Origin of the sequence: Ochrobactrum sp. AP1BH01-1, from assembly GCF_018066705.1 — a bacterium.
Classification (GTDB): Bacteria; Pseudomonadota; Alphaproteobacteria; order Rhizobiales; family Rhizobiaceae; genus Brucella.
Genome location: NZ_JAGPOU010000001.1, coordinates 56,578 through 113,737, shown reverse-complemented (window position 1 = coordinate 113,737; position 57,160 = coordinate 56,578). Strand labels below are relative to the sequence as shown.

Below are 57,160 nucleotides of genomic sequence, written 5' to 3'. Positions count from 1 at the left end.
AAGCCGCAGGCATCGCCATCATCCATCAGGAACTGAACCTCGTTCCCCACTTGAGCGTTGCCGAAAACATCTATCTTGCGCGCGAGCCAAAACGCGGTTTCTTCGTCGACCGCCGCAAGCTGAAGGAGGACGCGCAGCGCTGCCTCGACCGGCTTGGCGTCAAGATCGACCCGTCGACACAGGTGCTGAACCTGTCGGTTGCCCAATGCCAGATGGTTGAGATCGCCAAGGCCCTGTCGCTCAACGCCTCCGTCCTCATCATGGACGAACCGACCTCATCGCTGACCGAGCAGGAAGCGCAGCTTCTGTTCAGGGTCATCCGCGAATTGAAGGCGCAGGGCACCGGCATCGTCTATATCTCCCATCGCCTCGATGAAATGGCTGAGATTGTCGACCGCGTCACCATCCTGCGCGACGGCCGCTATGTCTGGACCAAGGATTTCAACAATGTCACCGTCGATGAAATCGTGGCTGGAATGGTCGGGCGCTCGCTGGACGAGAAATTTCCAGAACCGACGCGAAAGCCAACGGAAGACGTGATTTTCTCCGTTGCCGGGCTGACGAGAAACGGCATCTTCGAGAATATCAGCTTTGAACTGCGGCGCGGCGAAATCCTCGGCTTTGCCGGGTTGATGGGCGCGGGACGGACCGAAGTGGCGCGCGCGATCTTCGGCGCCGATCCGCACGATGCCGGAACCATCGTGCTTGAAGGCGATACGCTTTCCGTCGCCAGCCCGCGCGATGCCATCGAGGCAGGCATCGCCTATCTGTCGGAAGATCGCAAGGCGCAAGGACTGGCCGTCAAGATGCCGGTCGACGCCAATCTGACGCTCGCCAATATGGAAGCCGTCAGCAGTTCCTATGGCGTGATCGATTTCGAGCGCCACCGGCAGGCAAGCCAGCGCTATGTCGACCTTCTCAATATCAAGACGCCGGGACTGGCCCAACCCGTTCGCCTGCTGTCAGGCGGCAACCAGCAGAAGATCATCATCGGCAAGTGGCTGTTCCGCGAGCCGCGCATCATGTTCTTCGATGAACCGACGCGGGGCATCGACGTAGGCGCGAAATTCGCGATCTACCAGATCATGGACGAGCTGGCGGCAAGGGGCATCGGCATCGTGCTGATCAGCTCGGAACTGCCGGAAATTCTGGGGCTTTCGGACCGCGTGGCGGTCTTTCACGAGGGGCGCATAACCGCGGTCCTCGACACGGCTGCGACAACGCAGGAAGAAATCATGACCTATGCCTCCGGGCGGGGCCGGCAGGACAAATGAGGACGCAGTAATGGCCGAAATCACCACGGACAAGCCCCAGCAGACGGCAAAATCCAAAGGGCTCAGCGACCGCCAGAAGGACATCATCCAGAAGTTTGCGGCTGTCGGCAGCCTGATCATTCTGGCGGCGATCTTTTCCGTCACCAGCAGCGCCTTCATGACCGTTAACAATGCGATGACCATCGCCTTGCAGGTGACGTCCATCGCGCTTCTCGGCATCGGTGCAACCTATGTCATCATCACCGGCGGCATCGATCTTTCGGTCGGCTCCGTGCTGGCGCTTGCCGGTGTTGTGGCCGCGCTTGCGGTCAAGGAGCTGTCGCTGCCGATCCCGCTTGCCATGCTGCTCGGCATATTGACGGGATCGCTCTGCGGCCTCATCAACGGTTTCGTCATCACCAGGCTCAAGCTGCCACCCTTCATCGCCACGCTTGGCATGATGCTGATCGCGCGCGGCGTCGCGCTCCAGATCACGGGCGCGCGCGCCGTCTCCGGCCTCGGCGAAGCCTTCGGCGTGCTCGGCAACGGCTCGCTGTTCCGCATCGAGAGCATCGATGAACAGGGCTTTCCGGTCGTCACCTTCCCCGGCATCCCCTACCCGGTGGTGCTGATGATCGTGATCGCGATTGCGGCAGCGCTCGTGTTGAACCGCACGGTGCTTGGCCGTCACATCTATGCCATCGGCTCGAACGCCGAGGCAGCCCGGCTTTCCGGCGTCAATGTCGCTCGCGTGACGGCCTTCACCTATATTGTTTCGGGAACGCTGGCAGGGCTTACGGGCTGCGTTCTCATGTCCCGCCTCGTGACCGCCCAGCCCAATGAAGGCGTCGCCTACGAGCTCGACGCCATTGCGAGCGCGGTCATCGGCGGCACGTCGCTCATCGGCGGCGTCGGCACGATCTCGGGCACGTTCATCGGCTCGTTCGTCATCGGCATCCTGCGGAACGGCCTCAACATGAACGGCATTTCCGCTTTCACACAGCAGATCATCATCGGCCTCGTCATTCTTGTCACCGTATGGATCGACCAGATGCGCAACCGCCGATGAGAGGGGAGACGGAATGCGTCAGGCATTCCGGCAAGGGTAGAGCCAAGAGCTCGATAACAGGAGGAAAACATGCGTAAACTGGTGTCTGCATTGATGGCTTCGGCCTTTGTGCTTGCAGGAGCGGCAAGCGCTTCGGCGGGCGAAATCGCCGTTATCGTGAAGACCGTGAATTCGACTTTCTGGCAGAACGTCCAGAAGGGCGCCGAAGCTGCCATGAAGGAATCCAAGGATCACACCATGACCTTTCAGGGTCCGGCAGCTGAATCGGCCATCGCCGACCAGGTGAACATGGTGGAAAATGCCGTCAACCGCAAAGTGGATGCGATCCTGCTTGCTCCGTCCGATCCGGACGCGCTGACGCCCGCCGTGAAGAAGGCATGGGAAGCCCGCATTCCGGTCGTCATCATCGACTCGCAGCTCGCCGATGGCGCGGACAAATATTACCAGTCATTCCTCGCCACCGATAACCGCAAGGCCGGCGAAGCCGCAGCCAGGGCGCTGATCGACAAGGCAGGCACGACCGGCAAGATCGCCGTCATGTCCTACGTCGCAGGCGCAGGTTCCGAAATCGGCCGCGTCGGTGGTTTCGTGGACTACATCAAGGCCAATTCCAAGCTGGAAGTCGTCGGCCCCTATTACTCGCAGTCGCAGATGGCAACCGCGCTCAACCAGACCACCGATGTTCTGGCGGCCAATGGCGATCTCGTCGGCATTTTCGGCGCCAACGAACCGACCGCCATCGGCATGGGCCGCGCCATCAAGCAGGCAGGCAAGTCCAGCAAGCTGACCGCCATCGGCTTCGACGGCAATCAGGACCTGCAGGAATTCGTCAAGGACGGTACGCTCAACGCCATCGTCGTTCAGGGTTCCTACCAGATGGGCGAAAAGGGCATCGAAACCTTGTTGAAGGTGCTGAACAAGGAAAAGGTCGAGAAGTTCGTCGATACGGGCGCTGTTGTCGTCACCAAGGACAATATCGACCAGCCGGAAGCCAAGAACGTGCTTTATTAAGCCACAACAGCTTAAAAATATAAAAGGGAGGCGTAGTGCCTCCCTTTTGTTTTTGCACATTATCAAACGCAAAACCGCTTGGCACGTTTGCTGGAAATACTCTGTTAGCGACCGTTCTGTTCGCGCCAGTTCTGGAACTTGCGCTCGGTCTCTTCCTTCGTGCACGGATAAAGGCCGACAATGGTGGCGCCGTTCAGCACCTCTTCCAGCACGAAATCCTCATAGGTTTCCATGGCTGTGCATTCGGTGGCAATTTCGTCGGCAAGATGCGCGGGAATGACCATGACGCCATCGGCATCGCCGACCAGCACATCACCCGGAAACACTGCCGCATCGCCGCAGGCTATCGGCACATTGATGTCCACCGCCTCGTGCAGCGTCAGGTTGGTCGGCGCGGAAGGCTTTGCGCAATAGGCAGGCATATCAAGCTCGCCGATGCCGCTCACATCGCGAAAGCCGCCATCCGAAACAATGCCAGCCGCGCCGCGCAGGGCGAGCCTTGTCACCAGGATCGACCCGGCGGTCGCCGCGCGCGCATCCTTGCGCGCATCCATCACCAGCACGCAACCGGGCGGGCATGTTTCTATCGCAACGCGCTGCTTGTGGTCTGGATTGCGGAAAACCGTGATGGGGTTGCGGTCCTCTCGCGCCGGGATATAGCGCAGTGTGAAAGCCTGACCGACCATGTTCTCGCGCTTGCGAGCCACCGGCAAAACGCCTTGAATGAACTGGTTGCGCAGGCCGCGCTTATAGAGCGCGGTCGCGACGGAAGCCGTCGAAACCGCCTTCAGCTTCGCCCGCGTTTCGTCGGAAAGCACATAATCTGACATCGAAGCTGCCTCTCAATAGATGACCGGTTCGTCGACGGGACGGCCGAAATCGGTTTTCAGGAAGTCGAAATCGCAGCCCTTATCGGCCTGCTCGACATGCTTGGAGAACACGAACCCGTAGCCGCGCTCATATTTGGGCGGCGGTGCCCGCCAGGCGGCGCGCCGCGCCGTCAGTTCCTCATCCGAAACCAGCATGTTGAGACTGCGGCCCGGAATGTCGAGTTCCACCATGTCGCCGGTCTTCAAAAGGGCGAGCGGCCCGCCGATGAAGGATTCCGGGGCGACATGCAGAACGCAGGCTCCAAAGCTCGTTCCCGACATGCGCGCATCCGAAATGCGCACCATGTCGCGCAGGCCAAGCTTAAGCAGTGCCTTAGGCATGGGGATCATGCCCCATTCGGGCATTCCCGGCCCGCCCTGCGGACCCGCATTGCGCAGCACCAGAACCGTGTCCGGCGTCATCGGATAGTCGGGATCATCGATGATCTTCTTCAGGTCGGGATAGCTGTCCGCGACGAGCGCCGGTCCCTTGTGGCGGTGGAAGCGCGGATCGCAGGCCGCAGGCTTTATCACCGCGCCATCGGGACAGAGATTGCCTTTCAGCACCGCGAGCGACCCCTCGTGATAGACGGGATTGGACAGCGGACGGATCACGTCCTCGTTCCAGATTTTGACATCCTCCAGACCGTCGGTCAGCGGCTTGCCGGTTACGGTTATCGCGGAAGGATCGAGCTTGTCGCCGAGCTGCTTCATCAATGCCCGCAGCCCGCCCGCATAAAAGAAATCCTCCATCAGATAGGCGGTGCCAGACGGCCTGATATTGGCGATCACCGGCGTCGTGCGCCCGATGCGGTCGAGATCGTCCAGTTCCAGCGGCACACCAGCCCGCCGCGCCATCGCGATCAGGTGAATGATTGCGTTTGTCGAGCATCCCGTCGCCATCGCAACCGTGACCGCATTGGTGATCGCAGCGGGCGTCATGATCTTTTGCGGCGTCAGGTCTTCCCAGACCATCTCCACGATGCGGCGACCGCATTGCGTGGACATGCGCTGGTGATTGGCGTCGGCAGCCGGAATGGACGACGCGCCCGGAAGCGTCAGGCCCATGGCTTCGGCAATCGCGGTCATGGTCGATGCGGTGCCCATCGTCATGCAATGGCCGTAGGATCGGGCGATGCCGCCCTCGATCCCCTGCCATTCCTCCTTGGAAATGGTGCCTGCGCGGCGCTCATCCCAATATTTGAAGCCGTCCGTGCCGGAGCCCAGATATTTACCGGCATAATTGCCGCGCAGCATCGGGCCCGCAGGCAGGAAGATGAACGGCAGGCCCATGCTGACCGCGCCCATGACGAGGCCCGGCGTGGTCTTGTCGCAGCCGCCCATCAAAACCGCGCCATCGATTGGGTGCGAGCGCAGCAGTTCCTCCGTCTCCATCGCCAGCATGTTGCGGTAGAGCATGGTGGTCGGCTTCACGAAATTTTCCGACAGCGACAATGCAGGCAACTCCATCGGGAAGCCGCCCGCCTGCAGGATACCGCGTTTCACCCACTCCACCCGATCCTTGAAATGCATGTGGCACGGCTGCGCCTCGGACCATGTATTTATGACGGCGATGATCGGACGGCCTTCCCAGTCGACCGGATCATATCCCATCTGCATGGTGCGCGAGCGATGCCCGAATGAACGTTGATCATCGGGCAGCATCCAGCGCGCCGAACGCAGATCACCATAGGTCTTTCTGGTCATTTCATACCTTCCCGGTCAAAGCGCATCCCGAAAGCGCGAAACGGCTTTCGGGAGAAATACAAATGTTTGGAAATATGCGGGCGGTCATGTCACACACCCCTCATCCGGCTGACTGCTGCTCCGGTAACAAAAGCCTCGGCCAGAAACACGCCGCCCGACAGGGGCGCTGCGTCCAGTGCCGCGCCCGGCACCTGCCGATGCGAAGTGATGGCCAGAAGTGTCAGGCCCGGCCCGCAAAAACAGGGCATTGTCGGGGCTGGGACCGGGACTGGAATCTTTTCCAGCAGATTGCCGTCACGGTCGAAGCGGTTCAGGACACCCGCCGATACGCCCGCGCTCCAATAAGCGCCCCCGGCATCGCAGGCCCCGCCATCCGGCCTGCCGCCCTGCTCATCGAGATCGCGAATGCGTTGGCGCCCGCCGATGTTCCCTGTCTGCGGGTCGAAGTCGTAGCGGTCGATCCACGGCCCGCGTGAATCCGTATGAAACATGGTTCTGCCATCCGCCGTCCAGGCGAGGCCGTTTGAAATCTTGAAGCCCTCAGCCTTCACGGACGCATCGCCATCCCCTGTCACCCGATAAAGCCGCGATATGGGCTCGCGCTCGGGACGGCCATCCATGCTGCCGACCCAGAACGCACCGTCGGGTCCGACTTTGCCGTCATTGAGGCGGGACGTTGCAGGCTCATCAAAGGCGGACCATAACGCTTCCTGACTGCCGGTTTCGGGATCGAACAGCACGATCTCGCGCGAAAGCGCCACAACAAGACGCCCGCTTTCGGTCAATCCAAGGCTTGCTACCTGACTTGCGAAGGACCACTCGCGAAGCGGACCCCGGTCAATGTCGATTTCATATATACGCCGCCCCTCGATGTCGCAGGCAAAGAGCGTTCCCCTGCGGTCATCCCAGACCGGGCTTTCCATCAATTCCCCGCGCAGATCGGCTATGCAGCGAAACCGTCCCATCATTCGGCCTCCGTCTTTCGCCTTATGACGTCAGGGTGATCGAGCACGAAACCGGAGAGTTCCAGTCCAAGGCCCGCGCCTTCGAATGGATAGATCACGCCTTTTTCGATGCGCGGCATCACCGTCACCAGATCGCGATACCAGGACGTGTAATAGGCGCGGACAGACTCCTGATAGATCGCGTTTGGCGCATTGAGCGACAGGTGAATGGAAGCGGCAAACACCACCGGGCCAGTACAGTCATGCGGCGCGATGGGACGCTGGAACGCCTCGGCCATGGTGGCGATCTTCTTGGCTTCGGAAAGCCCGCCGCACCATGAAATATCGAGCATCACATAGTCGGAAGCATCGGCACGCAGCACATCGAGAAACTGTGCGCGCGTCGCCATGGTTTCGCTGGCGCAGACCGGAATGCCGGACTGGCGCGCATAGACGGCCAGCGCCTGCGGGTTCATCATCTTGATCGGGTCTTCCGACCAGAAGGGCCGGAAGGCTTTCAGCTCGCGCGCGATGGCCAGCGCCGATGTCAGGTCCCACATGGAGTGGAACTCGACCATGATTTCCATCCGGTCGCCAACCGCATCGCGTATCTGGCGGAACGGTTGCAGCGCCTTGTCGAGATCGCCCGCGTGGATGAAATTCCCGCCGGAAGCGACGGCAAACGGATCGAAAGGCCAGATTTTCATGGCCGTTATGCCTTCCGACAGAAGGCTTTCGGCAAGCGCGCCCGCATCCCGGTGAAAGGCGAGCTGATCCTCGTATGGCCCCTCCTTCGCCTCGTCGGCATCGCCGATATAGCGGCGCGCGCCGCTCTTGTTATAGGTGTAGCCGGCGCAGGTATTGTAGGTGCGGATCGATTGCCGCGACAGGCCGCCCAGCAACTGGTGGATCGGCTGGCGGGTCACCTTGCCGAAAATATCCCATAGCGCAATGTCGATTGCCGAGGCGGCGCGGATCTCCACGCCCGAGGAACGAAAGCCGACATAGGGCTCCAGCAGCAGCTTGGAGATACGGTCGATCTCCAACGGGTTCTGGCCAAGGAGCAGCGGCGCAACATCGCTGTGGATATAGGCTGCTACCGCATTTGCCCCACGAAATGTCTCGCCAAGCCCGACGATACCTTCGTCGGTGTGAACCTGCACCCACAAGATGTTGTTGAGGTGCGGAAGCTGCACCGTTTCGATTGCGGTGATTTTCATCCTGTAGCCTCAATGCGCGGACGGTTGACGGTTGCGTGCCACGATCTGCGTCGGATTGACGAAACGCAGCGCCAGAAGCAGCCAGACCAGCGATGTGACCATGTAGATGACCGCCATGGCGTCGATGGACTGCACGGAGCGGACCCCGGCGGCGAACACCGAATAATAGAGCGCGACGACAAGTGTCTGCGAAGTCGGCCCGGCGGTGAGGAAGGTCAGTTCGAACATCGCGACCGTGCGCACCAGAACCAGAAGCATGGCCGCGAGCACGCCCGGCATCAGCATGGGCAGAAGCACATGGACGAAGAGCTTGAACGTTCCCGCCCCGAACACCCGCGCCGCCGCCTCCACCTTCGGATCGATCTGCTCGATGAAGGGGATCATCACCAGAATGACGAAGGGTACAGTCGGCACGAGATTGGCGAGAACGACGCCCCAGAACGTGCCGCCCACGCCGAACTTGTAAAGCACGGTCGCCAGCGGAATACCGAAGGTTATCGGCGGCACCAGAAGCGGCAGCAGGAAGATCAGGAGCACAAGCTTCTTGCCGGGAAAATCACGCCGCGCCATGGCATAGGCTGCCGTCACACCCAAAATGCCCGACAGGATCACCACGGCAAAGACGACCTGAAACGTGACCAGCAGCACCTGATCGAGCTGGAATTCGGCCCACGCTGCCGCATACCAGCGCGTGGTGAACGCTTCCGGCAGCCAGGTGCCGAGCCAGCGCGTGCCGAAGCTCGAAACCACCACAGCCGTGATGACCGCAAGGACATTGAGCACGAAGAAGCCGGTCACGAGCCAGACGAGGGTGATCCAGAGCTTGGAAAGGACAGAAGTATCGCGGATCATGGCCTAACCCTTTCCGCCAGCGGTGGAACCGCGATAGAAGAGCGAACGAACGCCCAAGAGCGCGCCGACGACGAGCAACTGTACCGCCGCCATGATCATGGCGATGGATGAGGCCAAAGAGTCGTCATATTGCTCGAACGCCGCCTGTGCCGCGGCAATGGAGATCACACGGGTCGGTCCCGACGGCGCGCCCAGCAGCACGGCAGATGGAAACACGGCGAATGCCTGCACGAAGGTGAGGCAGGCCGCGACGACCAGCCCCGGCACCAGCAAGGGCAGCATGACATGGCGGAAACGCTGCCAGCTGTTTGCGCCATGGGTGGCGGCGGCGCGTTCCAGCGCGGGATCGATGCCGGTTATGTAGGAAAGCGTCAGCAGGAAGGTGAACGGAAACACCGTGATGACCAGCGATGCAAAGACGCCCCAGTAATTGTTGGTGAGCTTCAGCGGGCTGTCGATCAGGCCGATGGTGATGAGCGTGCGGCTGAACCACCCTTGCGGCCCCAGATAGTTGAGCAGACCTTCCGCGATCAGGACAGTGCCAAGCGTTACCGGCAGGACAAGGATCGTCGTCAGCAGGCGCTGGCGGCGCATCAGCCGCACGCGCATGGCAATGGGAACCGCGAAAAGCACGCTGATGATGGTTACAGGAACCGCCAGCCACAGCGTCGCGCCGATGGTCTTGTAGAGGTAGGGATCGGAGAAGAACTTGCGATAATTGGCCAGCGCCCCGCCGCCATCGAGCGGATTGAAGGACAGCACCAGCCCGTAAAGAAACGGATAGATGAACACGCCCACCACAAAAAGCAGCGCAGGCAGGATCAGAAGGGTGACGCCATCGAAGCCGCGATTGGCGAGGCGTTGCCGCAAGCCGGGCCTTAAAGTGGGCTTGAGGGAGGCGTCAGCATAGGTTTCGACTGCCATCGCTCAGCCCTCCGCCGGAAAGACCAGCGCATGGCCGGCATCGATTCCGAGCACGATGCGGCTGCCGGGTTCCACGCCCTGCGGCCCGTGAAAGATCAGTTCCATCCCGGTTTCGGTGCGCGCGGTGCCGACATATTCGCGCCCGCGATATTCGATGGTCTCGACGGTTGCCTCCAAGTCGTTGCGGTGGCCCGAACCGGACACGACATCATCGCCGCGCGCCATCAGCACGGCATCATCGCCCGGCCGAAGCTCATCCATCGCACGCCCGACGAGTTCGCTTCCGGCCACGGCAATGACCGCCTGCCCGTTTTCGACGCGCAGGACCTTGCCCGGCAAGGCGTTGCGGAAGCCCATGAAGGCGGCAACGTCGCGATAGCGCGGCTCTTCGTAAAGCTCGTGCGGCTTGCCCACCTGACGGATTTCACCGTCGCGCAGGACCACGATGCGGTCGGCAAGCGACAGGGCCTCGTCCTGATCATGGGTCACATAGATCGTCGTGGAGCCGAGCTGGTTATGGATGCGGCGGATTTCGGCGCGCATCTCAAGGCGCAGCTTGGCATCGAGATTGGAAAGCGGCTCATCCATGAGAACGAGAGGCGGCTCGATGACGATGGCGCGGGCAATCGCCACACGCTGCTGCTGACCGCCGGAAAGCTGTCCGGGCAGTTTTTCTTCCTGTCCCTGCAACCGCACCAGAGCCAGTGCGGCCCGCGCGCGCTTTTCGATCTTGCTCTTCGCCAGACCGCGCATCTTGAGACCGAAACCGACATTCTGCAGCACATTCATGTGCGGAAACAGCGCATAGTTCTGGAACACCATGCCGAAACCGCGATCCTCGGGCTTCAGCTGGTCCACGCGGCGGTCGTCGATAAAGATACCGCCGCCCGTCGTGCCAAGAAGACCGGCGATGCAATTGAGAGCCGTCGATTTTCCGCAGCCGGAAGGGCCAAGAAGCGCGATGAATTCGCCCTTGCGGATGGTGAGGTTGATCTCCCTCAGCGCATTGAAAGTTCCGAATGATCGGCTCATCCGGTCAAGCCGGAGTTCTTGAAAGGACATTGACGCAAACACCATGATTTGTTTGACGAGCATGAGCGTTTCCGGACGAGTTGCGGCTCGCCCGGAAATAGCTGCCGGCAGTCTCAGCCCCCGGCGACCTCTTCGTCCCAGCGGCGGAACGCGGCGACCAGCGCTTCCGGTTCGAGCGGCAGCTCGATCGGATTATTGGCGATCCAGTCGGCATATTCCGGACGGCCAAACTCGGCGATGATGTTCTGGCTTTCCTTCGGCGCCATTTCGATGGTGACGTCCTTCACCGCAGGCCCCGGATAGAAATAGCCGGCATCGTAGGAATAGGCCTGCTGGTCCGGCTTGAGCGCGAACTTGATGAACTCCATCAGGACCGCGACCTTTTCCTCTGAAACGCCTTTCGGAATGGCGAAATAATGCGCATCGCAGACCCAATGGAAGCCGTCGAGTTTGCTGACGCCCATCTCCTTCGGCACCACGCCGAGCGCACGCGGATTGATGTCCCAGCCGGTTGTCGTCACCGTCATGTCACGCGTGCCTTCGCCCAGTTCCTTCATGAGCGCGCCCGTGCCTGCGGGGTAATATTCGATATTCTTGTGCAGTTCCTTCAGATAGGCCCAGGTCTTGTCCCAGCCCTTGACCGGGTCTTTCGGGTCGCTGTCCTTCAGAAGATAGGGAAGCCCCATCAGGAAGGTGCGCCCCGGACCGGAATTGGCCGGGCGGGCATAGATGAACTTGTTCGGGTTTTCCTTAGCCCAGGCGAGCAGTTCTTCGGCGGTCTTGGGCGGCGTCTTCACCTTGTCGGGATGATATTCAAGCAAGGGGCCGGATGGATAATAGGAAACGACGACGCCCTTGCCCTTCGACATTTCCTGCATGCGCCATGCCGGTTCCAGATAGATATCCTGAAGCTTCGGCAAGCCGTTATCCGGCAGCGCGATGATGTCGGTCCATATGTCGTCGGCAAGCCCGGCGGAAAGCGCATCCGGCCCGACGATCACCATATCGATATCGATGCGGTTGGCGCGCTGCTGCGCCTTGATCTTGCCCGGCAGTTCCGGCGCGGGCGCCTTGTTGAAAGTGAAGCGCGAGACAAGCGCCTTCTGCTCGGCTGCGAAATTATCGAAGATCGGCTGGGTCAGCGCCAGATTGCCAGCGGCATCGATGACGTTGAGCGCCACCGGCGAGGACGGCAGTTTCGCCGACTGTGCCCACACGCCCTTCGGCAACATGATGCCCATGCCGGTCGCAATCCCGGCCCCCGCCATGAATGTGCGGCGTGAAATTCCCTTATTCATGTTCTCCTCCACTTTTTGGTTATCCGGTGCGCCCCTCTTCTCCCTGTCAGGACGCCCGGGTTTCATTTGTCAGACAATGCCATCGGTCTCCCAGCCGGAGACGATCTTGCGAAGCGTCTCGCGATCATTCGCTTCAAGCTGCGGCAATCCGGGAAGCCGAACTTTACCGACCTCAAGCCCTTGAATTTGCAATGCTTCCTTCACAACGGTCACATTGGCGCCGTTGCGGTATTTGGTGCGCATGGTCTCGAAATCGGCAATGCTTTCGACCACTGCCCGCGCCCTTGCGAAATCTCCCGCCTCCAGCGCATTCCAGACCGCAAGCGAACGCTTCGGCGCAACATTGACGAGGCCCGAGGTGAAACCGCGCCCGCCAAGGGCATAGAACGGCAAGGCCCAGCTTTCCGCCAGACCGCAGATCCATGTCGCATCCATGCCCTTCGTCGCCCGGCAGCACTCGAAGAAAAGCATCGTGTTCTGCGACGCAAACTTGACGCCCGCGACTTTCGGATGGGTGGCAAGACGCACCATTTCATCGAGCGGGATCAGGTCCGAGCGGATATAGGCAACGATGGGCAGGTCAATAGCTTCGGCAATGGCGACGAAGTAATCCACCTGCGCATGGGGCGCAGCAAAGGGATCGAGCGGATGGTGGATCATCACGCCATCGGCTCCCGCCTTGCCTGCCGCGCTCGCGACCCGGATCGCCTCACGCACCGAACGCCCGGCGGCAGCCGTTACAGCAGCCTTTCCGTCGACCGCGGCAATGGCAATCGCCTGCAGGCGAATGACTTCCTCCTCGGTGAGACTGTAGAATTCGCCGGTATTTCCACCCGTAACGATGTTATGAACACCTGCCTGCGCGATGCGCCCAACGATTTTTCCCGTCAGTCCGGCATCGATCTCGCCCCTTGCGTCATAGGCAGTCGCATGCACGCCCGAAATGCCGCGAAGCACCCGGCGGTAGCCCGCTAAATCCATTATTTCCTCCCAATGTACCGGTCAGAAGACCAGTTCGATATGCGTATCCCCCGCTTTCACGATATGCTCGCGCATCAGCCGCTCGGCCAGATCGCCGTTGCGCGCCGTAATTGCCTGCATGATCGCTTCATGTTCCTTGAACGACTGTCGGCGCACATCCTCCCGCGACAGGACAGTCACCCTTGCTGCGTGGTCGTACATGCGCTGCGCATTCTGCAACCGGCGCAGATATTCGCACCCCGAAGCCTCATGAATGCCGTCATGGAACTTCTCGTTCAGCTCGATCAGCAGATCGACACTGCCTGCCTCCACCGCCGCCCGCATTTCTTCGATCACCGCGCGCAGGAAACCAAACGCCTCCTCGCTGCCATGCTTGGCCGCCTGCCGCGCAATGATGCTTTCCAGCGCCGCGCGGGCAAGCGTCATTTCCTCGGCCTGCCGCGCATTGAACGATACGAACGTTCCGCGCCGCGCCTCGGTCCTGACCAGCCCTTCCCCTTCCAACTGGCGCAATGCCTCTTTCAAAGGGCTTGTGCTGATGCCCAGATCAGCCGCCAGCTGCCTCTCGTTCAGCTTCTCGCCAGACTTGATCCGCCCGGAAATGATCGCTTCCCGCAGATTGTCATGCACATGGTCTCTGAGGCTCTTCACCTTGATCGGAGAAAGGGGAGAAACGTTATCACCCAAGGTAGCACCTGCTTGTCACGAACTTGCGGCCCTGATCCTGAAACAGCGAATCTGATATGTCAATATCTGATACATCAGATATCAAAGAAACGCATCTTCCAACCAAGGGACGCAAAAAGACGGCGAACGCCGTCTTTGCCGGATAGCTTCATGCAGAATATGGGTGCGGTTTGAAACCGGCAGTCAAAGGGAGCGATTGTGCAGGTGGGCCTATTGCCCCGCCAGAGCATTTCCAGCAAAAGTGTGAAACGTCTACGCGGGGAAATCAGTTCACTGGACTGATTTCTAATCCCGCTTCGATGCGTTGGATAATGCGATAAAACAAATAGTTAGAGCGGTTTCGGCGTTCTGTCAGAACAGGAACCGCTCTAAGACTGATCCGGCCCGGCCTGCGCGATATGCAGGCGCTTGTAGCGCCCGTCTTTCATGGCAAGAAGCGTGCCATGGCTGCCCTGCTCGGCGATGCGCCCGCCCTCCACTACCAGAATGCGGTCGGCATTGACGATTGTTGCCAGTCGATGCGCGATCACCAGCGTGGTGCGGCCTTGCGAAAGCTCGGCCAGCGACTGTTGGATGGCGCGTTCTGTTTCCGTATCGAGCGCAGAAGTTGCTTCATCGAGGATCAGGATCGGCGGATTTTTCAGGAATATGCGCGCAATGGCCATGCGCTGCTTCTGCCCGCCGGAAAGCTTCACGCCACGCTCGCCGATCACCGTGTCGTAGCCATCCGGCAGATTGGCGATCACGCCGTCCAGCCTTGCACGGCGCGCAGCCTCGACGATTTCCGCGTCGGTCGCATCAAGACGGCCATAGGCGATATTTTCCCGGATGGTTCCGGCGAACAGAAACACATCCTGGCTGACGATGCCGATGTTTGACCGCAGGGATCTCAGGGTCATGTCGCGAATGTCAATGCCATCGGCAAAAATCGCGCCCTTCGTCACGTCATAAAAACGCGGCAGCAGCGAGCAGATCGTCGTCTTGCCCGCACCCGAAGGACCGACGAAGGCAATCGTTTCGCCCGCACGAATGGAAATGTCGAGACCGTCGACAATGGGGCGCTCCGCACTGTAGCCAAAACTGACGCCGCGATATTCGATATCACCGGTCAGGCGCGCAACCGCCTGCGCACCGGGCCGGTCGGCAATATCCGGGCGCGTATCGAGAAACTCCGTATAGCGCTGAAAACCGGCAATACCCTTCGGATAGGTTTCGATCACCGAATTGATCTTCTCGATCGGACGGAAAAACACATTGACCAGCAGCAAGAAGCCGACGAACCCGCCAGCCGTCAGCTCGCCGCGCACCACGAACCATGCGCCTGCCAGCATCACCACGACCTGCACGAAACGCATCGACAGGTAGGAAAGTGACATGGACGCCGCCATGATCTTGTAGGCGGCGAGTTTGGTGGTCAGGTATTTGTCGTTGCTTTCCGCGAAAAGCTGCCGCTCGTGGTCCTCGTTCGTAAAGGCCTGCACGACGCGGATACCGCCGACATTCTCCTCGATGCGGGCGTTGAAATCGCCGACGCGCCGGTAAAGCGCGTGCCAGGTGTTGGTCATGCGCCCGCCATAACGGGTGGTGACATAAGCCGAAAGCGGAACGATGACTGCGGTAATAAGCGCCAGCGGCGGATGCACCCAGAGCATTAGGATGAAGGCGCCGATGAGGGTCATGATCGCGATGAAGACATCTTCCGGCCCGTGATGCGCCACCTCGCCGATCTCTTCCAGATCCTTGGTCAGCCGCGCCACAAGATGGCCGGTCTTCTGGTTGTCGAAGAAGCCGAAGGAGAGCTTCTGCAAATGATCGAAAGCCTTGCGGCGCATCTCTGTCTCGATCTTGATGCCAAGCATATGCCCCCAATAGGTCACGATGACTTGCAGGAAGGCATTGAGAACATAAATGGCAAGCAGGCCAACCGCAGCAATGGCGATCACGCCGAGCTGGCCGGTCGGCAACAGCTTGTCGATGAAAAGCGTGACGGCAACCGGAAAGGCGAGCTCCAACAGGCCGGATGCCACCGCGCTGGAAAAATCCAGCGCGAACAGCCCACGATGCGGACGGTAATATCCGGCAAAGCGTTTCAGCAACCCAGCCATGGCGCGGCTCCCTCGAAATCAATCACAGGGTGCCTAACTCATTCATCTCCCTATTAAAAGGGTAATTTGACCAACAGGTTCAGGATTTGGATGCTTGCGCTGCCAGCCGCCCCATGATGCGGTCGTGGAAAATCATTCCCAGAGCCATCATCGCGACAAAGAGCCAAACCTGCGGCAACCCCATGGAAAGTGCGGACACGACGGGGCCGGGACAGAAGCCCGCCAGCCCCCAGCCTGCGCCAAAGATTGCGGAACCGACAATCAGCCGCCGGTCGATTTCGGTCTTTTCCGGCAGGTGGAAAGACTGATCGAGCACCGGGCGCGTCATGCGCCGCTGCAACATCACGCCGGGGATTGCCACCAGAAGAGCACCGCCCAGCACGAAGGCAAGGCTCGGGTCCCAATGGCCGCTGGTGACATTCAGGAAACCGGTCACGCGCGACGGATCGATCATGCCCGACAAGGACAGACCGAAACCGAAGATCGCACCGGCAAGCAAGGTCATGGAGAGGCGCGCAAATGCCGACTGTTTCATAGGAACGCTCCCGAAATGCTGGCGACCAACACGCCGGTTATGAGGAAAGTGAGTGTTGCGACAATCGAACGTTTGGAAAACCGTGCCATGCCGAGAATGCCATGACCGGAGGTACAGCCCGATCCCATGCGGGTTCCGATACCGACAAGAAGCCCCGCCACGACGATGACGGGCCAGGACATCGCCATCGTGACCAGAGGAAAGGAGCCATAGATTGCAGCGTAGATAATCGGCCCAAGAACGAGACCGACGACAAAGACCGCATTGGCTGGAATCTGCTTGCCACCCAGAAGCCGCCCGACGATGCCGCTGATGCCCGCGATGCGCCCATTGAAGACGAGCAGCAGGACTGCGGAAAGGCCAAGCAGCATGCCGCCCGCCAACGATTGCAGATAGGTGGCGATCATGACCGGACCTCCGGTGCACAGAAAATGCCGTAGAGCGCCTCGATCAGCTGTGCGGCCTTGGCTTCCGTCAGCCGGTAGAATATCTGCTTTGCTTCACGGCGGGTTTCGACTACGCCGGCCTCCCGCAACACGCCCAGTTGCTGCGACAGCGTCGGCTGACGGATGCCAAGCGTGTCCTCCAGTTCTCCGACCGAATATTCCCGTTCTGCAAGCGTGCAGGCCAGCATAAGCCGCGCCGGATGCGACAGCGTCTTGAGAAGTTCGGCAACCTCGGTTGCCCGCCCCTCCATCTCCGCCCGCGTCATCCTGTTTTCATCAGCGGGCGCAGAACCCGATATCGCATCCATCATACTACCTCATAATCAATATATAATTAAATATAATGTATAATGAAATTTGCAAGAGGGAGCGAAACAAAATACCGCCGTTCATTTCTGGACGGCGGCTTCGGGTCAGTGGCCGAGAAGTGACTGGACGGCGGTGAGTTCCGTCTGGCGCAATTCATGTCCGCCGGGATGCCAGACAAGTTCGACATCGGCTTTCTGGCGCTCGAAATAATGTGCCAGCGCTTCCGTCAGGTCAGGCGGACAGATCGGGTCCATCCGCCCGGCGGTCATGAGAACTTTCGCGCCTTCCAGCGCCGGATTATCCTTCGGCCTGAACGGCACCAGCGGATGCAGAAGTGCTGCCTTGTCGAACACCTTGCCTTTCTCGATCAAAAGGTTCGCCATGATATTGGCGCCATTGGAATAGCCGAGCCCGATCACTTCGGAGGGCTTGTATTCAGCCACAAGGCCCGCAATGAACCCGGCCATCTTGTCGGTGGCGCGGGCAAGGTCTTCCATGTCATAGACGCCCTCTCCCGTGCGGCGGAAGAAGCGCGCAGCGCCATATTCCGACACATCACCACGCGGCGACACGATGGTGGCAGCCGGCAAGAGCTGTTCCGCCAGACCGAAAAACTGGTTCTCATCGCCACCCGTACCGTGGAACACGATGAAGAGCGGAGCGCCCTTTGCACCGGCCTTCAGCCGGTGCTCATAGGTTTGTATGGTCATGTTCGTTTCCTCCCTGCGCCTCAAATCTTGTCGAGATGTTGTTCAAGATAACTGCGCAGATGCTGATGCTGCGTCGGCAGCTTCAATGCTTCACCGAGATGGGCCGTATCCTCGTCGCGGTCGAAGCCGGGTTCGTTGGTTGCGACCTCGAACAAAACACCGCCCGGCGTGCGGAAATAGATTGCCCAGAAGTAATCGCGGTCGATGACCGGCGTGACGTGATAGCCCGTATCCATCAGCGCCTTGCGCACTTCCAGCTGCTTCTCGCGATTTTCGACGGCGAACGCCACGTGATGCACGGAACCCGCACCCTGCTGGTTGCGGCCGACTGCTGGCAGGGTTTCCAGATCGATGACGCCCGCGCCATTGCCCTCCGGCATGATGAAGCGGCTGATGCCGTCTTTCGCATCGGACTTCTGGTATCCCATATATTTCAGCAGTTCGGCTGTGGCGCCCTCATCGCGAAGCCGCATCGAGACCGAATGAAAGCCACGGATGGCATGATCGGCATCGATCCCCTCATGCGCCCAGGGCGCACGCGGATCGTCCTTCACTTCGACCAGCGCAAAGCTGTCGCCGTCCGGCCCGCGGAAATGGATACGCTTTTCACCGAAAGCCTCGTCTTCGGATTCCACCTTGACGGCGGATTGCGCGAAGCGGTCCTTCCAGAAATCGAGCGAGCCCTGCGGCACGGCAAAGACGGTCGTCCCCACCTCCCCGGTGCCATCGCGTCCGCGCGGTATGCCGGGGAACGGGAAATAGGTCATGACGGTGCCGGGCGTGCCGACTTCATCGCCATAATAGAGATGGTAAACGCTCGGATCGTCGAAATTGACTGTCTTCTTGACGCGGCGCAGCCCAAGCACATCGGTGAAGAACCGGTTGTTGGAGCGCGCATCGGCGGCAAGCGAGGTGACGTGATGGAGGCCCTTGATCTGGTTAAGCATGGCGATCTCTCCTGTTGTGTTGCCGCTAATATAACCATCGCCATGGGACTTGAAATATTGACGATACTACACAGATTGTATCTGTTTCAGATACAGTGGCGAGCACCGGTGATTTCCATCTGGACGCAGCGCCCCTTGAACGTTTAGCTACCGCTAACCCAACACAGAAAGGTTTCCCATGGCATCCGGCTTGTTCGCACTTCTCGATGATGTCGCGGCCATTGCGAAGATGGCGGCAGCCTCGCTCGATGACGTTGCAGGACAGACGGCAAAGGCCAGCGCCAAGGCAGCGGGCATCGTCATCGACGATACGGCTGTTACCCCGAAATATGTCGTGGGGCTGAAGCCGGAACGCGAATTGCCGGTCATCTGGAAGATCACCAAGGGATCGCTGCGCAACAAGCTCGTCTTCCTGTTGCCGCTGGCCCTCATCCTCGGCTATTTCGCACCATCCTTCATCATGCCGCTGTTGATGATCGGCGGTGTCTATCTGGCGTTTGAGGGAACGGAAAAGCTGGTGGAATTCTTCATTCCGCACAAGGAGGAGGCGCATGAGGAAACCAAAGGCGCGACACCGGGAGAGATCGAGGAAACGACCGTCAGCGGCGCGATCCGCACGGACTTCATCCTGTCGGCGGAAATCATGGCGCTGACGCTGGCGGGACTTGGGCCTTCAAGCATTTATATGCAAGCGGCCATCCTCGCCGCCGTTGGCATATTGATCACCTTCGCCGTCTATGGGGTGGTCGGCATCATCGTGAAGCTTGACGATATGGGCGTTTCGCTTGTGCGCAACAGCCATACGGCTTTCGGCAGGCAACTCGGCAAGGGGCTTGTTGCGGGCATGCCCATCATCCTGAAGGTTCTGAGCACTGTCGGCACCATCGCCATGCTCTGGGTTGGCGGCAGCATCATCGTTCACGGGCTGGATTCCATCGGCATCCACAGCGTTGAAGCCTTCATCCATTCCATCGTTTCGCATCTGCCGACCGAAGGCACCCGTTTTGCAACCGCCTTCGAATGGATCGCCACGTCCTTCCTGCAAGCCGTGCTGGCCATCCTGATCGGCATTGTCGTGGTGATAGGCGTTCACAGCTTCAAATCGCTAAAGACCAAAGCCTAGAGCGCCGATCTGATTGCATCAGATCGGCGCTCTATCTGTTTGTTTCCACGCATGTCTTTATCCCGAAACCGGTTTCCACTTTCGGGAGACATGCTCCAACTTCAGGCCAGATAGCGCTTGAACCATTCAATGGTCCGGTCCCATGCGAGCTTTGCCGCCGCTTCATCATAACGCGGCGTGGAATCGTTATGGAAACCGTGATTGACGCCCGGATAGATATAAGCCTCGTAGGTCTTGCCGTTTTTCTTCAACGCCTCCTCATAGGCGGGCCAGCCCTCGTTGATGCGCGTGTCGAGTTCGGCATAGTGCAACAGCAGCGGCGCCTTGATACGAGGAACCTCATCCGCCGGGGCCTGCCTGCCATAGAAGGGCACGGCGGCGGCCAGTTCGGGAAAGGCAACCGCTGCCGCATTCGCTACACCGCCGCCATAGCAGAAGCCGGTAATGCCGACTTTTCCGGTGGTCAGATCGCTCTTCATCATGAAATCGACCGCCGCAAAGAAGTCGTTCATCAGCTTGGTCGGGTCGACCTGTTGCTGCAATTCGCGGCCCTTGTCATCATTGCCGGGATAACCGCCGACCGAGGTAAGGCCATCGGGCGCGAGCGCAATGAAACCAGCCTTCGCTACGCGGCGGGCGACGTCTTCGATATAGGGATTGAGGCCGCGATTTTCGTGCACCACCACCACAGCGGGCAGCTTGCCTTGCAGCTTCGCCGGTCGCACCAGATAGGCGCGCACATCGCCGTTTCCTTCCGGTGACGGATAGGTGATGTATTCGGGATGGATATCAGGATCGGTGAATTCGACCTGTTGCGCCATCGCATAATCAGGACTGAGCGAAGCCAGCAAGGCTGTTGCCGTCATGGTCCCGACCGCAAATTTTGCGGCCCGGTCCAGAAACTCGCGTTTGGTTATCCGTCCATGCGCATAGAAGTCGTAGAGTTCGAGAAGTTCCTGCGGGAAATCCTTCGCCGTCAGACGTGTCATGGTCAGCCCTTCCTCTCAAAGAAGGACAGTCTAGCACAGGGCTGACCAGCGTAAATGTGGGATGTCCCGCACGGGAAAATGTGCGGGACGAAGGCGATCATCGATAGACGATGCCGCCGTCCGTCAGGATGGCCTGGCCGGTGATATAGTCGGAATCCGGACTGGACAGGAAGGATACCAGAGCCGCAACATCGTCCGGTGTCTGGGCGCGGCCAAGTGCGATCCCGTCCACATATTTCTTGTAGGTTTCGCCCTTCGGCGCACCGGTGATTTCCGAGAAGCGTTCGTCGATCTCCACCCACATATCGGTGCCGACAATGCCGGGGCAATAGGCGTTCACCGTGATCCCGGCACTCGCATATTCCTTGGCGGCAGCCTGCGTCAGCGCACGCACCGCGAATTTCGTGGCCGAATAGACGCCCAGCATCGCAAACCCGTCATGACCGGCGATGGACGATGCATTGATGATCTTGCCCTTCTGGTTGCGCGCCTTGAACTTGGCGGCAGCCGCCTGAATGCCCCACAGAACGCCATCGACATTGATGCGGAAAATCCGCTCCACCTCTTCCGGCGTGACATCGGCTATGGGCTGAACCTGCGCAATACCGGCATTGTTGACGATGACGTCGAAACCGCCAAGCTCCTTCTCGGCATGATCAATCGCGGCATAGACGTCATCGCGCTTGCTGACATCGGCGGAAAAGGTGGATGCCTTGCGACCGAGCGCCTCGACTTCCTTCCTGACCGCATCCAGCTTGTCTTCCTTCAGGTCGACCAGCGCAATGTCGAAACCGTTCCTGGCCAATCGCAACGCGATGCCGCGCCCAATGCCCTGCGCTGCGCCCGTGACCAGAGCAACCTTTCCGTTTACCGACATGATTCATCCTTTCCTGAGGGTTGGTGAATGGCAATGCAGTGCATCCCATCAGCAAGATGGAACACGCATTTGCCCCGTCATCCCCAATCAACTCCCCCAAGGACCGGATTTCATTGATTGCGATCAAAATTGTCGAATTTAGCCCCCCGAACAAAAAGTCCGGCAAAAGCCGGACCTTTTTCGACGGGTTATATTTGGCGCGTCAGATACTGGGCTCGATCTTGCCCTTGCCCTTGGCTCCGCCCTTGTCCTTTGCGGTGAGCCTGTCGATATAGGCGAGAAACAGCGCCGAGAACACGAAGGCCAGATGGATGATGGTGAACCACATCAACTGGCCCGACGTATAGCTGGTCGCGTTGAGGAATATCTGCAGCAGATGGATCGACGAAATCGCAACGATGGTCGACGCGACCTTGATCTTGAGCGAACCGGCATCGATGGTGCCGAGCCAGTGCACCTCGTCGCCTGCCTGATCGAAGCGGCTGACGAAATTCTCATAGCCCGAAATGATGACCATCACCACGAGGCTCGCGATCAGCGCCGCATCGATGAGCCCGAGAACTTTCAGGATCGTGTCGGTATCATTCAGCGCGGTGACTTTTGTGGCAAAGTCGAACAGTTTTCCCACGAAGGATACGGCATAGATTGCCAGCGCGATGGCAAGGCCGAGATAGAAGACCACCAGCAGCCAGCGCGACGCCAGAATGATGTTTTCGATCAGGAGTTCAATTCGTTTCATCGATCCGTTTCCAGGTAATCATGCGGATACCTCTTAAAAAACATCGCGCTTTTGACAAGCGCGGGAGATATTGAATGATGTGCAAAAGTAGGAACGCGACCGCTTTCCTGCAATATCAGCTTTTGGCGTTTGCCTGTAGCAGTTCCAGCGCAAGCTCTCGCGCCCCGGCGGAAATGTCCGGATTGAAGATCAGCCAGTAGCCCTTGTCGCTCGTCTGCGACACCTCGCATGCGTGGACAAGCTGCCCGCGCTCCACGGCCCCATCGATCAGCCCGGCCCAGCCAAGCGCCACGCCCTGATCGGCAATGGCTGCCTCGATCACCAGATTATAGGTGTTGAAGACCAACCCGTAATTGCCGTCTTCAATATCTTCCCCGATAGCATCGAGCCATGACTGCCATGTGAACCAGCGGTCGCCCTGCAAGGTGTCGAGATGCAGCAGCGAGGCGGCACCCAGCCGCTTTCCGCCCGCAAACGGGCCATGCGCGGCAATATAGGCCGGGGAGCAGACCGGCACGACTTTTTCGCCGATGAAGGCTATGGCATCCTTTGGAAAGTCTTCGCGTCCGCCGAAGAGAATTGAAATATCCGCGTCACGCCGGTCGAGCGGCTGGAGCATAGACGACGCCATGATGCGCACGTCTACCTCCGGGTGCTTGGGACGGAACTGCGCGACGCGCGGCATCAGCCAGAATGTCGCGAAGCCGTAGTCGGTCGCAATACGCAATCCCGGTGCGCGCCGGCGGCGTTTGATCTGCTGCACCGCCTCATCGATTCCATCCAGACCGGTGCGCACCGCATCGTAAAGAATGCGGCCTTCGGGCAATATCTCGACGCCGCGGGCGCGCCGCGCGAACAGCGCGACGCCCAGACGCTCCTCGATGTGTTTTATCTGATAACTTACTGCCGGTTGGGTCATGCCGAGTTCACGCGCTGCAAGGGTCAGATTTTCCAATCGTCCCACCGCTTCGAAAACGCCAAGGCTGCCAAGGTCCCAGGATGGAGAAACCATAAAAACTTTCTATAGCTTCGATAAAAAATGAATGGGTTTCTCCTTAGCCTAAATGATGTTTTTCTTAAAGTAGGAATACGAGACATAATCGGTGTTAATTAATCAGAGGGGTCATCACATGCGCTTTTTCAAGATTGCGGCAATGGCATTCACTGCACTGACTGGGCTCTCAGGAGCGGCTTCCGCAGCCGATCCGGCAGCTTGCGAAACCATCCGCCTGTCCGATCCGGGCTGGACCGACATTACCTCCACCAACTCCATCGCCAGCGTTTTGCTGGAAGGTCTCGGCTACAAGCCGGATGTGAAGACCATGTCCGTCCCGATTGGCTATGAGGCGCTCAAGACCGGCAATCTTGACGTTTTCCTCGGCAACTGGATGCCCGCGCAGCAGAAATTCCGCGACGATCTCGACAAGGCGAAAGCTGCCGAAGTCATCGTGAAGAACCTCGAAGGGGCGAAGTTCACGCTTGCCGTGCCGGATTATGTGGCGAGCGAAGGCGTGAAGGATTTCACCGACCTTGCCGCCCATGCCGACAAGTTCGGCAAGGAAATCTACGGCATCGAACCGGGTGCGCCCGCCAACCAGAATATCCAGAAGATCATCGAGGACCAGAAATTCAAGCTCGACGGCTGGAAGCTGGTGGAATCGAGCGAGCAGGCCATGCTCGCGCAGGTGGACCGCAAGAACAAAGACAAGGATTGGGTCGTGTTCCTCGCCTGGGCGCCGCACCCGATGAACACAAAGCTGAAGATCGAATATCTGGCGGGCGGCGATGACTATTTCGGCCCGAATTTCGGCGGCGCGGAAGTCTACACGCTTGGCCGCACCGGATGGGCCGCGCAGTGTCCGAATGCGGCAAGCTTCTTCAAGAACCTCGTCTTCACCGTCGACATCGAGAACGAGTTGATGGGCAAGATTCTCGACGGCGGTGCGGAGGGCCCCGCAGCGGCGAAGGAATGGCTGAAGGCGCACCCTGACCAGATCGACAAGTGGCTTGCGGGCGTCACCACCTTCAAGGGCGAACCGGGCGCGGAAGCCGTCAAGGCAAGCCTCGGCCTCTGATCCTGACAAGCAAGACCTGCAAGGCGGGCGTTTCGGCGCCCGCCCTTTCGCGTTTCCACACCTGCCAACGGTTCCGCACAATGAAAAAGCCGAATATCCTCATCCTCATGGTCGACCAGCTGAACGGCACCTTCTTTCCCGACGGTCCGGCCGAATTTCTCCACGTTCCACATTTGAGAAAGCTGGCCGAACGCTCGACCCGTTTTGCCAATTGCTACACGGCGAGCCCGCTTTGCGCCCCGGCGCGCGCATCGTTCATGTCGGGTCAGTTGCCGTTCCGCACCGGCGTCTACGACAATGCGGCGGAATTTTCGTCGGAAATCCCGACCTATGCGCATCATCTGCGCAACGCCGGCTACCAGACGGCGCTTTCCGGCAAGATGCATTTCGTCGGGCCGGACCAGCTCCACGGTTTTGAACAGCGGCTTACAACCGACATCTACCCGGCGGATTTCGGCTGGACGCCGGATTATCGCAAGCCCGGCGAGCGCATCGACTGGTGGTATCATAATCTGGGCTCGATCACCGGAGCAGGTTCTGCCGAAATCACCAACCAGCTCGAATATGACGATGAAGTTGCCTATCAGGCCGAAGCGAAGCTCTATGATCTGGCGCGCGGCCATGACGAGCGGCCATGGTGCCTGACGGTCAGCTTCACCCATCCGCACGATCCTTATGTGGCGCGCAAGCGCTTCTTCGATCTCTATGCGGACATTCCCGAACTCGATCCGCAGATCGGACCGCTGCCAGAAAGCGAGATCGATCCGCACACCGAGCGCCTGCTTAGGGCTTGCAAGGCGGAGGACTACGATCTGACCCGCGAACAGGTTCGCACGGCGCGGCAGGCCTATTTCGCCAATATTTCCTACGTGGACGAGAAGATCGGTGCGCTGCTCGATGTGATCGAGCGCTGCGGCATGGCGGATGACACGATTGTCGTCTTCACCTCCGACCATGGCGACATGCTTGGCGAGCGCGGCATGTGGTTCAAGATGAGCTTCTATGAAGGTTCCGCCCGCGTTCCTTTGATGATCGCCGCGCCGCAATTGCAGGCTGGCCGCGTGGACGCGCCGGTCTCCACGCTCGACGTCCTGCCGACACTGGCAGACCTTGCCGGCATCGACCTCAAGGGCATCATGCCATGGACCGATGGGGTTTCACTGACAGACGTTGCATCAGGTTCCGCCGAACGCGGCGCGGTGCCTGTGGAATATGCCGCCGAAGGCACGGTCGCGCCGATGGTTTCGCTGCGCGACGGCGACTGGAAGCTCAACCTGTGCCGCGCCGACCCGCCGCAACTTTTCAACCTCGCCGACGATCCTGACGAGCTGCGCAATCTGGCGGAAAATCCGGAGTTCAAGGCAGTTCTGGATAAGCTTCTGGCCAAGGCGGAACAGCGCTGGAATCTGGACCGCTACGATGCCGATGTTCGCGCCAGCCAGGCCCGCCGCCACGTCGTCTATCCGGCGTTGCGCAACGGCGCCTATTATCCATGGGATTACCAGCCGCTGCAAAAGGCGTCCGAGCGCTACATGCGCAACCACATGGACCTGAACGTGCTGGAAGAAAACCAGCGCTTTCCGCGCTGAATTATGAAGCGGGGCCGCATGGCCCCGCCTGCTCCAGTTCCTACTGTTCCGAGAACTCCAAAACCGTGCCGCTGGCATTTTCCGGCAGCACGGCGATGCCTGCCGGTGTCGGCACGTGGGAAACACCATTGGCGTCAAGCACGCCACGTGCCTTGTCCAGCGATGCAACGCGGATGCGCAGGGCGGCAAAAGCATTGCCCGGCGTCTGGCCGAAATCCACACCGGGATAGAGCGCGGCTGCTTTTTCCCCGGTCACAACCCATATGTCTGCCGAACGAGGGCCTGTCGAAACCTTCCACCCGCCATCCTGTGTCTCGGCCTTGCCGTCCGCGAAAAGGCGAGCAAACCCCTTGGCGGCTGTTTCCGGATCGGATGAAATGGCAATAATGGCGGAAAGGCCGTTCGCACCATTTGCATGTTCGATCAGCTCCGGCAGCCAGACTGTCTCACGGGTCTTGTGCTGGCACATGAACACCATGCCTTGCGGCACTTCGCTTTCCGCAAAGGATACGGTTTCAAAGCCCGCCACACCCTCGCCGCCACCCGGCAGTTGAACCGGCCGCTGGAACGCGCCGACCTCGCCTGTCCCGATGCCGAGCGCACCCAGTTCCGCCTTGGCGTCGCGCGCATTGTCGATGCGGCAGGCAATGGCGTGGAGGCCCTCGCCCTGTGCCGCCAGCTTCTCACGCTGATGCAGATTGCCCGGCGTCTCGGCAACGATGCCAAGCAGCTCGAAATAATCCTCCGGGAACATGATCGTGTAGTTGCCGGTTCCCTTCTCCTTGCTGTGGAGCCCGCGCGGGCTCAGCGTGAATCCGAAACGGCGATATTGCGCAGCACTTTTCTCCAGATCCCCGACCAGCAGGAAAATATGATCGACGCCTTTGACCGGATGAGACATGCAAAACTTCCTTTTACTTCTTGGTCGGAGCCAGAACGATCTCGTGGATCGTAACCTTGGGATTCATATTGGCAACATAAAGTGCCGTTTCAGCCATATCCTCGGGCTGGATGACCTCATCCATGCGGGAGAGATCGAAGCCCGGACGGCGCGCCAGAAGCGGCGTCGCCACCTCGCCGGGGCAAAGCACGGTCGACCGGATGCCGTTCTGCCCTTCCTGCGCATTGAGGCTGGCGCTCAGATCGTTGAGCGCATGTTTGGACGCGCCATAGGGAACGCCGCCGCCGGGCGCAGAAAACCGCCCCGCCCATGACGATGTGTGGATCATCAGTCCGCCGCCCTGCGCTCGCATCGGCGTCAGGGCAGCCGCAATCACGTTGATCGCTCCCTTGATGTTGATATCGATGACATCATCCCATGAATCGAAATCGATATCCGCCCAGCTGCGGCGCGGAATATTGAGGCCCGCATTGTTGCAGAGCACGTCAAGACGGCCTGCCCATTCAACGATAGCTCCGGCCGTAGCGGCAATCGCCTCCCGATCGAGAACATCCGCCGGAAATATCTGCGCCTTGCCGCCATCCGCGACAATTTCCTCGGCAATCGCTGCCAGCGCATCCGCCTTGCGGCCCGTCAGCGCCACCTGCCAGCCCTCGCGTGCGAACCGCCGCGCCATTGCGGCGCCGATGCCGGAGCCTGCACCGGTGATCCAGACCGCACCACGCTCACTTTTGCCCGAACTGGCGCTCTGGTCGTTAGAAATCTGGCTCATAGGCAAACTCCGTCGTAAAAAATTGACATTTATTAACCCGGTCTGGTCGAGAAATTTTACCAATTTTGCCCGACATATTAGTTTATCTTGACAATATCGCCACGGAATCTAGCATATCAATGCTTGCATACAATAAAGACCCTCTGAAGCGGCATTTCGTTGCAATTTCAGGGGCTTGAACAATATTGGGACGTGCGGGAAAAGAGGCTTGAAAGCCCTCCCTCAACGTCCTTCAGGGGAACAGAGAATGCATATCAGAAAAGCCGGCCTTGGCCTGTTAGTTGCGGCGTTTTCGCTTGCGGCGGCGTCTTCCCACGCCGAAGAAGTGAAGCGCGGCGGCACTGTCATCGTCCATATGAACACCGAACAGGGTGTGCTCAACCCTGCGCTGCGCGCTTCCACTGGCGTCTATCAGATCACCGGCCGCATCATGGAGCCGCTGATCGACCGTACCTATGAGGGCTATGTGCCGGTTCTGGCCACAAGCTGGTCGTCCTCGGAAGACGGCAAGGCCATCACCTTCAAGCTGCGCGAGAATGTGCGCTGGCATGACGGCCAGCCCTTCACCTGCGATGACGTTTCGTACAGCGCGATGAACCTGTGGAAGAAGCTGCTCAACTATTCGACCACGCTTCAGGCCAATCTGGAAGCCGTCGACTGCACCGATCCGCACACGGCAGTGTTCCGCTATTCCAAGCCGATGCCGCTGGAGCTGCTCGTCGCCGCCATGCCTGATCTCGGTCACCCCGTGCCGAAGCATCTTTATGAAGGCACGGACATCCTCAAGAACAAGTATAACGCAGCGCCGGTTGGCACAGGCCCGTTCAAATTCGTCGAATATGAGCGCGGCCAGCACATCATCGCCGAGCGCAACGACGATTACTGGCGTGGCAAGGAATATCCCTATCTCGACCGCATCATCTGGCGCTTCATGCCGGACAAGGCCGCAGCCGCCGCAGCGCTTGAAGCTGGCGAAATGATGGAAACCGCCTTCAACGGCATTTCCATGTCGGACACCGAGCGCCTTCAGAAGGATGGCCGCTTCGACACCGGCACCAAGGGTTTCGAGAACAACGTCGCGCACTCGACCATCGAGTTCAACCTGCGCAATCCGATCCTCGCCAATCTGAAGGTCCGTCAGGCTATCTATCACGCGCTCGACATCGATTTCGCGATCAAGACGATCATGCGCGGCTATGCCAAGCCGGGCCGCGGCCCGATCCCGAGCGCTGGCGGCGCCAACTATACGGATCAGGTGCAGACATATCCGTATGACGTTGAAAAGGCAAAGAAACTGCTCGACGAAGCCGGTTATCCGGTCAAGGAAAACGGCATCCGGTTCAAGCTGCGCCATCGCCCGGCTCCATGGGGTGAATATACGCAGCTCTGGGCTGAATATTATGCTCAGGCAATGAAGGAAGTCGGCATCGATGTCGAAATCCTGACCAATGATGCGCCGGGCTTCCTGAATGGCGTCTATCGTGACCACGACTTCGACACGGCCAGCGGCTGGCACCAGTTCCGCTCCGATCCGGCTGTCTCCACCACGGTCTGGCTGCGCTCCGGCGCTCCCGTCGGCACGGCATGGTCGAACCAGTTCGGGTACAAGTCGGACGAGATGGACAGTCTGATTGATCAGGCCGCATCCGAGCTTGATCCGGCCAAGCGCGCCGATCTCTATCACCAGATCCAGCAGCTGGAGATGAAGGACCTTCCGGTCATCTTCGCCATCGAGCATCCGTTCGTCGGCGTGACCAACAAGGTGCTGAAGAACCATCACAATACGCCACGATGGGATTCTTCCAGCTGGTACGACCTCTGGATCGACCAATAAGCCAAACACAGCCGCTGCCGATCATTTGGCAGCGGCTCCCCTTATGTGAATGCTGAAATGAATATCTTGCAGGAAAATCCGTAATGCCCCTGCCCCCGCTCCTGACTTTTGCGCTGCGGCGCATCCTGCAGGCGATCCCCGTCATTCTCCTCATCATGATCGGGTCGTTCCTGCTGATCAAGCTTGCCCCCGGCGATACGGTGGACGCGCTTGTCGGCGACATGGGCGGCGCAGACCCGCAATTCGTCGCCAATCTGCGCGCCGAATATGGCCTGGATCAGCCGGTCTGGGTGCAATTGTGGATTTACATGACGAAACTGGCGCAGTTCGATTTCGGCTGGTCCTATGTCTATGAGCAGCCGGTGCTGGACGTGCTGATGGCCCGGCTCGTGCCGACGCTCCTGCTGATGGTTTGCTCCCTTTCGGTCGCGTTCATTTTCGGTATCGCGCTCGGTGCTTTCGCGGCACGGCGCGCCTATTCGCTGACCGACAATGCGATTTCCACGCTCGGCCTCGTCTTTTATGCCATGCCGAGCTTCTTCCTGAGCCTCATCCTGATGTTCATCTTTTCCGTCAAGCTCGGCTGGCTGCCGGTCGGCGGCTACAAGACGCTTGGCGGGTTCTATACGGGGTGGAAGAATGTCGGGGATATTGCGGTCCATCTCGTCATGCCGACGACGGCGCTTTCGCTCATCTATCTCGCCTTCTACATGCGCCTGATGCGCACCAGCGTGCTGGAAGTGGCCGACCTCGATTATGTTCGCACCGCACGCGCCAAGGGTGCCAGCGGCGCAAGGCTGATGTTCCACCACATCATGCGTAACGCCTTCCTGCCGGTCGTCACGCTGCTCGGCCTGCAATTTTCAACCGTGCTCGGCGGCTCGGTCGTCATCGAGACAATCTTCTCGCTGCCGGGTCTCGGCCAGCTTGCCTATACGTCCGTGATCAAGCGCGACCTCAACACACTGATGGGCATTATCTTCCTGTGCTCGGTGCTGGTGGTGATCGTGAATTTCATCACCGATCTCATCTATGCGCGGCTTGATTCCAGGATCGAACTGTCATGACTTCACAGGACCTTTCCCTCACCCGTCCGCAGGTCTCGCGCACGAAAATTCTGTGGCAGCGCTTCAGCCGCAACCGCGCCGCCGTGCTGGGCCTTGTCCTCTTCATCGCCGTGGTCCTGATCGCACTGCTGGCGGATGTCATTGCGCCCGGCGACCCGCTGCGCCGCGCTGGCGATCCGCTCGTCTGGCCGTTCCTCAACGCGGCAACGCCGCTTGGCACCGACCAGCTTGGCCGCGATATCATGGCGGGCATCTTCCATGGCGCACGCATCTCGCTCATGATCGGCGTCGTCGCCACGCTGATTTCGATATTCATCGGCATCATTATCGGCGCGCTGGCCGGTTATTACGGCGGCTGGGTGGATGACGTGCTGATGCGCGTCACCGAAGCCTTCCAGACCGTGCCAAGCTTTGTGCTTCTGCTGACACTGGTGGCGATCTTCGGCTCGTCGATCGAAAACATCATCATTTGCATCGGCATTGTGTCGTGGACCGCGCCCGCCCGCATGGTGCGCGCCGAATTTCTGGCGCTGCGCAAGCGCGAATTCATTGACGCGGCGCGCAATCTGGGCGTCGGCAATATGTCGATCATCTTCCGCGAAATCCTGCCCAACGCTTTGCCCCCGGTGATCGTCTTCGCATCCGTGGTCATGGCAACCTCCATCCTGATGGAAAGCGCGCTTGCCTTCCTTGGTCTCGGCGATCCGAACTATGCAAGCTGGGGCAACATGATCGGCCAGGGCCGCGCCGTGCTGCGCACCGACTGGTTCTGCTCGGTCATTCCCGGCATCGCCATTCTGCTCACCGTTCTTTCCTTCAGCTTGCTTGGCGAAGGACTGAACGACGCGCTTAATCCGAGGCAGAAGAAATAATGACCGCCGCACCCGTTCTTGAAATCAAAAACCTGCAAATCGCGCTGCCGAAGGGCGCAGACCGTCCTTTTGCCTTGCAGGACCTTTCACTCACCATCAACCCCGGCGAGATCGTCTGCCTCGTCGGCGAAAGCGGCTCTGGCAAATCGCTCTCGGCAGGCGCGATCATGCGCCTTCTGCCGGAACCGCATGTGCGCGTGACCCACGGCACGATCAGGCTTGAAGGCACCGATCTTTATTCGCTCAGCGAAGCCGACATGAAGAAGCTGCGCGGCGACCGCATCGGCATGATCTTTCAGGAGCCGATGACCGCGCTCAACCCGCAAAAAACTGTCGGCTGGCAGATCGACGAAGTTTTGCGCTTGCACACGAAGCTCGGACGCAAGGAGCGCCGCGCCGCCGTGCTCGACATGCTGGCAGAGGTGAAAATTCCGGACCCGGAATCCGCCTATAACGCCTATCCGCACCAGATTTCCGGCGGCCAGCGCCAGCGTGTCATGATCGCCATGGCGCTGATCCTGAAACCGCGCCTCATCATCGCCGACGAACCGACCACCGCGCTCGACGTGACCACGCAGGCGCAAATTCTGAAGCTGATCCGCGATCTGCAACGCGAGCATGACACGGGCATTCTCTTCATCACGCATGACTTCGGCGTGGTGGCGGAAATCGCAGACCGCGTTGCCGTGTTGCGGCTTGGCGAACTGGTCGAGCAAGGCCCGGCCAATGAGGTGCTGAACCATCCCCAGCACGCTTACACCAAGGCGCTGATCGCTTCGGTTCCGGCCCTGACCCCGCCGCCAGCCAAACCGTCTCTTGAACAACCGGTCATTCTCAGGGCGAGCGCCCTGCGCAAGACCTTCAAGGCGCGCGGCGGCTTGCTCACCGGCAAACGCAGTGCTGTATCCGCCGTGAAGGACCTTTCCTTCGAGTTGCGTCAGGGCGAGACGCTCGGCGTCGTCGGCGAAAGCGGCTCGGGCAAGACCACCGTTTCGCGCATCGTGACGCGACTGCTGGAAGCCGATGGCGGCAAGGTCGATGTGAATAGCCGCGATTTTCTGAGCGCCAGCCCGCGTGAAGTGCGCGCCATGCGCAAGGATATCCAGATGGTCTTTCAGGATCCGATGGCCTCGCTCAATCCGCGCCGCCGCGTCGTGGACCTGATCGCGCAGGGGCCAATCGTCCATGGCGTGCCGAAGGCTGAGGCACACGCGAAAGCCCGCGAATTGCTGGAACTGGTCGAGCTTTCGCCCGCTGCCGCCGACCGTTTCCCGCATGAGTTTTCGGGCGGGCAGCGCCAGCGCATTGGCATTGCCCGCGCTCTGGCGCTGGAGCCGCGCATCATCGTCGCGGACGAACCGGTCTCGGCGCTCGATGTTTCGGTGCAAGCGCAGGTGCTGCGTCTTCTGGCCGACCTGCGGGAAAGGCTCAACCTGTCGCTGCTATTCGTCACGCATGATCTGCGCGTTGCAGCACAGCTTTGCGACCGCATCATCGTCATGTCGAAGGGCGAGATCGCCGAAGCCGGCCCAACGGCGGAAGTCTTCGCCAACCCGCAACATGAATATACACAGCGCCTGCTCGCCTCCATCCCCGGCAAGAGCTGGACACCGCCTCGTTTGGAACATGCGTGAAGCCATGCAGAAGATAGAATTTCCACCCTCCATATGGGCTGCAACCGCCCCGGCCCGCACCCCGGCAAAGCCGTTGACAAGCGACGCGGAAGCCGATGTCGTCATCGTTGGCGGCGGCTTCACGGGGCTTTCGGCTGCGCTCCATCTGGCAAAACGCGGCAAGCGCGTCATCCTGCTGGAAGGCAATGCGATCGGCTGGGGCGCATCCGGACGCAATAATGGCCAGGTGATCCCCACCATGACTTCGGCGGAACCGGATGCCATCGCCAAACGCTACGGCGCGTCGGGCGAACGCTTCGCCAGACTGATCGGCAACAGCGCCGACATTCTTTTCTCCATCGTGCGCGATGAGAATATCGAGGCCGAAGCCGAGCAGAACGGCTGGTTCCAGCCCGCCCATTCGCCGGGCCGGGTAAAGCTTTCGCAAAGTCGCGTGGAAGCATGGAAACGCTTCGGCTTTCCGGCGGAGTTTCTCGACCGCACGGCAACATCGCGGCTGTTGGGCAGCGATTTCTGGTATGGCGGCATGTTCAATCCGACCGGCGGGCATATCAATCCGCTGGCTTTCGCGCGCGGTCTTGCCGCTGCTGCCGAACGCCATGGCGCAATCATCCACGAGCAAAGCCCGGTCACGTCCTATGCTCAAGTGGGCGACCACTGGGAAGTGCGCACCGACAATGCCACGGTGCGCGCCAAGGGTTTTCTGCTCGCGACCAACGCCTATACCGGCGAGCTGCGCGAAAGGCTTGCGCCGCGCCTTGCACGCACCATCGTGCCGGTGCTCTCGTGGCAGATGGCGACCGCGCCCGTCAGCGACAATCTGCGCGCAACGATCCTACCCGGAAGACAAGCCGTTTCCGATACGCGCGGCGACTTGCGCTTCTTCCGCTATGATGCCCGCGACCGGCTGATTACCGGCGGCATCGTGATGGGCGACTACAATGTTGCCGAACGCGTCAAACGCAAGACGGCACGCAATATGGCCGAAGCTTTCCCGGCCCTTGGCGAACCGGAAATCACCCATGTCTGGAGCGGCTATATCGGCATGACATGGGATCGTTTCCCGCGCGTGCACCAGCTCGGCCCCAATGGTTGGGCATGGATCGGCTGCAACGGTCGCGGTGTGGCGCTTGGCACATCGCTTGGCCGGGAATTTGCGCGCGCGCTGGATGGCGAGCCGGTGCAGGAGCTTGCCCTTCCCGTCTCGGAACCGGCGCCGTTGCCTTTTCATAAGGTCGCACGGAAGATCGCGCCATTTTACCTCGCATGGCTTCGGCGCAAGGATCTCTCGGAACCGAACTTATAAATCCGCTTCTTCAATGTTCATGTGAAAGGTCAGGTCCATGAATCAAATGTCAATTCTCGAACGTCGCCGCATCGAAGCGCTGGTTCTCAAGAATGTTTACGAAGTCATTCGCGAGCGTTCCGGTGAGGAAGAAGCGCAAGCCGCAATCGGCGAGGCGGTCAGCCGCTCGGCCATCGAACAGGGCAAGAGCTTTGCCGACGAACTGGGCCGCACGCCGACGATACAGGATTTCGCCGATATCCAGCCGCTCTGGACGAAGGAAAATGCGCTGGAAATCGATGTGATCTCGCAAGGCGAGGATCATTTCGATTTCAACGTGACGCGCTGCCGCTATTCGGAAATGTACCGCGAGATGGGTCTTGGCCATATCGGCCATCTGCTGTCATGCAATCGCGATGGCGACTTCTGCATCGGCTACAACCCGGCCATGAAGCTGGAGCGCACGCAGACCATCATGAAGGGCGCCAGCCACTGCGATTTCCGCTATCGCCTGGAACAGAACGACACGAAAGACGGGGAAGCCTGACATGCCGGTTGAAAACTGGACTTCAAACCAGATCGAGGAGCTGGTCGCATTCCGCCGCGACCTGCACCAGAATCCGGAACTGCTCTATGACGTCAACCGTACCGCCGACAAGGTGGCCGAAGCGCTGCGCGCCGCAGGCGTCGACGAGGTGGTGACCGGCATCGGGCGCACCGGGGTCGTCGGCGTCATTCGCGGCCAGTCGAACCGCTCCGGCCGCGCCATCGGCCTGCGCACCGACATGGATGCACTGCCGATCCTCGAAGAAACCGGCGCTGAATGGTCATCGAAAGTGCCGGGCAAGATGCACGCCTGCGGACATGACGGCCACACGACCATGCTTCTGGGCGCAGCACGCGAACTGGCACAAAGCCGCGCCTTCGACGGCACGGTCATCGTGATCTTCCAGCCCGCCGAAGAAGGCGGCGCGGGCGCAAAGGCGATGATCGACGACGGACTGTTCAAGCGCTGGCCGGTCAACGAAGTTTACGGCATGCATAACCGCCCCAACCTCGCGGTCGGGCATTTCACCATCAATTCCGGCCCGATCATGGGATCGGTCGATGTGCTGGATATCACCATTGAAGGCGTTGGCGGACATGCGGCCTCTCCGCACCAGACCATCGACCCCATTCCGGTGACGGCGGCGCTCATTCAGGCCATCCAGACGCTGACGGCGCGCACCATCGACCCGCTCGATTCCGCCGTGATTTCCATCACCACCATTCAGGGCGGCGATGCGTTCAACGTCATTCCGCAGAAAATCCGCCTCACCGGCACTGTCCGCACGCTGCGCGAGGAAGTGCGCAACCATATCGAGGAAAGGCTGGCCCGCGCTGTGCAGGGCATTGCCGATGCTTTCGGCGCCAAGGCGACGCTCGATTACCAGCGCAACTATCCGGTGACGGTCAATCACGAACAGGAGACCGAGCTTGCAGCCATTGCCGCCGAGGCGGTGGCCGGCGCCGACCGTGTGACCCGCGACATGCCGGCGACGCTTGGCGGCGAGGACTTCGCCTTCATGCTCAATGAAGTGCCGGGCGCGATGATCAATATCGGCAACGGCCCGAGCGCCAATCTGCATCACCCGAAATATGACTTTAACGATGATGTGATCGTCTGGGGCTGCTCCTACTGGACGACCCTCGTCCGGCATCGCCTGCCGGTCAGCAACTGAATAATAGAGTTTGAGGAATTATGATGGGCGGCCCGGTGGGCCGCCCGTTCCGTTTTTTTGCGCACGAAGCCCCTAGTTTATGCAAGATAACCATAATATAAGGCGGCCCAACAAACCATCGCGGCATTTCCCGATGGAACGGACAACGCATCCCGAACATTGTGAGACGGCTTTCCATCTGGACACGTGTTTCGGCAAAAAGTTGGAACGGAAATCCATGAATATCGAGTCTGCCCTGAGCGACAGCGCCAATATTTTTGACCTTGCGCCAATCTCCCTGTGGCTTGAGGACTATAGCGGCCTGCGCAAGCAGTTCGATGAATGGCGTGCGCTCGGCGTGACCGATCTCCGCGCTTTCCTGCACGAAGACACGACCCGGCTGCGCATCTGCACCAGCCATATCCGCGTCCTTAAGGTCAACCGCAAGACGCTTTCGCTATTCGAGGCGGAAAGTGTCGAACATCTGGTCACCAATCTGGAACGCGTGTTCCGCGACGACATGCTGGACCCGCATATCGAAGAGATGGTGCAGCTCTGGAATGGCGGCAATGCTTTTTCAAGCGATACCATCAACTATTCGCTTGCAGGCAAGCGGCTCGACATTCAGTTGAAGGGCGTCGTGCTGCCCGGCTATGAGCACACGTGGGAGCGTGTCCTGCTTTCCATCGAGGACGTGACGGCCCGCGAGGATGCCCGCCGCGAACAGGACCGTCACAAGCAGCATGCGCAGGGTCTTTTCGAGCATTCGCCGGTTTCGCTCTGGGTCGAGGATTTCAGCCGCATCAAGCATTTGATGGACGATGTGCGCCAGCGCGGGATCGTCGATTTTCGCGTTTTCACCGACGTGCATCCGGAATTCGTGCGCCAGTGCATGAGCGAAATCCGCGTGCTCGAAATCAACTCCGAAACACTTACCCTCTTCCTTGCGCCCGACAAGAAAACCCTGCTGCAAAACCTGCCGCTCATCCTCAAGGATGAGATGGAGACATCGTTCCGCGAACAACTGATCGACTTGTGGAACGGCGCGCTGTTCCAGCGCCGCGAAGTGGTGAACTATGCGCTCGATGGCACCGAACGGCACGTGCTGATGCAATTCTCGGTCCTGCCGGGACACGAGAAGGACTGGTCGCTGGTGCAGGTTGCCCTCACGGACATCACGGCCCGCAAAAAGGCGGAAGCCTATCTGGAATATCTGGGCAAGCACGATGTGCTGACGAAGCTGCACAACCGCGCCTTTTATGTCGATGAACTCAACCGGCTGGAGCGCAAGGGCCACACGCCGATTTCGATCATCATCATCGATCTCAACGGCCTCAAGGCCGCCAACGATCAATGGGGCCATGCCACGGGCGACGGATTGCTGCGGCGCCTTGGCGAAGTGCTGAATGAGGCGGTCAAGCAACCCGGCCATGCGGCCCGCATCGGCGGCGACGAATTTGCGGTCGTGCTGCCTTATGTGGACGAGCGCGGCGCCGAGGCTATGGTCGAGGACATTCAGCGGCTGGTTGATATCAACAACCAGTATTATTCGCAGTTGAAGCTCAATCTTTCCATCGGCACGGCAACGAGCATGCCGGGCGAAAAGCTGGAAACCGTCGCCAAGCGCGCCGACCTGCTGATGTATGAGAACAAGCGCCAGCAGCGGACGATCACGGACCTGTAGGATCGATCAGCCTATTCGTCGAACTTGATGACCGATTTTCCGCGTGTCAGGTCAGTCACGAGCCGTGAAAGATCATCCTGGGCTACAATGGGCATGACGCCTGCAAGCTCGACGCCCGTTCCGGTAAAGTTTTCTTCCGTAATGGCGAGATTTTCGACCGCAGTGAGACGCGCCTTCAAAAGCGCGTGATCGGAGAAATCGCAAGCGAAGTGAAAGCCGATCAGCGCAATGACCTCGATCTTTTCGGCCTGACGAAGACAGCTCGCGGCCGTGCCGCCATAGGCGCGCATCAAGCCGCCGCTTCCGAGCAGAATACCGCCGAACCAGCGCGTGACCACCACCGCGATATTGTCGAGCTGCTGGCCGTCGATGGCTTGCAGGATCGGTTTGCCCGCCGTGCCGCTGGGCTCGCCGTCATCGCTGAACCGATAATTCTGCCCCATGCGCCACGCCCAGCAATTGTGATTGGCGGACGGGTCGGAATGCTCGCTCAGGAAATCCTTTGCCGCCTGTTCGCTTGCAACGGGCGCGGCAACGGCCAGAAACCGGCTCTTCTTGATTTCCTGATTGAAGGTTTCGACGCGGCTGATTGTGAACATGGCAATCCCGAAAACAATATCTTTTGCGCCCTAACACTTTCTGTTGCGGATGACGACCCCTGCCGACTTATATCCGGGCGCTAAGATGCTGACGCATCACGCCCGGAAATGCTCAAGCGCCGCACGGGCTTGACCAAAACTCGATGAGCCAAACTCATTGAGTTTTGGTATTTCCCGGCATTGCGCCCACCCGTTATAGGGTATAAGGCAATTGAAAAATGAGCCCCTCTTTTTGGGCTCGGTTCTTGCATACCCAGATGAAAGGTCCCGCCAATGTTCGATTTGATCGTGAGAAACGCCAATCTCCCCGACGGTCGCGAGAAGCAGGACATTCTGGTCAAGGACGGCAAGATTGCCGATATCGTTCCTTCCACGGGGGAGCATCAGGCAGCTCACGAAATCGATGCAACCGACCGGCTCGTAACCCCACCTTTCGTCGACCCGCATTTCCATATGGATGCGACCCTGTCGCTCGGCCTGCCGCGCCTCAACCGTTCCGGCACTCTGCTTGAAGGCATAGCGCTCTGGGGCGAATTGAAGCCAATGCTGACCGTGGAAGCCATGGTCGAACGCGCGCTGCGCTATTGCGATCTGGCCGTCAGCCAGGGCCTGCTTGCGATCCGCAGCCATGTCGATGTCAGCGACCCGCGCCTCCTCACCGCTGAAGCGATGATCGAAGTGCGCGAGAAGGTGAAGCCTTACATCGACCTGCAACTGGTCGCCTTCCCGCAGGACGGCTACTACCGTTCGCCGGGCGCGGTCGACCTCGTCAACCGTTCGCTCGACATGGGCCTCGACGTGGTGGGCGGCATCCCGCATTTCGAGCGCACCATGGCCGATGGCGCAGCCTCGCTGGAAGCGCTCTGCCGCATCGCTGCCGAACGCGGTCTGCCGGTCGATATCCATTGCGATGAGAGCGACGACCCGTTGTCGCGCCATGTTGAAACGCTTGCTGCGCAAACCATGCGCTTCGGACTGCAGGGCCGGGTTTCCGGCTCGCATCTGACCTCCATGCATTCCATGGACAATTATTACGTCTCGAAGCTCATTCCGCTGATCGCGGAAGCGAAGATGAACGCCATTCCGAATCCGCTCATCAACATCACGCTGCAAGGCCGCGCCGATAGCTATCCGAAGCGCCGCGGCATGACCCGCGTGCCGGAACTGATGGCGGCGGGCGTCAATGTAGCCTTCGGCCACGACTGCGTGATGGACCCATGGTATTCAATGGGTTCCGGCGACATGCTGGAAGTCGGGCACATGGCGATCCATGTCGCGCAGATGACGTCCATCGAAGGCAAGCGGCAGGTTTTCGACGCCCTGACCGTCAATTCCGCCAAGGCGCTCGGCCTCGATGGCTACGGGCTTGCAAAGGGCTGCAATGCCGACTTCGTGGTGCTGCAGGCACGCGATCCGATTGAAGCGCTGCGCCTCAAGGCAAACCGCCTCAAGGTCGTGAAGCGCGGCAAGGTCATCGCCGAAACCCCGCAGCGTGTAAGCGCCCTCAACCTCGAAGGCCGCCCGTCTTCGGTTGACGGGGCTGATTACGCGCCAATCGGCCAGCGTTAGAATCTTCTTGAATTAAAGGTGGTTTGGGCAATGATGGAAATCGTTGCTCATCAAATCCGCACGTCAAAACGAAGCAACCGGCTGCGCGCGCTCGCGTGCCGAAAACACATACGAGGGGTCCCTAACCAAATGACCAAGATCATCAAGACAACGAACTTCACCCGCCGCGATATTCTCGCAATGTCGGCTGCACTGGGCGCAACGGCGATCACCAGCCGGGTCTTCGCCGCCGATGAAAAACTGAAAGTGGCGGGCATCCACGCCTCGCCGGTGGAAAATGCCTGGAACTCGCGCCTGCATGAAGCCCTGAAACAGGCCAACGACGCGGGCGTGATCGAATATGTCTTCTCGGAAGGCGTTTCAGCGAGCGACTATCCTCGCGCCATGCGCGAGTATGCCGAACAGGGCATCAAGCTGATTGTGGGTGAATCCTATGCCGTCGAACGCGAGGCGCGTCAGGTTGCAGGCGACTATCCGCAGACGGCTTTCGTCATGGGTTCTTCCGGCAAGCCGCAGGGCGACAATTTCGGCGTCTTCGGCACCTGGAATTTCGAAGCGGGCTACCTCACCGGCATGCTGGCGGGCGCGATGAGCAAGTCCGGCGTCTTCGGCTCCGTCGGCGCAGTGCCGATCCCGGAAATCAACATGCTGATCAACGCCTTTCAGGACGGCGTGCGGGAAACGCGCCCCGATGCGAAGTTCGTCGCTTCCTTCATGGGAACCTTCTTCGACCCGCCGAAGGCGCGCGAGGCCGGGCTTGCGGCGATCGATTCCGGCGCGGACATCCTGTTTGGCGAGCGCATCGGCACGGCGGACGCCGCCAAGGAACGCGGCATCAAGGCCATTGGCTCGCTGACCGACTATACGCCGCGTTATCCCGACACGGTTTTTGCCAACGCAATCTGGAACTTCGGGCCGATCCTTAATGCTGCAATCGCAGACGTGAAGGCCGGGCAGCCCGCAGGCAAGGACTACACCCCCTTCAGCATGATGAAGGAAGGCGGCAACGACATCATCTATGTCAAGGGCGTCGCACCGGCGGAAGCCGAAGCGAAGATGGAAGCGCGTCGCAACGAGATCAAATCGGGCGCATTCACGCTGAAGCTCAACGCTGAAGAGCCGAAATAATCACGCTTCGCGCCGGTGTCTGGCACCTGTTTCAGCACCGGCGCATCCATTGGCTCGGATAAATTTCCGCGAACCCGGCTCCCGCTTTTCAGGCCCGCTTCATGTCTTCCACCGTGCTCGAACTCCGCAACATAACCAAGCGCTTTGGTCCGCTGACCGCCAATGACGATATTTCGCTGAAGCTCGGGCGCGGCGAAATTCTCGCGTTCCTCGGCGAGAATGGCGCGGGCAAGACCACGCTGATGAACATCCTGTTCGGCCATTATGTGCCGGATGAAGGCCGTGTGTTCGTCAAGGGCGAGGAAATCCCGCAGGGCAAGCCGCGCGCCGCCATCAATGCGGGAGTGGGCATGGTACACCAGCATTTCACGCTCGCCCCCAATCTTACCGTGCTTGAAAACATCATCACTGGCACCGAAAGCCTCTGGAAGCTCAAATCCGCGCATGGCCCCGCGCGCACCAAGATCGCCGCAATCGCGAAGCGCTTCGGCTTGCAGGTCGATCCCGATGCGCGGCTTGGCGATCTTTCGGTAGGCGAGCAGCAGCGCGTCGAAATTCTGAAAGCGCTCTATAACGACGCCGATATCCTCATTCTCGACGAACCGACGGCGGTTCTCACCACGCAGGAAGCCGAAAACCTGTTCACGACGCTGAAAGAGATGGCGCGGCAGGGCCTGTCGCTGATCTTCATTTCTCACAAGCTGCATGAAGTCATGTCGGCAGCCGACCGCGTGGTCGTCCTGCGCGGCGGCAAGCTTGTGGCCGAGCGCAAGGCTTCCGAAACCTCGAAGGAGGAACTGGCCGAACTGATGGTCGGCCGCCGCGTCTCGCGCCCTTCCCGCGCCGCTTCCACGCCCGGCGAAACCCTGCTGGAAGCACGGAATGCAACGATTGTGGAGGACGGCGCAACCCGCCTTTCAGACCTCGACTTCCACGTTCGCGCCGGTGAAACGCTTGGTATCATCGGCGTGTCGGGCAATGGGCAGGCGGCGCTTGGACGTCTCGTTTCCGGCCTCAGCCAACCGGCAAGCGGCGAACTTGTCATGTTCGGAAAGACGGTGACGAAATTCGATCCCCGCCAGTTTGTGGCCGAAGGTGTCGGCCGCATTCCGGAAGATCGCAATGCCGAAGGCGCAATCGGTGATCTGACTCTCTGGGAAAATGCTGTACTGGAGCGCGTGCGCGATCCGCAGTTTTCCAATGGACTTCTGGTCAACCGTGCAGCGGCGCGGGAATTTACGGGCCGCATCATCAAGGATTTCGATGTGCGCGGCGGCACGCCTGACAGCCGCATTCGCCTGCTTTCCGGCGGCAATATGCAGAAGCTTATTCTGGGCCGTAATCTGGAAACAGCCCCGCGTATCCTGATCGCGGCCCAGCCGACACGCGGCCTCGATGAAGGCGCGGTCGCGGCCATCCATGCCCGCATTCTGGAAGCGCGCGCCAAGGGAGCTGCGGTGCTGCTTATCTCCGAAGATCTGGATGAAATCATTGGCTTGGCGGACCGGGTTCAAGCGATTGTTAAAGGCCGTCTTTCCCCGCCCATCGACGCGGAGGAAGCCAATGCACAGCGATTGGGCCTGATGATGGCCGGTGAATGGCAGGCTAATAACACGAAGGGGCTGAACTGATGCGGATCGAACGACGCGAAACACGCCCCATGGCGCTGGTAGCAACCGCGCCGGTGATTGCTGTTCTGGCCGCTTTCATTCTGGCTGGCCTGCTGATTGCCGCCGCCGGTGCGCCGGTGCTGGAGGCCTTCCGCCAGATCGCTATCGGCGCATTCGGCAACAAGCTTTCTATCTCCGAAACGCTTACCCGCGCCGCGCCGCTGATGCTGACCGGCCTTGCCGCCGCCGTCGCCTTCCGTTCCAAACTCTGGAATATCGGTGCGGAAGGACAGTTCTACATGGGCGCGCTGGCAGTCGTCGCCTGCGGTACGCAACTGCAACTGCCGGCCCCCATTCTCATTCCGCTGCTGCTCATCATCGGCGCGATAGCGGGCATGATCTTTCTTCTGATCCCGCTTGGGCTGCGCCTGCGCTTCGGCGTCGATGAAGTCGTGACCACACTTCTTTTGAACTTCATCGCCGTGCTTATCGTTTCCATGATGATCGAAGGACCGATGAAAGATCCCCTTGCCTTTGGCTGGCCGCAGTCCGAGCCTGTGCCGGACGCTGCTGTGCTGCCGAAAATCATGTCCGGCATGCGGCTTCACATCGGCATTGTTATCGCTATCGTGCTAGCGCTCGTCATTGCCTATGTGCAGAAACGCACGGTCTTCGGCCTTGAAACCAAAGCTGCCGGGCTCAATCCACGCGCTGCCCGATTTGCCGGCGTCCCGCTTGGCAAGACGCTGGTAAAGGTCGCCTGCATTTCCGGCGGGCTGGCGGGTCTCGCGGGCGCGATACAGGTCATGGGCGTGAAGGGCTATGTCACGACCGATCTTTCGCCGGGCTTCGGCTATTCTGGCATCATCGTTGCAATGCTCGCCAATCTCAACCCCATCGGCGCGATCTTCTCGGCACTTTTTGCTGCCGCCATGTTCGTGGGCGCCGACGGCATGAGCCGCGCCATCGGCATCCCGAGCTTCATCGCCGATGTCACCGTTGCGCTGTCGCTGCTGACCATGCTGGTCGCTCTGTTCTTCACACAATACAGGATCGCCCGATGAGTGCGCTGATGGATATTCTTCTCTCCGCCGGCCTGTGGGTTTCGGTCCTGCGCATCGCCACGCCGCTGATCTTCGGCACGCTCGGCGCGCTTTATTGCGAACGCGCGGGCGTGCTCAATCTCGGCATCGAAGGCATCATGACCTTCGGCGCAATGATCGGCTGGCTGACAGTATTCAATGGGGCGGACCTTTGGACCGGCGTGGCGGTTGCGGCAGCTTCTGGCGCGCTGTTCGGCCTGCTTCATGCAGCCCTCACCGTACCACTCGGCCTGTCGCAGCATGTGGTGGGCCTCGGCATCACGCTGTTTGCGTCAAGTCTCAGCTATTTCCTGTTCCGGCTTCTGGTGCCGCTTTCCTCAACACCACCGTCCATCACGCCTTTCCAGCCGCTCAATCCGGCCTGGCTTACGGACATCCCCTTCATCGGACAGGTGTTTGGCACCCAAACGGCCCTCACCTGGATCGCCATTCCGCTGGCGCTCCTGCTCGGTTACGTGCTGTTCCGTACGCCGCTTGGCCTTGCCATCCGCATGACCGGCGAAAATCCCCATGCGGCGGAAGCGCAGGGCATCAATCCGATCCGTGTACGTATTTTCACTATCATGTTCGGCAGCGCGCTTATGGCAGTCGGTGGCGCGTTTCTTACGCTCTCCGCCTTCAACTCGTTCTTCCCGACCATGATGCAGGGGCGCGGCTGGGTCTGTATCGCACTCGTCGTCTTCTCGTCGTGGAAACCGGCGCGCGCGCTTCTGGGCGCACTGCTCTTCGCGCTGTTCGACGCCTTCCAGCTGCGCCTGCAAACCGTCTATGGCAAGGCCGTGCCTTACCAGCTTTTTCTCATGATCCCTTACATCATGTCGATTGTGGCGCTGATCGTCATGGCGCGGCGCGCCCGTGTTCCGCAGGCGCTGATGCAGCCCTATCGCCGCGGCGAACGATGAAAAAGGCCGCCAGACATTGCAATCTGGCGGCTCTCCGTTCTCAGGCGCTATAGCGCTTCTGGCCCGACAGCCATGTTTCGCTGACCTTGATCTTGCTGATCGTGGCCGGATCGATTGCAGTCGGGTCTTGTTCCAGAATGGCCAGGTCAGCATATTTTCCGGGTTCCAGACTGCCCACGATATCGTCTGTGTGACATTGCCATGCCGCATCGATCGTCACGGCACGCAAGGCGGCATCGACGGGAATCCGTTCATTCGGGAAGAACACATCTCCACCGTCGTTCATGATGCGGGTTACGGCATTTTCGATATAGCGAAGCGGTTCGATGGGCGTCACGTTCCAGTCGGAATGGAGCGATATTTTCAGCCCCGCCGCCAAAGCCGAAGCACATGGATCGTAGAATTTCGCACGATCCGGCCCCAGAATTTCATCGCGAAATGCCTTGCCCCACCAATGAACATGGCCGATCAGAAAGCTCGGTGACAGGCCAAGCTCCTTCATCTTCGTCATATGTTCGGGATGAAGCATACTGCAATGTTCAATGCGATGACGATGATCGTCGCGCGGGGTTTCCTTCAGCACGGTTTCATAGGCGGCAATCGTAGCATCGATCGCCGCATCACCATTGGCATGAACGCCAAGTTGCCAACCGCCCTGATGAGCGCGGCGAATGGCCTCCGTGAGCTTTTCAGGCGTATAGTTCATCGCACCACGGCTATTCGTGCCCAGATAATTCTCTCGCTGGTAGCCGGTTTTTGCCTGGTTGGAACCATCGGCCCACGCCTTGATGCCACCCAGACGATACATATCCGTACCGCGACCGGGCTTGATGCCAAGCCGTTCCCAATCATCCATGAAAGTCGAAAACAGCATGCCTCGATACCGGATCGGTGGATTTTTGGCCAAGGCACTGTCTATGATTGCCAGATCGGGCACTCCGGCCACCATGCCGATGCCGCAATCGTGCAAGGATGTGCAGCCAACCGAAGCAGCAAGATTCATTAGTCTCAGCACACGATTTTGCATTTCAGCAGCATCGGGCGTCGGCATTTTGGCGAAGAACGGCGCATAGGAAGGCCCTTCTTCGAGACGGCCTGTCAGCTTGCCGTCAGGGCCCTTCACAAACCGCGATTCCGGCAGATCAGCCGAACTATCGGAAACACCGGCAAGCTTCAAGGCCACGCTATTTACGTACGCGACATGTCCGTTGCCCTCCATCATGAAGAATGGATTGCTGGGCACAAGCTCATCCAGCTCCTGAAGCGTGGGAACATGCGCGCCCTTGGTAATGCTCGGATCGAACAACTGGGCACGCACCCATTCGCCTTCCTTCGTCTTCGCCACCGCATCGCGTAGCTTGTTCCAGACCTGTTCGAAACTCGGTGTGGCGATCGGACCGACATCCACCCAGTCATCCGAGATCGTGAAACCGGCATGCATGTGCGGATCGATCAACCCCGGCATCAACGTCCTGCCGCCAAGATCGACGATCTGCGTGGAACTGCCGCGATATGCGTCGACATCTTCTGCAGAACCGATAGCCAATATCCGGTCCCCGCGTATAGCCAGGGCTTCTGCGCGGGGCGCAGCAGGGTTGATGGATAGGATCGGCCCACCGCGAAAGATCACATCGGCCGGATCATCGGCGGCGTAGGCCCGAGCGATGCCGAGCGACGGCTCGGCTACGGTTGCCGCAAAGACCGACGCGGCGGCTCCACCCATATACTTCAGAAAATCACGTCGCGTTGCCGCATGATTTGCAAAAGAAAGCATTCCTGGATTACAAGCTAAACACATTTGGCGTTTTTCCTGTTATTGGAGATTGAATACTATTCGCCAAAGAAAATAAATGCTATTAAAATTATTAAAGATGATTAATATCAAATATATTTTATTTAACTAATATATACCCATAAAGTAAAACGGCGCCCGAAGGCGCCGTTCTCAATTCGATTGAGCGATACCGTTCAGGCAGCGCTCGACTTGCTCTTTTCAAAGCGCTTGCGCTCGTTTGGATCGAGATAGAGCTTACGCAGGCGGATGGACTTCGGCGTCACTTCCACCAACTCGTCGTCCTGAATCCACGACAGGGCGCGTTCCAGCGTCATCTTGATCGGCGGGGTGAGCTTCACGGCTTCATCCTTGCCAGCGGCGCGGATGTTGGTGAGCTTCTTGCCCTTCAGAACGTTCACTTCAAGATCGTTGTCACGGCTATGGATACCGATCAGCATGCCTTGATAGACCTTGACGCCAGCGTCGATGATCATCGGGCCGCGATCTTCCAAGTTGAAGAGCGCATAGGCAACAGCTTCACCCTGATCGTTGGAGATCAGAACGCCGTTGTTGCGGCCAGCGATTTCACCCTTGTAAGGCTGGTAGTCGTGGAACAGGCGGTTCATGATCGCCGTGCCGCGCGTATCGGTCAGAAGTTCCGACTGATAGCCAATGAGGCCACGGGTCGGAGCATAGAAGACCAGACGCACGCGATTGCCGCCGGAAGGACGCAGCTCGACCATTTCGGCCTTGCGTTCGGACATCTTCTGCACGACCGTGCCGGAATATTCCTCATCGACGTCGATGACGACTTCTTCCACCGGCTCCAGCTTTTCGCCGTTCTCGCCGTCCTTCATGACGACGCGCGGACGCGAAACGCCAAGCTCGAAGCCTTCACGACGCATGTTTTCGATCAGAACGGCAAGCTGCAATTCGCCGCGACCGGAAACGAAGAACGAATCCTTCTCGGTCGATTCCTCTATCCTCAGCGCGACATTGCCTTCGGCTTCCTTGAGCAGGCGGTCGCGAATGACGCGGCTTGTCACCTTGTCGCCTTCGGTGCCCGCATAAGGGCTGTCGTTGACAATGAAGGACATGGTGACGGTCGGCGGGTCGATCGGCTGCGCGGCGAGCGGCTCGCTGACAGAAGGATCGCAGAACGTGTCGGCGACGGTGCCCTTGGAAAGACCGGCGATGGCGACGATATCGCCGGCATGTGCTTCTTCGACCGGCTGGCGTTCGACACCGCGGAAAGCCAGAATCTTCGAGATACGGCCGTTTTCGAGCAGCGAGCCATCCTGAGTGAGAACCTTGACGGCCTGGTTCGGCTTGATGGAGCCGGAATGGATGCGACCGGTGATGATACGGCCCAGGAACGGATCGGCTTCGAGGATGGTGCCGATCATGCGGAACGGACCTTCGGCGACCTTCGGAGCCGGTACGTGCTTGAGCACCAGATCGAACAACGGTGCCAGACCTTCATCCTTCGGGCCTTCCGGGTTGAGCGCCATCCAGCCGTTGCGTCCGGAACCGTAGAGGATCGGGAAGTCGAGCTGTTCGTCGGTGGCGTCAAGATTGGCGAAGAGGTCGAAGACTTCGTTAACCACTTCCTCGTGACGGCCATCAGGACGGTCGATCTTGTTGATGGCGACAATAGGTTTGAGGCCGACCTTGAGAGCCTTGCCGACAACGAACTTGGTCTGCGGCATCGGGCCTTCGGCGGCGTCGACCAGAACGATGGCCCCGTCCACCATCGACAGGATGCGCTCGACTTCACCGCCGAAATCGGCGTGGCCGGGCGTATCTACGATATTGATGCGGGTGTTCTTCCAGACAACCGAGGTCGCCTTGGCGAGAATGGTGATCCCGCGTTCCTTTTCAATATCACCGGAGTCCATCATGCGTTCTGCAACGCGCTGGTTGTCGCGGAACGAGCCGGACTGCTTCAGGAGTTCATCGACCAGTGTGGTTTTGCCATGATCGACGTGTGCGATAATAGCGATATTACGCAATTCCATATGGAGATCACTTCTATATGAGTTGGGAGCCGCGCCAACAAACCCGCGCGGAAAAACAATGGGGCGCTCTTACAGGTTTTTTTGCGTTTTAGAAAGGGGCAGCGCGATACTGCCCCCTATTTAGGCTTCAAAACCTTATTTTCAACGCGCTTTTACACTGTCAATTCGACAGTTTTTTGAATTCTTTCGGGCATGTCATATCGCGACATGCCTGTCCTTATAAGAGCGTGCCGGACAGAATAACCATCGCGACGCTGAAATAGATCACGAGACCCGTCACATCGACCAGCGTGGCGACGAAAGGTGCCGATGCGCTGGCGGGATCGAAGCCGAGCCTTTGCAGGATGAAGGGCAGCATGGAGCCCGTCAGCGAGCCGAAGGTGACGATGGCCACCAGCGCCATGCCGACTGTGAGCGCCACGAGAATCCAGTGTTCGCCATAGTCGTAGATGCCGAGCGTCTGCCACGCGATAATGCGCAGAATGCCGATACAGCCAAGAAAACTGCCGAGCGCGAGTCCGGATGGGATTTCACGCAGCGCGACGCGCCACCAGTCCTTGAGCCTGATTTCCTGCAAGGCAAGCGCGCGGATGATGAGCGACGTTGCCTGCGAACCGGAGTTGCCGCCCGAAGACATGATGAGCGGGATGAAGAGCGTCAGCACCAGCGCCTTTTCCAGTTCCGCCTCGAAATGCTGCATGGCGCTTGCCGTCAGCATTTCGCCGAGGAACAGGATGCCGAGCCAGCCCGCGCGCTTCTTCAGCATCTCACCGAAACCGATGCGCATATAGGGCTTGTCCAGCGCTTCCATACCGCCGAAACGGTATGCATCCTCGCTCGCTTCCTCGGTCATGGCGTCAAGCACGTCGTCGACGGTCACGATGCCGATGATATGGCGGCTCTCATCCACCACGGGCACAGCCAGAAGGTCGTGCTTGCGGAACAGGCGGGCGACTTCCTCACGGCTTGCCAGCGGCGAAATGGTGATCGGCTCGTCATCGCGGGCGATGGACAAAATCGGCTCGTCCGGCTGGCGGATGATGAGACGGCGCAAGCTGACCACACCCAGCAGAACGCGGCTGGCCGGATCGACGACATAAATGGCATAAACCGTTTCACGCGTGCGCTCGACCTTGCGGATATAGTCCAGCGTCTGGCCGACATTCCAGTTGGAAGGCACTGCGATGAATTCGATGGTCATGAGCGAACCCGCCGTGTTCGGCGGATAGCCCATCAGTTTTTTCAGCGCGATCTTCGTTTCAGGCGCAAGAATGGGAAACAGGCGTGCGCGGTCATCGTCCTCGAGTTCCTGAAAGACGTCGGTTGCGCGGTCCGCCGACATTCCATCAAGCAAGAGACTTGCAAGACCGGGCGGAAGCATGGCGATGATTTCGGTGGCACGGTGCAGTTCCGGCTGGTCGAGCAGACGGATGGCATCTTCGTGCGAAAGCTGTGCGATGACGGCGACTGCATCATCGGCATCTAGTTCGTTAACGAGTTCCACTGCGTCGCCGGTACGCATATCCGCGATGCGGCTTGCGAGGGCAGCAGCAGGGAGGTCGGCAACATTGAGCACTTCCGGGAAGAAGTTGTTGTCGGTCATTGGCTTGCCTTTCTGTCGATCCGCCGTCAAAGGCAGACCGTGCAAACCGACCGCGAGCGATCAGATCACGAACTGCCTTGACGGCTGAAACAATCGACTGTGACTGTCGCTTGGCATAAGAGAATAAAACTCCGGTTGAAAATGCTGCCGCAGGAATTCGGCTGCGGGCGTGATGTGCGCTTGGTCGCCAATAAAGTCAAGCCCTGCAAGTCACTGTCGAACGCTTTTTCCCGAAAGCCACCTTCAGAGGGCTCAGAGGCCCCTTGCCTGCCTGCAAAGCAACGCCTAAGTCTGAGCATATTAATGCCATCTGAACCGGAGTCTCATCATGTCCGACAAGCCCGCACACAATCACGCGCTGACTGAATGGAGCGGACCGCTGGGCCTGCCGGATTTCACCGCATTCAAGGACGAAGATTTTGCGCCTGCCTTCGACGCGGCACTGGCCGCGGACCTCGCGGAAGTGGAAGCTATCACCAGCGCGACCGATGAAGCGACCATCGAAAACACGCTCAAAGCCCTGCAGCTGACGGGCAAGGCGCTCGACCGCGTATCGGCTATTTTCTGGCTGCGCGCCGGGGCGCACAGCAACGACACGATCCAGGCGCTGGAGCGCGAGATCGCGCCGAAAATGTCGCGTCATTATTCTCGCATCATGATGGACCCGGCGCTTTTCGCCCGCATCGATGCACTGTATGAGAACCGCGACATGCTGGATCTCGACACCGAGACAAAACGCGTCCTTGAAAAGACATGGAAGGGTTTTGTCCGGTCGGGTGCGAAGCTCGATGAAGCGGGCAAGACGGAACTTGCAGGCATCAATGAAAAGCTCGCCGGGCTGGGCGCCCGTTTTGGCCAGAACGTGCTGAAGGACGAATCCGGCTGGGCGCTGTTTATCACCGATGAAGCCCACCTCGCCGGCCTGCCGGACTTTCTAAAGAACGCCATGCAGAGTGCCGCCGCCGAACGCGGAAAGCCGGATGCATGGGCCGTCACGCTGTCGCGCTCGATTGTCGAGCCGTTCCTTTCCTTCTCGCAGAATCGCACCTTGCGCGAACAGGCATTCAATGCCTGGGCAAAGCGCGGTGAAAATGGCGGCGAGAGCGACAATCGCGAGATCGTGCGCGAAATGGTGGAACTGCGCGAGCGCAAGGCGCATCTGCTCGGCTACGCCAACTTTGCGGCCTACAAGCTCGATGACACCATGGCCAAGACGCCCAAGGCAGTCATGGACCTGCTGGAACCGGTCTGGGACAAGGCACGTGCCAAGGCGGCAGAAGAGGAAACAGAACTGGAACGGCTGATCGCAGGCGATGGCGGCAACCACAAGGTCGCGCCATGGGACTGGCGCTTCTATGCGGAAAAGCTGCGCGCAGAACGCTTTGCCTTCGATGAAGCGGAACTGAAACCTTATCTGCAGCTTGAAAAAATCATCGAAGCCGCTTTCGACGTCGCAGGCCGCCTGTTCGGCATCCGCTTCGAGGAAAAGACGGGCATCCCCGCATGGCATCCGGACGTGCGGGTGTTTCAGGTCTTCAATCCCGATGGCAGCGAACGCGGCCTTTTCCTCGGCGATTATTTCGCCCGCACCTCGAAGCGTTCGGGCGCATGGATGAGTTCGCTGCAATCGAGCCACAAGCTCGACGGCGGGCAGAAGCCGATCATCTACAATGTGATGAATTTTGCGAAGCCCAAAGCTGGTGAACCTGCCCTGCTCTCACTTGATGATGCGCGTACATTGTTCCACGAATTCGGCCACGCGCTGCATGGCCTGCTGTCGGATGTGACATGGCCAGCCGTTTCGGGCACCGCCGTCTCGCGCGATTTCGTCGAACTTCCATCGCAGCTTTACGAACACTGGCTGACCGTTCCGGCCGTCCTCGAAAAATACGCCGTGCATTACCGCACCGGCGAGGCCATGCCGAAAGCACTTTTGGACAAGGTGCTGGCAGCGCGCACTTTCAATGCGGGCTTCAACACGGTCGAGTTTACTTCATCCGCGCTGGTGGACATGGCATTCCACACCGGCACGGAAAAGATCGCCGATCCGCTTGCCTTCGAGGTGAAGACGCTGGAAAAGCTTTCGATGCCGGATGCCATCATCATGCGCCATCGCACGCCGCATTTCACCCATGTCTTCTCCGGCGATGGATATTCCGCAGGTTACTATTCTTATATGTGGTCTGAGGTGCTGGATGCGGACGCTTTTTCGGCCTTTGAAGAAACCGGCGACGCCTTCAACCCCGAACTGGCGGCCAAGCTGAAGCAGCATATCTATGCCGCTGGCGGAAGCCGCGATCCGGAAGAGCTTTACAAGGCCTTCCGCGGCAAGATGCCGACACCGGACGCGATGATTGAGAAGCGTGGATTGAATTAAAGCCAAAAAGGCCGGGAAACCGGCCTTTTCAGTTTCTATGGGTCAGAATATTCACGAGCCGACCGTAAGGGTCACGCGTGTAGAAACGGCGCACGCCCCATTCCTCATTAACCGGACCGTATTCCACGGGAAATCCGAGCGCGATCGCGTGCTCCAGCACGGCATCGACATCATCGACCTCAATGGAAAGATCGGGTACCGGCGTGCCCGCCCCACCTTCGCTCATGATGCTTACCTGTACCTGCGCCGCAGCATCGGTGGCATAGGTGACGATCCAGCCGAAATCCATCGCCACATCAAGGCCCAGCAAGTCGCCGTAGAAGCGCTTTGCCGCAGCCGGATCACCGGCTGCAATATTGGCGACGATGCGGCGCACGGCCATCAGTACTCGCCGAGCTTGATGTCCGGCGTGTAATCGACGCCGTCGACTTCCTTCACCACCGGCTGGCCGCAATGCATGACGCCCGTTGCTGCGTTGAAGGCATAGGTCGGCGAGCCATAGAGCTGCCAGCCCTTGTTGAGGGCCGCCGTGACGCGATGGCAGAATGCGGAATCGTCCGGACCTGTAATGAAACGATATAACTTCATGTTGTTACTTCCTCTGTTATAACTTTACGCCCGCCTTCGCGAGCAGTCGCTCGGCCATCTCGAGATGGAGCCGTTCGACCATCTGTCCATCCAGAGAAACGACCCCCTTATCGGCATTTTCAGGGCGGGCAAAGATTTCAACGACACTGCGCGCATGAGCCACTTCATCCTCGGCCGGCGAAAACGCCCGATTGGCCGCTTCGATCTGGGCCGGATGAATGAGCGTCTTGCCGTCAAAACCCATGGCGGCACCTTGCGCGCATTCTGCCTCGAAACCCACGCTATCGCGAAAATCATTATAAACACCGTCGAGAACGGTGATCCCGCCAGCGCGCGCCGCAAGAATGATCTGCATCAGCCATGGGACGAGATAAGGCCGCCCCGGTTGCGGACGAACGCCCGTTTCCCGCGCAATATCGTTCGGCCCGACGACAAAACAGGCGAGCCGCACCGCCGAACGATGCCCAAGAACCGCGATTTCGTCGGCATTGAGAATGCCTCGTGGTGTCTCGATCATCGCCCATACGCCAACTGCCGGATCGGCATCCTGGCGATCAAGCCGGTTGGCCGCGTCGATAATGTCCTGCGGGCGCTCAACCTTGGGTAAAAGGATCGCATCCGCGCCCATCTTCGCAGCCGCCGCCACATCGTCCTTGCCCCACTGCGTTTCTGCCGTGTTCACCCGCACGATCCGCTCGAAACCTGCTTTCGGATGGGTTGCAAAATGCGCCGCCAGTGCATCCCGCGCCAAAACCTTTGCCTCCGGCGCGACGGAATCTTCCAGATCATAGATCACGCAATCCGCCGACAGCGTCAGCGACTTCTCCAGAGCGCGAGCATTGGCGGCAGGAACGAAGAGGACGGAACGGCGAGGACGAACAATGGTTTTCATGCCCCGATTTGTGCACCGAACCGTGTGAACGCGCAAGGTCCCGAAGCATTCGATATGATCCCCATAAGCCTCGCCGGAGACGGGACTTGAAATCCACGGCGTGGCTGCTTATTTTCCGGCCTTCGGTTGAGTGCACCTGCCGCCCGCAGCTTCCAAGCCACGGTAAAGCATTCTGAAATTTCGTTTTTGTTCCGGTGACGGCAGAAACGGCAATGCGGGCACCCGTTCATGAAAACGCCGCTCACACACAGGAGCGAAAACAATGACCACAGCTATCATCGCTGGGACCAATAACGCTGACTTCAAGCATCAGGCCCGCCGCCTGCGGCAGGCTTTGAGCGAGGAAGGCATCGCCATCAGCCATGGCAAGGCGCTCGACCTTGTGGCGCGCCAGTCCGGCACACGCGACTGGAACACGCTTGCCGCCAATGGCAGCAACGTGGAAGCCGCACCCGTTCAGGACGACACCGCGCTTTACCGCGTCGGCCAGCGCATCACCGGCATGTTTCACACCACGCCGTTCGACGCCCGTATTATCGCGGTCGAGGAAACGATCAAGCCTGAACTGTGGCGCATCACGCTCCAGTTCGATCCGGCTATCGATGTGGCGGTTTCGCCCAACCTTTTGATGCTGCGCAGGCGCGTCACGGCTGTTGTCGGCACCGACGGCAAATCGCGCCGACTGACCGGCAGCGAAACCGGCGGCATCGCGCTTAAAGTTTCATAATTGCGCAGGACGCACCTCAGGCGCATGATCCGGAAAACTTGACGCGATTTACAGACAGGATTATGCGCATAAGCCGAAACCCGGACTATCCGGCGCGCTTGCAAGCACGCCGGATAATTCGCGAAACAGGTCGGGAGTTGCGACCTATTGGGCAGTTTCGGCCTCAAACGTTGACTCTCCGTCAAGCTGATGTAAACCAGTTTGCAAATTGCAAATTCCCAACCGACAGGTTCAGGACATGGATAAGTTCACCAAGCTCACAGGCGTCGCCGCCCCCCTGCCGATCGTCAACATCGATACGGACATGATCATTCCGAAGGATTATCTGAAGACGATCAAGCGCACGGGTCTGAGCAAGGGTCTTTTCGCCGAAATGCGCTTCAACGAAGACGGTACGGAAAACCCGGATTTCGTCCTGAACAAGCCGGGCTACCGCAACGCGCAGATCCTCGTTGCTGGCGACAATTTCGGCTGCGGTTCCTCGCGCGAGCATGCGCCATGGGCCCTGCTCGATTTCGGCATCCGCTGCGTGATCTCAACCTCTTTCGCCGACATTTTCTACAATAACTGCTTCAAGAATGGCATCCTGCCGATCAAGGTTGCCCAGGAAGACCTGGACAAACTGATGGACGACGCTTCGCGCGGCGCCAATGCAACCCTCACCATCGATCTCGAAGCCAAGGAAATTCACGGCCCGGATGGCGGCACGATTTCCTTCGACCTCGACGATTTCAAGCGCCATTGTCTGCTCAACGGTCTCGACGACATCGGCCTGACCATGGAAAAGGCTGGCAGCATCGACGCATTCGAGGTCAAGCGCGCTGAACTGCGTCCCTGGGCATAATGACGGCATGTACTATATATACTCGGCCAGAATGCCCGCCAGAATGCTCGGTTGCAGGTCTGGCGGCCTGCACAAGTGAATAGGACACGATTGGCTGGAATGGCCCGAGAAGATCAAAGCGGCGACTGGGCGGGACGTCTCTCGCCCTCGCTGGACGAAATCGAATCCATCGCGATTGAAGCTCTTGCACACCTGCCGCAGGAGTTTCGTGCGTTGTGCGGCGACATCATCATCCAGATTGCGGATTTTCCTGATGATCAGATCATCGAGGATATGGGACTGGAAACGCCGTTCGACCTCCTCGGCCTTTTTGAAGGCCGCGGCATCGGCGAACGTTTCAGCCTGCAGACCGGCGAAGGCCCGAACCGCATCACGCTTTATCGTCGCGCGATCCTCGACTACTGGTCCGAGCATGAAGAAGTGCTGGGCGATATCATCACCCATGTTCTGATTCACGAGATCGGCCATCATTTCGGCCTGTCCGATGACGATATGGAAAATATCGAGGCGCAGGCAGAGTAGCTGCCCGCCGTTTCTAGGAGCGCCCTAAAGCGCTCCATCTTCCTTCAAGAATTTGATCCCCATGAGCGAAGCGCACCGGCTGAGCAAGAGGTCTCGTTCATCTGGAAGGTCGGCGGCAAAGCGATCTGCAAGCCTGCGATATGAAGCATCTATTGCTGGATTTGTGAGGTAGCGCGCTTCCATTCTTTCACAAGTGGAGCGGAGTTCGTGAATATTCGGCGAATTAATCATCAATATATCCTCCTATAAAAATCGGAAGATATCATAAAATATAAGGCGCCCTCTTTGGGGCGCCTTTGTGTTTCTTCGTTAAGCCACGCTCAGGCGGACATCGATGTTGCCGCGTGTTGCGTGAGAGTACGGGCAGACGATGTGTGCTGCCTGAACAAGTTCTTCAGCCTTAGCCTTCTCCACGCCGGGAAGCGCTACTTGCAGCGCCACATCGAGGCCAAAGCCCGTACCATCTTCACGTGGGCCGATACCCACAGTCGCGGTTACGGTGCTATCAGCCGAAATGTTGACTTTCTCCTTGGCCGCAACGAATTTCAACGCACCCAGAAAACACGCCGCATAGCCGGAGGCAAAAAGCTGTTCTGGATTGGTGCCCTTACCGCCCGAACCTCCGAGTTCCTTCGGCGTGTCGAGAACGACGCTGAGGCGCCCGTCAGCAGTCTTGGCGCTGCCGGTACGGCCGCCGGTTGCTGTGGATTGGGTTGTGTACAGAATAGGCATTCGAGTTTCTCCTTTGGCTGGTATTCGCAGCCAAGCTTGCAGATTATTAAATTGTGCACAATCTAATTTTGCAAAATATAATATCACGATTATGTGACGCCCAATTCAATTGCGCATGATGTATATATTTGC

54 protein-coding genes (1 of these 54 cut by a window edge) are annotated in these 57,160 nt (G+C 59.3%); 23 read left to right on the top strand and 31 right to left on the bottom strand.

The features are described from left to right. The 3 genes from J9800_RS00545 to J9800_RS00535 form a co-directional block, all read left to right on the top strand. On the top strand, nt 1-1,274 hold the 3' portion of the coding sequence (locus J9800_RS00545) for a sugar ABC transporter ATP-binding protein (RefSeq protein WP_114215157.1). Its footprint begins 268 nt before the window's first position; the window shows 1,274 of its 1,542 coding nt (coding positions 269-1,542); its start codon lies off the left edge, out of view; it ends in the stop codon at nt 1,272-1,274. 10 nt (nt 1,275-1,284) lie between these two features. Beyond that, complete coding sequence (locus J9800_RS00540) at nt 1,285-2,322, top strand: ABC transporter permease (RefSeq protein ID WP_112588788.1); 1,038 nt, start codon at nt 1,285-1,287, stop codon at nt 2,320-2,322. Nucleotides 2,323-2,391: 69 nt separating this feature from the next. Continuing rightward, complete coding sequence (locus tag J9800_RS00535; RefSeq protein ID WP_114215158.1) at nt 2,392-3,333, top strand: ABC transporter substrate-binding protein; 942 nt, start codon at nt 2,392-2,394, stop codon at nt 3,331-3,333. A gap of 104 nt (nt 3,334-3,437) precedes the next feature. Here the strand turns inward: J9800_RS00535 and J9800_RS00530 are convergent, their stop codons facing one another. From J9800_RS00530 to J9800_RS00455, 16 genes are all read right to left on the bottom strand, one after another. Further along, nucleotides 3,438-4,163 (bottom strand): ribonuclease activity regulator RraA, encoded by a 726-nt coding sequence (locus J9800_RS00530; RefSeq protein ID WP_114215159.1) that lies wholly within the window; start codon nt 4,161-4,163, stop codon nt 3,438-3,440. Nucleotides 4,164-4,175: 12 nt separating this feature from the next. Continuing rightward, entirely contained in the window at nt 4,176-5,909 is a 1,734-nt protein-coding gene (gene araD / locus J9800_RS00525) for an L-arabinonate dehydratase (protein WP_114215160.1), read from the bottom strand. Between the two features lie 89 nt (nt 5,910-5,998). Continuing rightward, on the bottom strand, nt 5,999-6,877 hold the full coding sequence (locus J9800_RS00520; RefSeq protein ID WP_114215161.1) for an SMP-30/gluconolactonase/LRE family protein: 879 nt from the start codon (nt 6,875-6,877) through the stop codon (nt 5,999-6,001). Beyond that, the gene (locus tag J9800_RS00515) at nt 6,874-8,073 is read right to left on the bottom strand and encodes a mandelate racemase/muconate lactonizing enzyme family protein (protein ID WP_114215162.1); all 1,200 of its coding nucleotides are present in this window, start codon (nt 8,071-8,073) and stop codon (nt 6,874-6,876) included. The genes J9800_RS00520 and J9800_RS00515 overlap by 4 nt, the downstream gene beginning before the upstream one ends. Nucleotides 8,074-8,082: 9 nt before the next feature. Further along, a complete protein-coding gene (locus J9800_RS00510) occupies nt 8,083-8,925 on the bottom strand; it encodes an ABC transporter permease (RefSeq protein ID WP_112588776.1) in 843 nt (280 codons plus the stop codon). A 3-nt stretch (nt 8,926-8,928) separates the two neighbouring features. Then, nucleotides 8,929-9,849, bottom strand: coding sequence for an ABC transporter permease (locus J9800_RS00505; RefSeq protein ID WP_114215163.1), 921 nt, complete (start codon nt 9,847-9,849; stop codon nt 8,929-8,931). Nucleotides 9,850-9,852: 3 nt separating this feature from the next. Further along, a complete protein-coding gene (locus J9800_RS00500; RefSeq protein ID WP_205315904.1) occupies nt 9,853-10,926 on the bottom strand; it encodes an ABC transporter ATP-binding protein in 1,074 nt (357 codons plus the stop codon). Nucleotides 10,927-10,994: 68 nt separating this feature from the next. Beyond that, nucleotides 10,995-12,149, bottom strand: coding sequence for an extracellular solute-binding protein (locus J9800_RS00495; RefSeq protein ID WP_286167460.1), 1,155 nt, complete (start codon nt 12,147-12,149; stop codon nt 10,995-10,997). A 99-nt stretch (nt 12,150-12,248) separates the two neighbouring features. After that, complete coding sequence (locus tag J9800_RS00490; RefSeq protein WP_114215165.1) at nt 12,249-13,160, bottom strand: dihydrodipicolinate synthase family protein; 912 nt, start codon at nt 13,158-13,160, stop codon at nt 12,249-12,251. 21 nt (nt 13,161-13,181) lie between these two features. Beyond that, nucleotides 13,182-13,790, bottom strand: a complete 609-nt coding sequence (locus J9800_RS00485) for a GntR family transcriptional regulator (RefSeq protein WP_114215167.1) — start codon at nt 13,788-13,790, stop codon at nt 13,182-13,184. 425 nt (nt 13,791-14,215) lie between these two features. Continuing rightward, nucleotides 14,216-15,952 carry an ABC transporter ATP-binding protein gene (locus tag J9800_RS00480; RefSeq protein WP_114215168.1) on the bottom strand — a complete coding sequence of 579 codons (1,737 nt, stop codon included), beginning with the start codon at nt 15,950-15,952 and terminating at the stop codon, nt 14,216-14,218. 79 nt (nt 15,953-16,031) lie between these two features. Further along, on the bottom strand, nt 16,032-16,487 hold the full coding sequence (locus J9800_RS00475) for a YeeE/YedE family protein (RefSeq protein WP_114215169.1): 456 nt from the start codon (nt 16,485-16,487) through the stop codon (nt 16,032-16,034). Continuing rightward, complete coding sequence (locus tag J9800_RS00470) at nt 16,484-16,894, bottom strand: YeeE/YedE family protein (RefSeq protein WP_114215170.1); 411 nt, start codon at nt 16,892-16,894, stop codon at nt 16,484-16,486. Before J9800_RS00470 ends, J9800_RS00475 begins: the two co-directional genes overlap by 4 nt. Beyond that, nucleotides 16,891-17,241 carry a sulfite-sensing transcriptional repressor BigR gene (bigR, locus tag J9800_RS00465; protein ID WP_114215238.1) on the bottom strand — a complete coding sequence of 117 codons (351 nt, stop codon included), beginning with the start codon at nt 17,239-17,241 and terminating at the stop codon, nt 16,891-16,893. The genes J9800_RS00470 and bigR overlap by 4 nt, the downstream gene beginning before the upstream one ends. A 105-nt stretch (nt 17,242-17,346) precedes the next feature. Beyond that, nucleotides 17,347-17,952, bottom strand: a complete 606-nt coding sequence (locus J9800_RS00460) for an alpha/beta hydrolase (RefSeq protein ID WP_114215171.1) — start codon at nt 17,950-17,952, stop codon at nt 17,347-17,349. Between the two features lie 20 nt (nt 17,953-17,972). Next, complete coding sequence (locus J9800_RS00455) at nt 17,973-18,899, bottom strand: VOC family protein (protein WP_114215172.1); 927 nt, start codon at nt 18,897-18,899, stop codon at nt 17,973-17,975. A gap of 178 nt (nt 18,900-19,077) precedes the next feature. Between J9800_RS00455 and J9800_RS00450 the strand changes: the two genes are divergently transcribed. Continuing rightward, the gene (locus J9800_RS00450) at nt 19,078-20,022 is read left to right on the top strand and encodes a DUF808 domain-containing protein (protein ID WP_114215173.1); all 945 of its coding nucleotides are present in this window, start codon (nt 19,078-19,080) and stop codon (nt 20,020-20,022) included. A gap of 101 nt (nt 20,023-20,123) precedes the next feature. On the opposite strand, the gene yghX is transcribed toward J9800_RS00450, so the two are convergent. The 4 genes from yghX to J9800_RS00430 all read right to left on the bottom strand — a co-directional run bounded on the left by yghX (nt 20,124) and on the right by J9800_RS00430 (nt 23,639). Next, a complete protein-coding gene (gene yghX, locus J9800_RS00445) occupies nt 20,124-21,011 on the bottom strand; it encodes a YghX family hydrolase (RefSeq protein WP_114215175.1) in 888 nt (295 codons plus the stop codon). 97 nt (nt 21,012-21,108) lie between these two features. Then, complete coding sequence (locus J9800_RS00440) at nt 21,109-21,888, bottom strand: acetoin reductase (RefSeq protein ID WP_114215176.1); 780 nt, start codon at nt 21,886-21,888, stop codon at nt 21,109-21,111. A 202-nt stretch (nt 21,889-22,090) separates the two neighbouring features. Then, nucleotides 22,091-22,627: a TIGR00645 family protein gene (locus J9800_RS00435; RefSeq protein ID WP_114215177.1), complete on the bottom strand. Its 537-nt coding sequence runs from the start codon at nt 22,625-22,627 to the stop codon at nt 22,091-22,093. A gap of 115 nt (nt 22,628-22,742) precedes the next feature. Further along, the gene (locus J9800_RS00430) at nt 22,743-23,639 is read right to left on the bottom strand and encodes a LysR substrate-binding domain-containing protein (protein ID WP_210845380.1); all 897 of its coding nucleotides are present in this window, start codon (nt 23,637-23,639) and stop codon (nt 22,743-22,745) included. 118 nt (nt 23,640-23,757) lie between these two features. On the opposite strand from J9800_RS00430, the gene choX reads away from it, so the two are divergent. Beyond that, entirely contained in the window at nt 23,758-24,702 is a 945-nt protein-coding gene (choX, locus tag J9800_RS00425; protein WP_114215180.1) for a choline ABC transporter substrate-binding protein, read from the top strand. Between the two features lie 80 nt (nt 24,703-24,782). Further along, nucleotides 24,783-26,291, top strand: a complete 1,509-nt coding sequence (gene betC, locus J9800_RS00420) for a choline-sulfatase (protein WP_114215182.1) — start codon at nt 24,783-24,785, stop codon at nt 26,289-26,291. A 40-nt stretch (nt 26,292-26,331) separates the two neighbouring features. Here betC and J9800_RS00415 read toward each other — a convergent pair whose 3' ends face one another. Together J9800_RS00415 and J9800_RS00410 are read right to left on the bottom strand one after the other, a co-directional pair. Continuing rightward, nucleotides 26,332-27,192: a VOC family protein gene (locus J9800_RS00415; RefSeq protein WP_114215184.1), complete on the bottom strand. Its 861-nt coding sequence runs from the start codon at nt 27,190-27,192 to the stop codon at nt 26,332-26,334. A 13-nt stretch (nt 27,193-27,205) separates the two neighbouring features. Further along, on the bottom strand, nt 27,206-27,964 hold the full coding sequence (locus J9800_RS00410; protein WP_114215186.1) for an SDR family oxidoreductase: 759 nt from the start codon (nt 27,962-27,964) through the stop codon (nt 27,206-27,208). Between the two features lie 247 nt (nt 27,965-28,211). Between J9800_RS00410 and J9800_RS00405 the strand changes: the two genes are divergently transcribed. The 8 genes from J9800_RS00405 (at nt 28,212) to J9800_RS00370 (ending at nt 38,040) form a co-directional block, all read left to right on the top strand. Beyond that, nucleotides 28,212-29,798, top strand: coding sequence for an ABC transporter substrate-binding protein (locus J9800_RS00405; RefSeq protein WP_112588741.1), 1,587 nt, complete (start codon nt 28,212-28,214; stop codon nt 29,796-29,798). An 83-nt stretch (nt 29,799-29,881) separates the two neighbouring features. Further along, entirely contained in the window at nt 29,882-30,865 is a 984-nt protein-coding gene (locus J9800_RS00400) for an ABC transporter permease (RefSeq protein WP_114215187.1), read from the top strand. Further along, the gene (locus J9800_RS00395) at nt 30,862-31,737 is read left to right on the top strand and encodes an ABC transporter permease (protein ID WP_114215188.1); all 876 of its coding nucleotides are present in this window, start codon (nt 30,862-30,864) and stop codon (nt 31,735-31,737) included. The genes J9800_RS00400 and J9800_RS00395 overlap by 4 nt, the downstream gene beginning before the upstream one ends. Further along, nucleotides 31,737-33,371: an ABC transporter ATP-binding protein gene (locus J9800_RS00390; protein WP_114215189.1), complete on the top strand. Its 1,635-nt coding sequence runs from the start codon at nt 31,737-31,739 to the stop codon at nt 33,369-33,371. The genes J9800_RS00395 and J9800_RS00390 overlap by 1 nt, the downstream gene beginning before the upstream one ends. A 4-nt stretch (nt 33,372-33,375) precedes the next feature. Next, nucleotides 33,376-34,677, top strand: a complete 1,302-nt coding sequence (locus J9800_RS00385; RefSeq protein ID WP_114215239.1) for an NAD(P)/FAD-dependent oxidoreductase — start codon at nt 33,376-33,378, stop codon at nt 34,675-34,677. Between the two features lie 37 nt (nt 34,678-34,714). Then, nucleotides 34,715-35,203 carry an L-2-amino-thiazoline-4-carboxylic acid hydrolase gene (locus J9800_RS00380; RefSeq protein ID WP_114215190.1) on the top strand — a complete coding sequence of 163 codons (489 nt, stop codon included), beginning with the start codon at nt 34,715-34,717 and terminating at the stop codon, nt 35,201-35,203. Nucleotide 35,204: 1 nt separating this feature from the next. Beyond that, nucleotides 35,205-36,377, top strand: coding sequence for a M20 aminoacylase family protein (locus J9800_RS00375; RefSeq protein WP_210845379.1), 1,173 nt, complete (start codon nt 35,205-35,207; stop codon nt 36,375-36,377). A 217-nt stretch (nt 36,378-36,594) separates the two neighbouring features. Next, nucleotides 36,595-38,040, top strand: a complete 1,446-nt coding sequence (locus J9800_RS00370) for a sensor domain-containing diguanylate cyclase (protein WP_114215240.1) — start codon at nt 36,595-36,597, stop codon at nt 38,038-38,040. Between the two features lie 11 nt (nt 38,041-38,051). Here the strand turns inward: J9800_RS00370 and J9800_RS00365 are convergent, their stop codons facing one another. Then, complete coding sequence (locus J9800_RS00365) at nt 38,052-38,639, bottom strand: IMPACT family protein (RefSeq protein ID WP_114215192.1); 588 nt, start codon at nt 38,637-38,639, stop codon at nt 38,052-38,054. 273 nt (nt 38,640-38,912) lie between these two features. On the opposite strand from J9800_RS00365, the gene J9800_RS00360 reads away from it, so the two are divergent. The 5 genes from J9800_RS00360 to J9800_RS00340 all read left to right on the top strand — a co-directional run bounded on the left by J9800_RS00360 (nt 38,913) and on the right by J9800_RS00340 (nt 44,951). Next, entirely contained in the window at nt 38,913-40,208 is a 1,296-nt protein-coding gene (locus tag J9800_RS00360) for an amidohydrolase family protein (RefSeq protein ID WP_114215193.1), read from the top strand. 138 nt (nt 40,209-40,346) lie between these two features. After that, on the top strand, nt 40,347-41,336 hold the full coding sequence (locus tag J9800_RS00355) for a BMP family protein (RefSeq protein ID WP_502696711.1): 990 nt from the start codon (nt 40,347-40,349) through the stop codon (nt 41,334-41,336). A gap of 101 nt (nt 41,337-41,437) precedes the next feature. Beyond that, nucleotides 41,438-42,967 carry an ABC transporter ATP-binding protein gene (locus tag J9800_RS00350; protein ID WP_114215195.1) on the top strand — a complete coding sequence of 510 codons (1,530 nt, stop codon included), beginning with the start codon at nt 41,438-41,440 and terminating at the stop codon, nt 42,965-42,967. Beyond that, a complete protein-coding gene (locus J9800_RS00345) occupies nt 42,967-44,010 on the top strand; it encodes an ABC transporter permease (RefSeq protein WP_114215196.1) in 1,044 nt (347 codons plus the stop codon). The genes J9800_RS00350 and J9800_RS00345 overlap by 1 nt, the downstream gene beginning before the upstream one ends. Further along, nucleotides 44,007-44,951 (top strand): ABC transporter permease, encoded by a 945-nt coding sequence (locus J9800_RS00340; RefSeq protein ID WP_210845377.1) that lies wholly within the window; start codon nt 44,007-44,009, stop codon nt 44,949-44,951. The genes J9800_RS00345 and J9800_RS00340 overlap by 4 nt, the downstream gene beginning before the upstream one ends. A gap of 40 nt (nt 44,952-44,991) precedes the next feature. On the opposite strand, the gene J9800_RS00335 is transcribed toward J9800_RS00340, so the two are convergent. The 3 genes from J9800_RS00335 to mgtE form a co-directional block, all read right to left on the bottom strand. Next, nucleotides 44,992-46,749, bottom strand: a complete 1,758-nt coding sequence (locus tag J9800_RS00335) for an amidohydrolase (RefSeq protein ID WP_114215198.1) — start codon at nt 46,747-46,749, stop codon at nt 44,992-44,994. Nucleotides 46,750-46,919: 170 nt separating this feature from the next. Next, on the bottom strand, nt 46,920-48,743 hold the full coding sequence (gene typA / locus J9800_RS00330; RefSeq protein WP_112588716.1) for a translational GTPase TypA: 1,824 nt from the start codon (nt 48,741-48,743) through the stop codon (nt 46,920-46,922). A gap of 217 nt (nt 48,744-48,960) precedes the next feature. Further along, the gene (gene mgtE / locus J9800_RS00325) at nt 48,961-50,346 is read right to left on the bottom strand and encodes a magnesium transporter (RefSeq protein ID WP_112588715.1); all 1,386 of its coding nucleotides are present in this window, start codon (nt 50,344-50,346) and stop codon (nt 48,961-48,963) included. 328 nt (nt 50,347-50,674) lie between these two features. Here mgtE and J9800_RS00320 point away from each other — a divergent pair, with 328 nt between their 5' ends. Further along, nucleotides 50,675-52,723 (top strand): M3 family metallopeptidase, encoded by a 2,049-nt coding sequence (locus J9800_RS00320; RefSeq protein WP_114215199.1) that lies wholly within the window; start codon nt 50,675-50,677, stop codon nt 52,721-52,723. A gap of 28 nt (nt 52,724-52,751) precedes the next feature. Here J9800_RS00320 and J9800_RS00315 read toward each other — a convergent pair whose 3' ends face one another. From J9800_RS00315 to J9800_RS00305, 3 genes are read right to left on the bottom strand one after another with little or no spacing between them, the layout of a single operon-like run. Beyond that, the gene (locus J9800_RS00315; RefSeq protein ID WP_114215200.1) at nt 52,752-53,105 is read right to left on the bottom strand and encodes a VOC family protein; all 354 of its coding nucleotides are present in this window, start codon (nt 53,103-53,105) and stop codon (nt 52,752-52,754) included. After that, nucleotides 53,105-53,311, bottom strand: a complete 207-nt coding sequence (locus tag J9800_RS00310; RefSeq protein WP_002965766.1) for a DUF1737 domain-containing protein — start codon at nt 53,309-53,311, stop codon at nt 53,105-53,107. Before J9800_RS00310 ends, J9800_RS00315 begins: the two co-directional genes overlap by 1 nt. Nucleotides 53,312-53,327: 16 nt before the next feature. Beyond that, complete coding sequence (locus tag J9800_RS00305) at nt 53,328-54,203, bottom strand: HpcH/HpaI aldolase/citrate lyase family protein (RefSeq protein WP_114215201.1); 876 nt, start codon at nt 54,201-54,203, stop codon at nt 53,328-53,330. Nucleotides 54,204-54,465: 262 nt separating this feature from the next. Between J9800_RS00305 and J9800_RS00300 the strand changes: the two genes are divergently transcribed. From J9800_RS00300 to J9800_RS00290, 3 genes are all read left to right on the top strand, one after another. Beyond that, complete coding sequence (locus J9800_RS00300) at nt 54,466-54,930, top strand: glyoxalase superfamily protein (RefSeq protein WP_210845375.1); 465 nt, start codon at nt 54,466-54,468, stop codon at nt 54,928-54,930. Between the two features lie 238 nt (nt 54,931-55,168). Next, nucleotides 55,169-55,774, top strand: coding sequence for a 3-isopropylmalate dehydratase small subunit (gene leuD, locus J9800_RS00295; RefSeq protein ID WP_112588707.1), 606 nt, complete (start codon nt 55,169-55,171; stop codon nt 55,772-55,774). Nucleotides 55,775-55,873: 99 nt separating this feature from the next. After that, nucleotides 55,874-56,296, top strand: coding sequence for a metallopeptidase family protein (locus tag J9800_RS00290; RefSeq protein ID WP_006472228.1), 423 nt, complete (start codon nt 55,874-55,876; stop codon nt 56,294-56,296). A 24-nt stretch (nt 56,297-56,320) separates the two neighbouring features. Here J9800_RS00290 and J9800_RS00285 read toward each other — a convergent pair whose 3' ends face one another. Both J9800_RS00285 and J9800_RS00280 read right to left on the bottom strand, forming a co-directional pair. Beyond that, on the bottom strand, nt 56,321-56,530 hold the full coding sequence (locus J9800_RS00285; protein ID WP_502710098.1) for a hypothetical protein: 210 nt from the start codon (nt 56,528-56,530) through the stop codon (nt 56,321-56,323). Nucleotides 56,531-56,605: 75 nt separating this feature from the next. After that, complete coding sequence (locus J9800_RS00280) at nt 56,606-57,028, bottom strand: organic hydroperoxide resistance protein (protein WP_114215202.1); 423 nt, start codon at nt 57,026-57,028, stop codon at nt 56,606-56,608. Nucleotides 57,029-57,160 lie beyond the last annotated feature (132 nt).

Excerpts from the sequence above, each read along its gene's own strand:
- J9800_RS00415 (WP_114215184.1), bottom strand. The coding sequence starts at position 27,192 with ATGTCTCATCCGGTCAAAGGCGTCGATCATATTTTCCTGCTGGTCGGG.
- J9800_RS00360 (WP_114215193.1), top strand. The coding sequence starts at position 38,913 with ATGTTCGATTTGATCGTGAGAAACGCCAATCTCCCCGACGGTCGCGAG.
- J9800_RS00315 (WP_114215200.1), bottom strand. The coding sequence starts at position 53,105 with ATGGCCGTGCGCCGCATCGTCGCCAATATTGCAGCCGGTGATCCGGCT.
- bigR (WP_114215238.1), bottom strand. The coding sequence starts at position 17,241 with ATGGATGCGATATCGGGTTCTGCGCCCGCTGATGAAAACAGGATGACG.
- J9800_RS00435 (WP_114215177.1), bottom strand. The coding sequence starts at position 22,627 with ATGAAACGAATTGAACTCCTGATCGAAAACATCATTCTGGCGTCGCGC.
- typA (WP_112588716.1), bottom strand. The coding sequence starts at position 48,743 with ATGGAATTGCGTAATATCGCTATTATCGCACACGTCGATCATGGCAAA.
- choX (WP_114215180.1), top strand. The coding sequence starts at position 23,758 with ATGCGCTTTTTCAAGATTGCGGCAATGGCATTCACTGCACTGACTGGG.
- J9800_RS00370 (WP_114215240.1), top strand. The coding sequence starts at position 36,595 with ATGAATATCGAGTCTGCCCTGAGCGACAGCGCCAATATTTTTGACCTT.
- J9800_RS00305 (WP_114215201.1), bottom strand. The coding sequence starts at position 54,203 with ATGAAAACCATTGTTCGTCCTCGCCGTTCCGTCCTCTTCGTTCCTGCC.
- mgtE (WP_112588715.1), bottom strand. The coding sequence starts at position 50,346 with ATGACCGACAACAACTTCTTCCCGGAAGTGCTCAATGTTGCCGACCTC.
- J9800_RS00300 (WP_210845375.1), top strand. The coding sequence starts at position 54,466 with ATGACCACAGCTATCATCGCTGGGACCAATAACGCTGACTTCAAGCAT.
- J9800_RS00530 (WP_114215159.1), bottom strand. The coding sequence starts at position 4,163 with ATGTCAGATTATGTGCTTTCCGACGAAACGCGGGCGAAGCTGAAGGCG.
- J9800_RS00460 (WP_114215171.1), bottom strand. The coding sequence starts at position 17,952 with ATGACCATACAAACCTATGAGCACCGGCTGAAGGCCGGTGCAAAGGGC.
- leuD (WP_112588707.1), top strand. The coding sequence starts at position 55,169 with ATGGATAAGTTCACCAAGCTCACAGGCGTCGCCGCCCCCCTGCCGATC.
- J9800_RS00390 (WP_114215189.1), top strand. The coding sequence starts at position 31,737 with ATGACCGCCGCACCCGTTCTTGAAATCAAAAACCTGCAAATCGCGCTG.
- J9800_RS00345 (WP_114215196.1), top strand. The coding sequence starts at position 42,967 with ATGCGGATCGAACGACGCGAAACACGCCCCATGGCGCTGGTAGCAACC.
- J9800_RS00350 (WP_114215195.1), top strand. The coding sequence starts at position 41,438 with ATGTCTTCCACCGTGCTCGAACTCCGCAACATAACCAAGCGCTTTGGT.
- J9800_RS00510 (WP_112588776.1), bottom strand. The coding sequence starts at position 8,925 with ATGATCCGCGATACTTCTGTCCTTTCCAAGCTCTGGATCACCCTCGTC.
- J9800_RS00365 (WP_114215192.1), bottom strand. The coding sequence starts at position 38,639 with ATGTTCACAATCAGCCGCGTCGAAACCTTCAATCAGGAAATCAAGAAG.
- J9800_RS00455 (WP_114215172.1), bottom strand. The coding sequence starts at position 18,899 with ATGCTTAACCAGATCAAGGGCCTCCATCACGTCACCTCGCTTGCCGCC.
- J9800_RS00505 (WP_114215163.1), bottom strand. The coding sequence starts at position 9,849 with ATGGCAGTCGAAACCTATGCTGACGCCTCCCTCAAGCCCACTTTAAGG.
- J9800_RS00335 (WP_114215198.1), bottom strand. The coding sequence starts at position 46,749 with ATGTGTTTAGCTTGTAATCCAGGAATGCTTTCTTTTGCAAATCATGCG.
- J9800_RS00410 (WP_114215186.1), bottom strand. The coding sequence starts at position 27,964 with ATGAGCCAGATTTCTAACGACCAGAGCGCCAGTTCGGGCAAAAGTGAG.
- J9800_RS00515 (WP_114215162.1), bottom strand. The coding sequence starts at position 8,073 with ATGAAAATCACCGCAATCGAAACGGTGCAGCTTCCGCACCTCAACAAC.
- J9800_RS00535 (WP_114215158.1), top strand. The coding sequence starts at position 2,392 with ATGCGTAAACTGGTGTCTGCATTGATGGCTTCGGCCTTTGTGCTTGCA.
- J9800_RS00375 (WP_210845379.1), top strand. The coding sequence starts at position 35,205 with ATGCCGGTTGAAAACTGGACTTCAAACCAGATCGAGGAGCTGGTCGCA.
- J9800_RS00405 (WP_112588741.1), top strand. The coding sequence starts at position 28,212 with ATGCATATCAGAAAAGCCGGCCTTGGCCTGTTAGTTGCGGCGTTTTCG.
- J9800_RS00310 (WP_002965766.1), bottom strand. The coding sequence starts at position 53,311 with ATGAAGTTATATCGTTTCATTACAGGTCCGGACGATTCCGCATTCTGC.
- J9800_RS00480 (WP_114215168.1), bottom strand. The coding sequence starts at position 15,952 with ATGGCTGGGTTGCTGAAACGCTTTGCCGGATATTACCGTCCGCATCGT.
- J9800_RS00540 (WP_112588788.1), top strand. The coding sequence starts at position 1,285 with ATGGCCGAAATCACCACGGACAAGCCCCAGCAGACGGCAAAATCCAAA.
- J9800_RS00440 (WP_114215176.1), bottom strand. The coding sequence starts at position 21,888 with ATGTCGGTAAACGGAAAGGTTGCTCTGGTCACGGGCGCAGCGCAGGGC.
- araD (WP_114215160.1), bottom strand. The coding sequence starts at position 5,909 with ATGACCAGAAAGACCTATGGTGATCTGCGTTCGGCGCGCTGGATGCTG.
- J9800_RS00520 (WP_114215161.1), bottom strand. The coding sequence starts at position 6,877 with ATGATGGGACGGTTTCGCTGCATAGCCGATCTGCGCGGGGAATTGATG.
- J9800_RS00475 (WP_114215169.1), bottom strand. The coding sequence starts at position 16,487 with ATGAAACAGTCGGCATTTGCGCGCCTCTCCATGACCTTGCTTGCCGGT.
- J9800_RS00320 (WP_114215199.1), top strand. The coding sequence starts at position 50,675 with ATGTCCGACAAGCCCGCACACAATCACGCGCTGACTGAATGGAGCGGA.
- J9800_RS00280 (WP_114215202.1), bottom strand. The coding sequence starts at position 57,028 with ATGCCTATTCTGTACACAACCCAATCCACAGCAACCGGCGGCCGTACC.
- J9800_RS00340 (WP_210845377.1), top strand. The coding sequence starts at position 44,007 with ATGAGTGCGCTGATGGATATTCTTCTCTCCGCCGGCCTGTGGGTTTCG.
- J9800_RS00395 (WP_114215188.1), top strand. The coding sequence starts at position 30,862 with ATGACTTCACAGGACCTTTCCCTCACCCGTCCGCAGGTCTCGCGCACG.
- J9800_RS00450 (WP_114215173.1), top strand. The coding sequence starts at position 19,078 with ATGGCATCCGGCTTGTTCGCACTTCTCGATGATGTCGCGGCCATTGCG.
- J9800_RS00500 (WP_205315904.1), bottom strand. The coding sequence starts at position 10,926 with ATGGTGTTTGCGTCAATGTCCTTTCAAGAACTCCGGCTTGACCGGATG.
- yghX (WP_114215175.1), bottom strand. The coding sequence starts at position 21,011 with ATGACACGTCTGACGGCGAAGGATTTCCCGCAGGAACTTCTCGAACTC.
- J9800_RS00430 (WP_210845380.1), bottom strand. The coding sequence starts at position 23,639 with ATGGTTTCTCCATCCTGGGACCTTGGCAGCCTTGGCGTTTTCGAAGCG.
- J9800_RS00470 (WP_114215170.1), bottom strand. The coding sequence starts at position 16,894 with ATGATCGCCACCTATCTGCAATCGTTGGCGGGCGGCATGCTGCTTGGC.
- J9800_RS00380 (WP_114215190.1), top strand. The coding sequence starts at position 34,715 with ATGAATCAAATGTCAATTCTCGAACGTCGCCGCATCGAAGCGCTGGTT.
- J9800_RS00490 (WP_114215165.1), bottom strand. The coding sequence starts at position 13,160 with ATGGATTTAGCGGGCTACCGCCGGGTGCTTCGCGGCATTTCGGGCGTG.
- betC (WP_114215182.1), top strand. The coding sequence starts at position 24,783 with ATGAAAAAGCCGAATATCCTCATCCTCATGGTCGACCAGCTGAACGGC.
- J9800_RS00385 (WP_114215239.1), top strand. The coding sequence starts at position 33,376 with ATGCAGAAGATAGAATTTCCACCCTCCATATGGGCTGCAACCGCCCCG.
- J9800_RS00290 (WP_006472228.1), top strand. The coding sequence starts at position 55,874 with ATGGCCCGAGAAGATCAAAGCGGCGACTGGGCGGGACGTCTCTCGCCC.
- J9800_RS00495 (WP_286167460.1), bottom strand. The coding sequence starts at position 12,149 with ATGGCGGGGGCCGGGATTGCGACCGGCATGGGCATCATGTTGCCGAAG.
- J9800_RS00400 (WP_114215187.1), top strand. The coding sequence starts at position 29,882 with ATGCCCCTGCCCCCGCTCCTGACTTTTGCGCTGCGGCGCATCCTGCAG.